Origin of the sequence: Nocardia sp. NPDC056952 (assembly GCF_042674185.1) — a bacterium.
Lineage (GTDB): Bacteria > Actinomycetota > Actinomycetes > Mycobacteriales > Mycobacteriaceae > Nocardia.
On sequence record NZ_JBHURA010000004.1, the window covers coordinates 1 to 45428 of the forward strand.

The following is a 45428-nucleotide window of genomic DNA, read 5'->3' on the forward strand; positions in this document are numbered from 1 at the left end:
GCCGTTGCTTGCTCCTTCGTCGCCTACGCAACGGCACCTGATCGACGGGACGGCCGCGAACCCGGCCGCTGCGCGTCCGGCCCCTCCCTAGGGGTCGGGGGTCGGGGCTGAGTGGGCGGCATGTTGGCGTGGTGGCAATAATCGGGGCATGAGTGAATGGAAGGCTTTTACCGTCGAGATCGCCGACAACGTTGCCCAGGTCACGTTGATCGGGCCGGGTAAGGGTAATGCGATGGGACCCGACTTCTGGCGCGAGCTGCCGGAGGTCTTCGCCGAGCTCGACGCGGATCCGCAGGTGCGGGCGGTGGTGGTGACCGGGTCGGGCAAGCACTTCTCGTTCGGTCTCGACCTGGCTGCGACCGCGGGCACGCTGGCTCCGGTGCTGGCCGACGACGCGAAGGCTGGACCGCGCACGGAGTTCCTCAAGGAGGTCCGCCGGATGCAGGCCTCGGTGACGGCGCTGGCCGAGTGCACCAAACCGGTGATCGCGGCGGTGTCGGGGTGGTGCATCGGCGGTGGTCTCGATCTGATCGCCGCTGCCGACATTCGTCTGGCCAGCGCGGACGCCAAGTTCAGCCTGCGTGAGGCGAAGGTGGCGATCGTCGCCGACATCGGTTCGCTGCAGCGCCTGCCCGGCATCATCGGCGAGGGCAATCTGCGGGAGCTGGCGTTCACCGCCAAGGACATCGACGCGGCCCGCGCCGAGCGGATGGGTCTGGTGAACGAGGTGTTCGCCGATCAGGAGGCCGTGCTGGCCGCCGCGCACGCGATGGCGCGCGAGATCGCGGGCAACCCGCCGCTGGTGGTGCAGGGCATCAAGGACGTGCTCGAGCAGCGGACCAGCCCGGCGGTGGCCGAGGGCCTGCGTTATGTGTCGACGTGGAACGCGGCGTTCCTGCCGTCGAAGGATCTCCCCGAGGCCATCGCGGCGGTGTTCCAGAAGCGCGCGCCGGAGTTCAAGGGCGAGTAAAGGCAGTTCAAACGGTTGCCCCGGTGACCGTTCTGCCTACATACTTGCATCACACAACTAATTGATTGATGCAAGTAAAGGTAAAAGTGTGAGTGAGAGTGAGCCCGCGATCGACGAGATCGCGATCCAGCTCGTACGACTGCACCGGCTGCGCGACCGGTCGATGGCCCAGATCAAGGACCGCTCGGGGATCGACCCGGCGGGGTTCATGGTGCTGTTCCGGTTGGTGTGTGACGGGCCGATGCGCTCGGGCGCCCTCGCCGAGGCGGTGCATTCGGACGCGTCGACGGTGAGCAGGCAGGTCGCGCAGCTGGTGGAGCGTGGCCTGGTGGTGCGCGCCGCCGACCCGGACGACGGGCGAGCCACCGTACTCGAGGTCACCGACTACGGGCGCGAGACCGCCGACCGGATCCGGGCACGGCGCCGCAATTCCATCGCCATCATCACCGAGAACTGGTCCGCCGACGATCGCGCGCTCTTCGCCGGGCTGCTGACGCGGTTCGTCGAGGACTACGACGAGGCCCGCCCGGTCCTGCTGACCCAGCCGCCCGCACTGAGCACTACGGAGAACGTTTCGTGACGACAACCGCGGCCCCGGTGGAATCACCGGCCGGCTTCACCCATCGCCAGATCCTGACCATCCTGTCCGGGCTGATGCTCGGCATGCTGCTGGCCTCACTCGATCAGACGATCGTGTCGACCTCCATCCGCACCATTGCCGATGACCTCGACGGCTACTCGCTGCAGGCATGGGCCACCACCGCCTACCTGATCACCGCGACGATCAGCACCCCGCTCTACGGCAAGCTCTCGGACATGTTCGGCCGCAAGCCGTTCTTCCTGGCCGCGATCGGTCTGTTCATCGTCGGTTCGCTGCTGTGCACGCTGGCCACGTCGATGTATCAGCTGGCCGCGTTCCGCGCGTTCCAGGGTCTGGGCGCGGGTGGACTCATGTCGTTGGCGCTGGCCATCATGGGCGACATCATCGGACCCCGTGAACGCGCCCGCTACCAGGGCTATTTCCTCGCGGTATTCGGTATTTCGAGTGTGCTCGGGCCCGTCCTCGGCGGGCTGCTGGCCGGGCAGGACACCATTCTCGGCATCACCGGCTGGCGCTGGGTGTTCCTGGTGAACGTGCCGCTGGGGCTGCTCGCCCTGGTGGTGGTGACCCGGGTACTGCACCTGCCGCGCAAGCCGCACGCCACCCACCGCATCGACTTCGCGGGTGCGATCGTGCTCGCGGTCGGATTGGTTCCGCTGCTGATCGTGGCCGAACAGGGTCGCGAATGGGGCTGGAGCAGTACCTCTTCGGTGATCTGTTACGCGATCGGCGCGATCGGGCTGGCCGGCTTCGTCGTGGTCGAGAAGTTCATGGGTGACGCGGCGCTGATTCCGCTGCGGATCTTCGACAATGTGACTTTCGCGCTCGGCGTGGTGATCTCGTTCGTCGTCGGTGCGGCGATGTTCGGCGGCATGCTGCTGCTGCCGCAGTACCTGCAGGTGGTGCGTGGCGCCGGGCCGACCGAGGCAGGTCTGCAGATGCTGCCGATGGTGCTCGGGCTGATGACCGGTTCGATCCTCTCGGGTCGGCTGATCTCGAAAACCGGCCGCTACCGGGCATTCCCGGTGATCGGCGCGATCATGCTGACGCTCGGGTTGTTCCTGCTGCACCTGCTCGACGCCGACAGCCCGCTGTGGCTGGCGATGCTGTTCATGGCGGCCACCGGCTTCGGCCTCGGCAACCTCATGCAGCCGCTGACCCTGGCCTTGCAGAACGCGCTGCCGCCCAAGGACATGGGCGTCTCGACCGCGTCGGCGACGTTCTTCCGCCAGATCGGCGGCACCCTCGGCGCCGCGGTGTTCCTGTCGATCCTGTTCTCGCTGCTCACCCCGAACATCACCACCGAATTGCAGCAGTCGGCGGCGGACCCCGCCTACCAGCAGGCCGTGATCGAGGGCGCGCAGAGCACCAACCCGGCGGATGCCGCGCTGGCCAAGGGCCTGCTGGCGCACGACACGTCGGCCGCGGGCAAGGTGCTCCAGGACAGCTCGATCATCCAGCAGCTCGACCCCGACCTCGCCAAGCCCTTCCAGGTCGGCTTCGCCGACTCGATGTCGACGGTGTTCCTCGTCGCCTCCGCGGTGGCGTTGATCGCCCTGCTGCTGGTGCTGTTCTGGAAGGAAGTTCCGCTGCGGATGTCGGGTGGAATCCAGGCAGACGGCGATGCCAAGGCCGCCGAAGGGGTGGGTGCGCTGGTCGACACCGCCGCGCAGTCCGCCGCGTCAGCCGGGGACCCGCGCGACGAAGACAAGGGTGGTCGAGACCGAGCCGGAGCGCCCCCGGCATGATCATCAGGTGAGTCGATTCGGCAGCGGCGGTGTGGTGCGGCGGTTACGTCGTCTGCCCGCCGCTGTCGGCTATCTGCTGGTGGGCGGGCTGACCGGGGTGGTGTCGCTGTTCGCGGTGGTCGCGCTGGCGATCGTGGCGGCCGCGAGCCTGATCGGGATCGGGATTCCCGCGCTGCCGGAGGCCGTCAAATTGATCCGGCCGCTGCTGGGGCTCGAGCGGCGCAGGGCGGGCAGGTTGCTCAGCACGCCGATCGTGTCCGCCTACCGGCCGTTGACCGGCGACCTGCGTCATCAGCTCGCGACGCTGGCCGCCGATCCGGCGAATCGGCGTGATCTCGCCTGGCTGGTGCTGCACGCGATCATCGGATTGCCGCTGGCCGCGCTGGCGGTGGCACTGCCACTGAGCTCGGTGCAGCATCTCGCTGTCGCGAGTTATTGGAGTGCGCGGGCCGATGGCACTGTGTCCAGCGGCGGCATCATCGTCGATTCGTGGACCGCCGCCGTGGTGAGCGTGGTGGTGGGCATCGTCTACGGCGCCCTCGCACTGCGCGCGCCCGAGGCGGCGAACGCGCAGGCCAGGGTGGCAGGGGCGTTGCTCGCGCCGGATGAGAACGCCGTGCTGGCCGATCGGGTCGCCGAGCTGACCGTGACCAGGGCCGCCGCGCTGGACGCGCACGGTGCCGAACTGCGCCGCATCGAACGCGATCTGCACGATGGCGCCCAGGCCAGAATCGCGGCGGTGATCATGCAACTCGGACTGGCCGAGCAATTGCGCGGCCGTGATCCCGACGCCGCCGATCGGATGGTGCGGACGGCGCAGGACACGGCTTCGGCGGCCTTGGCCGAACTGCGCGATGTGGTGCGCAGCGTCTACCCGCCGGTGCTCTCGGATCGGGGCCTGAACAGCGCCGTTTCCGCGCTGGCCGCGCGCAGTCTGATCCCGTGCGTGCTCGAATCGAACGGCATCACCCGGCGGCCGATGGCGGTGGAGGCCGCCGCCTATTTCGTCATCGCCGAGGCCGTCACCAACGCGACCAAACACTCCGGTGCCGACACACTGTCGATCGAACTGGGTGGGCCGCCCGATCTGCTCACCGTCGAGATCCGCGACGACGGTGTGGGCGGAGCGAGCGCGACCGACGGGGGTGGTCTGGCCGGCATCCGGCGCAGGGCCGAGGCGCTCGACGGGCAGATGACGCTGAGCAGCCCCGCCGGTGGGCCTACTGTGGTGCGGGTGGAGTTGCCGTGCGGGTCGTGATCGCCGAGGACGACGCCCTCCTGCGGGAAGGCCTCGTCCTGCTGTTGAAGACGGCCGGGATCGACGTGGTCGCCGCCGTCGACAATGCCGACGACTTCCTCGCCGTCGTCACCGCCGACCGCCCGGACGCAGTGGTGGTGGATGTGCGGCTCCCGCCTGCCTTCACCGACGACGGCCTGCGCGCCGCGGTACGTGCCAGGACGGTCCACCCGGGGCTGCCGGTGCTCGTGCTGTCGTCCTATGTGGAGGACAGTTACGCCTCCGAACTACTCGGTGACGGTGGCGGTGGTGTCGGGTACCTGCTCAAGGAACGGGTCGGCAAGGTCGACCGGTTCCTCGAGTCCCTGCACCGCGTCGCCGCCGGTGGCACCGCGATGGACCCGGAAGTGATCGCACAACTGCTGGTGCGCCGCAAGGTCGACGATCCGCTGTCCACACTGACCGCCCGCGAACGCGAAGTGCTCGCACTGATGGCCGAAGGGCAGGACAACTCCGCCATCGCGGCACGCCTGGTCGTCACCGAAGGCGCTGTGCTCAAACACATTCGCAGCATCTTCGCCAAACTCGGCCTCGCCGCCGACGAATCGGGCCACCGCCGGGTGCTCGCCGTACTGGCCTACCTGAACTCGCGCCCCGGATCGTCCTGACAGACCCGGTCGGTGTCGGGCAGCGTGCCGTCGCGGAGATAGGCATTGACGGTCGTGTCGACGCAGGTGTTCGGGTAGTTACCGTAAATCCAGTGCACCGCAACGTTTTCCAGGGTCACCAGGCGTGACCCGGTCAGCGCCCGGTGCATCACCTGCGCGCCCGCGTGGGTGGTGCGGGTGTCGCCGGTGGACTGGACGATCAGGCTCGGCAGCGCATGGCCGATCACAGTCGGTTGCTCGACCGGGGGCGACGCCCAGAACGCGCACGGCGGGATGTTGTTCGCGAACGCGCCGAACAGCGGTTGATCTGCGCGACTCGCCTCGATATTGCGCCAGTACCAGGCCGGATCGCGCGGAACTTCCACATCGCCGCACAGGACGGCCAACGCGGGTGAGTAGTCGCGTGGCCGCGCGGTGAGCATGAAGGCGAGCGAGGCGGCCAGCTCGGGTTCGGGCCGCACCTCGATGCCGTCGGCGGCGTCGGCGAGCTGGCGGATCTGGCGGGCCAGCAGCGGATAGTTGCGTGGGTCGTCGAGCCCGCGGTAGAGCACCATCGGCAGGCTGTGTTCGTCGACGGTGAACTCGCCGATCCGGATCGGCCGGTCGTTCGCGCGGCGGACCATGGTCTGCACGGTCGACCTGACCGCGGAACGGTCCGCGCCGAAACGGAACTCACCGTCGTGGGCGGCCACCCAATCGGCCCATCGGTCGAACGCCGCCTCGTTGACCGGGCCCATGGCGCGGATCATCCCGACCGATCCGTAGTGCTCGGGGTCGACGGCACTGTCGAGGACGAACCGGTCGCTGCGTTCGGGGAACAGCTGGGCGAAGACCGCGCCGAGGTAGGTGCCGTAGGAGGTGCCGAAGTAGCTGATTCGTTCCTCGCCGAGGGCGGCACGGATGACGTCCATATCGCGGGCGGTGTTGCGTGTGGTGATGTGGTGCAGCCGAGGTCCCTCGTTCGTCGCGCACAGCGCGGCGAGTTCGGCTTGCTGGGTGACGCTTTCGGCGAAACCGATGCCGTCGAGACCGGCGGACTCCAGCCCGAATCCGTGCTGCCAGCGGCAGTTCACCGGGGTGGAGCGGCCGATGCCGCGCGGATCCATGCCGATCAGGTCGTAGCGATCACGGACGTCGGAGCTCATCGCCTCGCGCACGTCGATCATGAAGTCGAGGCCGGGAGCGCCGGGCCCTCCCGGATTCGACAGCAGCACGCCGCGACGTTTCGCCGGGTCCGTAGCGGGCAGCCGTGAGATGGCCACGGTCATCGTTTCCGCCTGTGGCGCCGAGTAATCCACCGGCACGGTCACCTCCGCGCACTGGGCGCCCACCGGATCGAGACGCGGATCATCGCAGGACTGCCAGGTCAGCGACTGATGCCGGAAGCGATCGATCGGGTCGACATCGGCCGATGCCGGTGTAGCGGTGAATAATCCGGCGGCCATGGCGGAGACCGCGACGGCCAGGATCGCGCGTTTCATGAGGCGCAGACCACGGTGTCGAACGCCCGCTCGACAACCTCTGCCTGGTCTTTGCTGTTCGGCAGCTCGTTCACGGTGATGGTTATCGCGACGCCGTCGGCGGTGACCCCGGTGCGGGTATCGAAACCGGGGATGCTGCCGCCGTGGGCGACGGTCTTCTTGCCACACGAGGTGGTCTGCACGACCAGGCCCAATCCGTAACCGGCCGAGGGCATTCGGTCGAACTGCACGGTCTGCCGCATCTGTTCCAGCTGCGCGGCGGGCAGCAACTTGCCGTCCAGCAGCGCGAGGAAGAAGCGGTTCAGATCCGAGCCGGTGGCGATCATCGCACCCGCGGTATCGCCCCATGAGGGATCGAAGTCGGTGAAATCGACACGGGCACCGTCGATTTGCTGGTAGCCGCGCGGGTGCGGTGTACGCAAGCCGATGTCGCCGGGTGCGGGAAAGTAGGTGTCGCGCAAGCCGAGTGGCTCGATGATCCTGGTGGTGATCTCGGTGGCGGCGGGGCGGCCGGTGACCTGCTCGATCAGCATGCCGAGCAGGATGTAGTTGGTGTTGGTGTAGACCGAGCGGGCGCCGGGTTCGTGCCGCGGCGGCATCGTCATCGCGATGCTGACCAGCTCACTGGGCGAAAAGTGGCGCAGGCGGATGACTTCCGGGTCGGGTGCGATCTGCTGCGTGCCGGGGGCTGCGCGCAGGCTCGGATCGCCGCCGGCCAGGTAGTCCGGTAGGCCGCTGGTGTGCTGGAGCAGTTGGCGCACGGTGATGCGGTTGCCGTCGTTGCCACTGCCCTGCACGACGCCCGGTAGGTACCGCTCGACAGGACCGTCGAGTTCGACCTTGCCCTCGGCGACCAACTGCATGACCACGGTCGCGACGAAACTTTTGGTGTTGCTGCCGATTCGGACGTACGCCCCATCGGGAATCGGTGCGCCCGACTCGATATCACCGACCCCCGCCGTGACCGTCCGCTCGCCGGCCGCCGTGGTGATCACGGCCTGGGCGCCGGGGAATCCCGCCTGCACCACCGATTCGAGCGCCTGCCGGATCTCCGGCCGATCCGGTTGCGCCGCCGTGGCGCTGTTCTCGGGGCCGCACGCGGTGACGGTGAGTAGTGCGAGCAAGCCGGTCCCGGCCGCGAAGGCACGCAGTGACTTGCTCGAAAAAGTGGTGGTGAGCTGCATGATTCGAGCCTAGGAACGAGCGGGCGCCGTGCCCATGCCGCGCGCACCCGAATCGAAGGTGGTGCCTGCGCTACCAACCTGGGGTGGGGTAGGTGAAGTGACCAAGGGGAGAGCGAACATACCCCTAGGGTTGGCTGTTCAAACCGCTGCGCCGCAATAACTTCGAGAAGTCGAAGTTGTACGCGTCAGGAGAAACACTATGCGCATCAAATCCACCATCGCCGCCGCTCTGCTGGCCGTCGCGACCGTCGCCGGGGTGTCGGCGGTCGGTGCGGGCAGTGCCGCCGCCGCACCGTACGGAACGTATTACGGCACCTACTACGAGCTCTATCAGTGCCGCGCGGCCGGGGAAGATCCGTACACCGGCGGGTATTACTGGGAGTGCACGGAGAGCTGGGACGGCTGGGATCTCTACATCTGGTACTGACACGAAAAAACGGGAAGTCCGAAAACTCTTCGGACTTCCCGTTTCTCGTAGTTCTATCGGCTCAGTGGCCGGCTTCCTTCAGCCGAGTGAAGGACTCGTCGATGATCTTCTCGGCCTCGGCGCGGCCGAGCCACTCGGAACCCTCGACGTACTTGCCCGGCTCGAGATCCTTGTAGCGCTCGAAGAAGTGCTTGATCGCCGACAGTTCGAACTCCGAGACGTCGCCCAGGTCCTGGATGTGATCCCAGCGCGGGTCGCCCGCGGGGACACACAGCACCTTGTCGTCGCCACCGGCCTCGTCGGTCATGCGGTACACGCCCACCGGACGGGCCTCGACGATCACGCCGGGGAATACCGACTCGGGCAGCAGCACCAGCGCGTCGAGCGGGTCGCCGTCCTCGCCGAGGGTGTTCTCGATGAAGCCGTAGTCGGCCGGGTAGCCCATGGAGGTGTACAGGTACCGGTCGAGCTTGACCCGACCGCTCTCGTGATCGACCTCGTACTTGTTCCGAGAACCCTTGGGAATCTCGATGGTGACGTCGAACTCCACGCCATCTCCTTGCTCGTTCGAGTGCTGGTCTGTGCCGAATCGCCAGATCGTTCTGGGGAACCGTTGCGCAACGAGGATAGTGTGGTGTGCTGGTACACCGGTGCGGCAGGCGGCTGTAGTCGCGCAGTCGAGGCGTGTCGGTCGGCGTTGAGGGAGACACTGTCGTGGTCGATACAGGCGGCAATCCGGGATCACCGGTGCAGGGGCGCCGGAGGTCCCGCTGGATCTGGTTGTCGGCAGTGGTCGTCGCGCTATTGGTGATCGCGGGCGGTTTCGCGGCGATCGCGCAGCCGTGGACGCCGGAATTCCGGCACGGCGGACTCACCGTGGCGCCTCCGCCGGACACGGGTCAGGTGTTTCCCGAGGTGGCCCCGGCCCGATCGGACGCGCCCGCGCCGACGGTAGCGGGCATCGCCACGGCGCTCGCCGCGGTGGTCGGCAATCCTGATCTCGGTGCGTTCGCCGGTCAGGTGACCGATCCGGGCAGCGGGACGGTGCTGTGGAGTCAGGAGCCGGCCAAGGCGATGATCCCGTCGTCGACGGCCAAGATCATGCTGGTCGCGGCCGCCTTGCTGACCTTGCCCGATGATCAGCGGGTGACCACCGAGGTGCTCGCCGGCGCGCCCGGCGAGCTGGTGCTGGTGGCGGGCGGGGATCCGACGCTCACCACACGGGCAGCGGGCGGCTACTACACCGACGGTGCCCGGATCGCGGATCTGGCCGCGCAGGTGCGGGCCGCCGGCCGCCAGGCGAACGCGATCGTGGTCGACACGTCCGCCTACTCGGGGCCGACCATGGCCTCGGGCTGGGACCCGATCGACATCCCGGAAGGCTCGATCGCCCCGATCGAGCCGATCATGCTCGACGGTGGCCGGTTCGACCCCTCGGCCGACTATTCCCCGCGCACCGCGAACCCCGCGCTGGACGCCGGGCGAGCGCTGGCCGCCGAGCTGGGTATCGATCCCGCCGCGGTGCGAGTGGGACCGGCCGCGCAGACCGGCGCTCAGATCGCGAAGGTCGAATCGGCTCCGCTGCGGGTTCGCCTGCACGACATGATGATTCACTCCGACAACGTGCTGGCCGAGACCATCGGACGTGAGCTGGCGGTGGCGTCGGGTCAGCCCGCCTCCTTCGCCGGCGCGGTCGCGGCTACCACGGCCGCCCTGTCGACGGCCGGATTCGATATCACCGGACTGCATCTGGCCGACAACAGTGGGCTCTCCGTCGACGACCGGGTGACCCCGAAGCTGCTCGATTCGATCATCGCGACCGCGGCGAAACCGACCGGCAACGCGGCATTGGTGCCGACCGGAACACAGGCCAGGCCCGAAAACGACCCGCGCGCAGCGGCTCTCGCACCGATGCTGGACTACCTGCCCGTCGCGGGCGGCACCGGCACACTCGCGCCGCGCTTCGTCACGCAGAACCGGCAGGGTGCGGGGTGGGTGCGCGCCAAGACCGGAACTCTGAGCGTGGCCAGCGCGTTGGTCGGATATGTACTCGACCGCGACGGGCGGGTACTCACCTTCGCACTCATGTCGAACGACCGATTGCCGGAGCAGAGCAGGCCGGCGCTCGACGCGGTGGCGGGTGCCCTGCGCAACTGCGGATGCTCGTAGAGAACGGGTGACTATGACCGACAAGACCGAGCGCAAGAGTTCCGGGTTCAGCGGAGCGGTGGACTGGCGGCTGGCCGCGCGAACCGGGGCGGTACTCGCTCCCTCCGGGCCGCGCGCGTCCCGGCAGACGGCCGAACAGGTCGTCGCCGAGCTGGCATCTGCCTCGATACTGGCCGAACTGCCGGTGCGTGAGGTCAGTGGGCTGCTCGACGACCGGCCGGTTCCCGAGGCGCGGATCGTCGACCGGCCGGGGTGGATCTCCGCGGCCGCCGATTCGATGGCGGTACTCACCGGCACCGAATCCGCCGACGGGGGCAAGTTCGTCGGGAAACCCGCGGGTGTCCAGGCGGGGACCATGCTGGCGTTCCTGTCGACCGCGATTCTCGGGCAGTACGACCCGTTCACCGGCGAGGACGGCACCTTGCTGCTGGTCGCGCCCAATATCCTCGGCGTCGAGCGTGCGCTCGGCGTCGACCCGAGCGACTTCCGGCTCTGGGTGTGCCTGCACGAGGTGACACACCGGGTGCAGTTCTCGTCGGCGCCCTGGCTGGCCGGGTACATGCGCACCAACGTGGACATCTTGAGCGAGGTCGGTGAGGAACCGATGAGCGAGATGCTCACCCGATTACTCGGTGAGGTGCGGTCGCGGCGCAACGGCGACAACACCGACGATCCGAACAGTCGAGGGGTGGTGGGGCTGTTGCGTGCGGCTCAGGCGCCGCCGCAGCGCGAGGCACTGGATCGGCTGTTGATGCTCGGCACGCTGCTCGAAGGGCATGCCGATCACGTGATGGATGCCGCCGGGCCCGCTGTGGTGCCGACCGTCGCCGATATCAGGGCCGCATTCGATCGACGTCGCCAGAAGCCGTCCAATCCGATCCAGCGGCTGCTGCGGGCTCTGCTCGGCGTGGACGCGAAGGTCGCGCAGTACGTACGGGGCAAGAAGTTCGTGGACGCGGTGGTCGAGCGGGTGGGGGTCGCGGAATTCAACACGGTGTGGACGAACGCCGACACGCTGCCGTTGCTGGACGAGGTCGACGATCCGGAACGGTGGATTCGCCGGGTGCTGGGGTAGGTCTCGGTAACCTGCACACGTGACTTACGCGGACGGTCGACCGCCGAGCAGGGCCGCGCAGCCTGCTCGTGGATCGCGGCTGCCGTCCGATGATCGAGCGGCGATCGTTCGGTGTGGCCGATGACATCGTCTCGTCCGATGCGCCTGCCGGAGACAGCGGCGGTGCTCGCGGTGCGGCGGGGTGTGCGCGAGTGGGTGGCCGCGCATGGTGGGCGGGGACCGGTGGTTGTGGGGTTGTCCGGCGGGGCGGATTCGCTGGCCTTGGTGGCCGCCGCCGTTGTCGAGGCGGGTGAGGTGACCGCGGCGGTCGTCGACCATCGGTTGCAGGAGGGGTCGGGGGCGGTGGCCGATCGAGCGGTCGAGCAGGCGATGGGGCTCGGGTGTGCGGGGGCGATGGTCGTGCCCGTCGAGGTCGGGCGTGCGGGGGGTGTGGAAGCGGCGGCTCGGGTGGCGCGGTACGCGGCGTTGGAGTCGGTACGGGACGGGCGGCCGGTGTTGCTCGGACACACGCTCGATGACCAGGCCGAGACGGTGCTGCTCGGGCTGGCGCGTGGATCGGGCGGGCGGTCCATTCAGGGAATGGTGGCGTGGAATGCGCCGTGGGGGCGGCCGTTGCTCGGTGTGCGGCGGGCTCAGACGGTGCGGATGTGCACTGATCTGGGGATCGAACCGTGGGACGATCCGCACAACGCCGACCTCAGGTACACCCGGGTGCGGGTGCGCGACGAAGTACTGCCGCTGCTCGAGGACGTGCTGGGCGGTGGGGTCGCGCAGGCGCTCGTCCGCACGGCCGACCAGTTGCGTGAGGACGGCGCGGTGCTCGATGCCTACGCGGCCGAGTTGCTGCGGAATGCGCGTTCGCACCGCGCGGGCGCGCTTCCCGATGTCGCCATGGCGCGCCGTCCCGATCTCGATGATCGGTCCGGCTCCAGTGGCCGCGACGACACTGATCGACCCACGCTGTCGATCGAGATCCTGGCCACTGCCCCGCCCGCGTTGCGTCGCAGGGCGGTGCGCGCCTGGCTCGCGGATGCGGGCGTGACCGGGCTCATGAACGCCCATTTACAGGCGATCGACGAGCTGGTGGGTAATTGGCATGGACAGGGCGGGGTGGCGGTGGCGGGCGGCTCGAGGGACCACAGGTTGGTCGTGACGCGCGAACATGGCACGCTGGCGGTGCGAGCACAGCCGCGCATTTGATGCCACGAAGGGACACCCACTTCCGTGTACGGAGACGACATCGCATCGGTGCTGATCACCGAAGACGAGATCAAAGCCAAGATCGAGGAATTGGCCGAGCTCGTCGCCAAGCGGTACCCGCCCGATTCCCCCGAAGGTGACCTCCTGCTGATCTGCGTCCTCAAGGGCGCGATCTTCTTCATGACCGACTTCGCCAGGGCGCTGTCGATCCCCACTCAGCTCGAATTCATGGCCGTGTCGTCCTACGGTTCGTCCACCTCGTCCTCGGGCGTGGTGCGCATCATGAAGGACCTGGACAAGGACATCGCGGGCCGTAACGTCCTGATCGTCGAGGACATCATCGACTCGGGCCTGACGCTGTCCTGGCTCAAGCGCAACCTGTCCACCCGTAACCCGGCCTCGCTGGAAGTCGTCACCCTGCTCCGCAAGCCCGACGCGCTGCGCACCCCCGTCGACGTCGCGCACGTGGGTTTCGACATCCCCAACGAATTCGTCGTCGGCTACGGCCTCGACTACGCCGAGCGCTACCGCGACCTCCCTTACATCGGCACCCTCAACCCGGCGGTGTACTCCTAGCCTGTTGTCCGCGAGCCGACCACCCGCAGTAGAGCGCGGATGTCGGCTTCGATGATCCGGAACAGCACGTAGGACACGACGAACCCGATCACCCCGCCCACGCAGATAGCGCGGAGCGGGGTGGTGGTCGTCCGTAAGTCTTCGACCGGCAAGAATGTCGCTCCGATGCCTGCGACGAGCGGGATGGACGCTGCCGCGATCAAGTATCGGTGACATTGGACGATCAAGCCCGTCAGTGCCCGTCCGTCGCTGCGGAAGTCCTCACCATGGTGGAGAAACAGCGGGTACACGCAGCGCGTGAGATAGAGCGTGATCAGGAAGAACGGGTAGGTCATCGCGATGGCCGCGCAGATCGCCGCCGCGAGCGCGAAGTGAACTGCGGTCCGGATAGTCAGACCGTTGCCTGCAAGTCCGATTGTCGCCGCGAATACGGCGGCCGCGACCAGCCACAGGACGAACGCTATCGCGACGGCCTGGTTGCCCAGGCGCAAGGAATCCTGGCGGGCGCGGTCGAGCGAGCTGGAATGGCAGCGCCTGCGCGCACGCAGCCGCCGGGGGATAATCAGGAGCCGTCTGGCCAGGTACATCAAGATCGCGGCGCCGAAAGCGAAGAACGCCACGTTCGTGACACCCGCGACTCTCAGCAGCGTTTCACGGGTGCTCGGATCGAGCCGGTCGACGATCAGTGCGGTGTTCAACTGCGCGTTGAAGATCGCGGCCAGCAAGTTGGGGATGGCGATCGACAATGCCACTACGGGAAACAGGTACGGCCGCAATCTGATTCGCCAACTGTTCGGTGGTGGATCTACGAGGTCGCGAGCGTGCGCGTCCTGGCACAGGTCGAACTGTGTAGCGAGGACAGATCCGTCGGGCCAGCGGTCGGTTCGGTCCGGCTCGAGGCAACGGAGCAGTACCCGGTGGAGTGCGGGCGGACAGTCCGGCGGAAGTTGTTGTAGCGCAGAGTCGCTCACACCCTCGCCGCGCGAGGTGAGCATCGCTTCGAGTCTGGTCTGATCGCCCCAGGCGGGGTCGTCGGCGCCGGTGTCGTCGAACGGCTTCGTGCCGGTGAGCAATTCCCACAGCAGCACACCCAGTGAGAAGAGATCGGAGCGTGCGTCGAGGTCGGCGGCGCTGCGGTCGTAGCCGGGATGGCTGGCCTCGAGCTGCTCGGGTGACATGTACGCCAGTGACCCGCCGAAATACGAGAGCGGGCTGGTGCCCGCGGTCTCGCTGAAGCTGATGTTGAAATCCGCGAGCTTCGGCACCCCCTCGGCCGTGAGCAGGACATTCGCCGGCTTCACATCGCGGTGCAGCACACCCCGATCGGCCGCGTGATCCAGTGCTGACGCCAGCCGTCGGCCCAGCCAGGCCACGGTGTCGGGCCAGCTGAGTTCGGCGATCTCGGACCGCACGCTCGAATCGGTCGGACGGATTTCGCCCTTCTCCGCCATGGCCGCGTCGATCGCGTCGAGCAGGAGTTGGCCGCTGCGGTCAGCGGGCGGGGTCACGCGGACCCAGCGCAGCAGGCCGAGCAGGGTGCCGCCCGGCAGGAACTGCATGTAGAGCAGGCGCAGCCGGGGTGAGCTGTCGTCCGGTGGGTCGAGCACGAGCTGGTCGAAGACGCGCACGATGTAGCCGTGGTCGAGCTGAGCCAGGGTTTGGGGCTCGGTGCCGCTGTCGGCAGAGATCTTCACCGCGACCAGACGCTGCATCGAGCGTTGCCTGGCGAGAAAGACCCGGGCGAACGCGCCCGCACCGAGCTCGGTGAGCAGCTCGAAGTCGCCGATATGCGCACCCGCCTCGAATCGACCGAGCCCGCGACGATCGGTCGGATGCACGGTGGCGGTGCGGTCGAGCGAGGGGCGTGTGGCCTCGGTGATGACTGTCGAACTCACGACGGGGGATACGGACGCACCCACCCGGAAGTTCATCCATTCCTGCGAATGCGTTGATGCTTGCGACGTCAGGGAGCGCCTGCACTACGACGAAGGGCGAGACATGCGGAAGTGCGTGAGCCGAGGCCGCCTGGTCATCCACCGATATCGCGTCATGGTGCGTGGCCACAAGGATGACACAGTGCCGTGCTTGTCCTTGTAAGGACTGGCGACGCGAGTCCAGACCGATCCGGCGAACCGAGCCCGGAGCCAGCCGTCGTATGCCGTCTCGGCTTCCGGGCGCACCTCGATCAGTCCGACTCGGTCGCGCGACGCCGACGATAACAGCGAGGCGATATAGCGCGCCTGGCATTCCAGCATCGATACGACGGAGCCGAAGGTGAGATTCGTATTCGGACCGGCGACGAAGAACAGATTCGGAAAATCGGAGGTGGCCATGCCGAGATACGTCTTGGCGCTCGGGGCCCACTGTTCGGCGAGGGACTTGCCGTCGCGTCCCGACACGTCGATGGTGGACAGGAAGTCTGTCGCGGTGAAGCCGGTGCAGTAGACGATCACGTCCAGGTCCAACTGATCACCTGCTTCGGTCATGATCCCCGATTCGGTGATCGTGCTGATCCGGTCGGTCACGACAGTGCAGTTGGGAGCGGCGAGCGCTGGATAGAACTCGTCGGAGAACACGCATCGTTTCCCGCCCAGCGGGTAGTTGGGAGACAGCGAGTCACGGAGAGCGGTATCGGCGATGCTTCGACGGAGATGACCGTGTGCCATTCGCGTCACCCAACGGCTCCCTATCGGAGCCGAAGTCACGGCCAGGATGAGAAGTTCGCACAGCGCAAAGACAACGGTTCTCTCGGCGGCGCGCATCGGCGGCCAGGCGGCGAGCGCTGCCCGTCGCGCCGAGTAGCGAACATCGGACTTGGGCAGAACCCATGCCGCATTGCGCTGGAGCACCGTCAGTGTCGCGGCATTGCGCTGCAACCACGGAACCACTTGCGCAGCGCTGGCTCCTGTCCCGATCACCCCGACTCGGAGACCGCTCACATCCAATGAATCAGGCCATCGTGCGGAATGGAACTGCGTACCTCGAAACCGCTTGTAGCCCACGATGTTCGGTTGGTAGGGCTCGGCGAGCTGGCCGACTGCCGAGATCAGGTAGTCGGCGTGGAATCGTTCGCCCGTCGCCGTCTGAACTACCCAGTCGGCGGTTTCAGCGCGGAAATGTGCTGAGGTCACTGTCTGCCCGTAACGGATGTAGTGCTCGAGTCCCGCGTTGCTGACCACTTCGGCGAGGTAGCGCTGGATCTCGGCACGGTCGCCGTACCGGCCACCCCAGGAGAAGCGATGCCGCGCAAGTGAATAGAGCGCGGACGGGTTGTCGCAGCGAGCGCCCGGGTACTGATTCGCCTGCCACACTCCACCTGGGCCTGCTGCTCTCTCCAACAGGATAATGCGGATGAACCCGCGTCGCTGTAGTTCGAGCGCGGTCGATATCCCGCCGAATCCTGCGCCGATAATAAGTACGGTCGGTATCTCACGGTTGGTCACTACCGGATCAGCCGACCCAACGATGCCAAGTACTCGAGTCCTCGCATAACAGTCTCGTGAGGTAGTCCGAAGTCGATGAGACACGCCAACTCGTCGACACCGATGCCACGCAAGATGTCGATCATCCGCATGGCCTCGCGCGGAGAGCCGAAGACTCCGCTTGTGGTCATATATCGGTCGACCGCACGGTCCACCAGCAGTCCGACGTCGTTCGCAGACATCGCCGCGGACGCATCTACGGCCTGTAACCGGCTCACCAGGTCGAAGGATTCGGTGAGGTAGTCGGCGAATGGTTCGCGCGCGAGGGCACGTGCACGATCGCCGTCGCGATCGAGAAAGGTATGTGCCATCACCGCGACGTGCGAGGCGCGGTCATCGGTCCGAGCAGCCGAGAAGGTGGACCGGTACTCCGCGATTCGCTCGGCGAGCGCGGTGGTCGTCTGCCCCAGCAGATGGGTCAGCAGGCCCATCCCCATGTTTCCTGCCGCTCGAAACGTCTCCGAACTTCCGGCGGATGTCAGCCACATCGGCAGCTCGTGCTGGACGGGGCGCGGTGCCAGCGATACCGATGTCGGCATTCCGTCGCCACCGATTCTGGACACACTGTCGCCCCGCCACAGTGCTCGCACCGACTCGATGGTCGATATCGTCGTCTTTCTACGGTCTTCGTATCGCTCAGGCTGGAAAACGAAATCGTCTGTGTGCCAGCCGGATGCGAACGCAACACCGGAACGCCCGTTGGAAAGATTGTCTACGACGGACCACTCCTCAGCGATCCGCAGTGGATCGTGCAGCGGTGCGACAACACTTCCCGCGCGGATGCTGATGTTGCTCGTTACCGTGGCCAACGCGGCGCTGGTGACCGCAGGATTGGGGTACGCACCACCGAACGTATGAAAGTGGCGTTCCGGCGTCCAAACCGCAGCAAATCCGTTCGCATCGGCGAATTTGACTGCGTCCAGCAGAAGTGTGTAATTCGCTCGGGCATCTGCGGAGTTGCTGGCGAAGAAGAACAGCGACAGGTCCATCGACTCATTGCTCCTGGTAGGACGCGGCGGCCATGGCCGGAACTTTGTGGCGAGCACTGGAATCGGGGATGTAGCCTGTGCGCTCGAAGTAGGCAAGATACCGTTCGAGCACGGCTGAATCGACTGATGGGCGGTGGACACCGGTTCCGGCAAGCGCCGATCGGGTATTGCTGTCATCGAAGGTCATGGCCCGGCGCGCTCTCCACTCGCCGGACTCGCTCAGCAGTGCGGCGCCTGCCAAGGAAAAATCGCCGACTGACGCTCGCTCGCGCGCTTCGTTCCTCAACCGTGTGCGAAACTCGTCGGCGCTCACTTCGGTGATTCGATGACCGCGGGAGCGCAGTGAGTCCAGGATCGCACGCACTGGTACATGCTGATTGTTGACAATGTGGAAAGTTCGTCCATCGGGCTGAGCTCGGGTCGCGATCCGGGTAATCGCCTCTGCTGCATAGTCGACCGGGACCAACTCGATATCTGTGTCCATCGCGGAGGTGGGTGCGATACCGAGCACGGCGATGGCTCGGACCATATTCCAGAACCCCTGGGCGGCGCCTGCCCCTGTTCGTGTGTGGCCGGATATCAAGCTGACGCGGTAGATCGAGGTGGGTATTCCTTGCTTCGAGGCAGACTCGACCAAGGACTCTGCGACCCATTTCGATGTCACGTACCCGGAATACTCCACATCCGTGAATTCCGGTCTGTCCCGCTCCGGGATCTGTGATCCTGCCGGATTCTCGACTTTGGAGAACATCGATGTGGTCGAGATGTAGTGCAGTGTTGTTCGGTCGCCGCTACCTGCCATCCGGAGCAGTTCCCGCGTGCCGTCCACATTCGTCGCTCGCACCCGCTCGTACTCGTCTACGTGGCTCACGTGTGCACCGCAATGGACGATCGTGGTGATGCGCGAGCTCAACATATCGAACACGGTGGTTTCGAGGCCGAGTCCTGGCTCGGCGAGGTCAGCGGGCAATGCGACGATTCGATCGCGGATGCGCGGACTCCACAGTCCGAATCGCAGCAGTGACGCTGTGATCTGCGCCGCAGCAGCGTCGTCTGTTCGTGCACGAACCAGGCACCAGATCGTCGCGTCGGTCCGCTCGATCAGCTCGCTCAAGAGGTGTCCGCCGAGGAAACCCGTTGCTCCCGTCAGCAATATGTGGCTGCGCTGAGTTGTGGCTTCGCTCTGAATATGCGGGAGGCTGTCCAGCAGGCGGAGGTCAGCTTCGACAAGCTCGGCTGTTGCGGCTGTTGATCGTCCGTCGATCAGCGCGGCGAGACTCGATACGCTGGGAGTGCGGAAGAAGTCGCGAAGCGGGAGCTCCGACCCGGTCCGAGCCATCAGGTTGCTGCGAACCTGGAACGCGAGGAGCGAATTTCCACCCAGTGCGTAGAAATCTTGGTCGCGGCCGACCTCGTCGACACCGAGTGCCTCGGCGAACAGCCCCGCGACCAGCTGTTCGGTGGGAGTTTGCGGCCGCTCCACGGAGACCTTCAACGCTGGGATCCGGGATGCCAAGGCCCGTCGATCGACCTTGCCGCTCGGGGTGGTCGGCATTTTCGGCAATACGGCGACAACTGCCGGCACCATCGGTGATGGCAATGTCGCAAACAGCTCCGTTCGGAGCTGATCCGGAACAGGTGTCATACCGACCTTGGGCACCACGAACGCAGCAAGTTGCTGTAATCCACCAGTCGTGCCGACAAGGACGACGGCCTGCGCCACTGAATCGTGTGCCAGCAGGCGTGACTCGATCTCCCCAAGCTCGATCCGCTGGCCACGGAATTTGACTTGTGAGTCCGTTCGGCCGAGGTATTCGAGATGGCCTTCGACGGTCCATGCCGCGAGATCGCCGGTTCGATACATGCGCGATCCTGGTCGGAAAGGATCGGCGACGAACCTTTCCGCGGTGAGGTCGGTACGACCGAGATACCCACGTGCCAGCTGGATTCCGCACAGATACAGCTCGCCGCTCGCGCCGATCGGCACCGGGCGGAGCCGTGCGTCCAGTACGCGAAGCACTACATTCCGCTCCGGCACGCCGATCGGCACGGTACGTCCGTCGTCGGCAGCGGTGCGGTGATGTGTAACAGAGACGGCGGCCTCGGTCGGGCCGTAGAGGTTGTGCAGGCCGGCAGCCGAAATTGCGCGGAATCCCGCGGCGGTCTCAGGTGGAAGCGCCTCGCCGATGACGAAGACTGCTCGCAGGCTGACGCATTGCTCTCGGGTTGCCTGGGCTACGAACGGTGCGAGCATCGTCGGCGCGAAATCCGTGACGGTCACCCGGTGCTGGTGCACGAGATTCGCCAGGTACTCAGGATCCAGGTAGTTGTCGTGGTCGGCGAGCACGAGGCGAGAGCCTGCCATCAAGGGTAGGAGGTAGCCCCACAGTGAAACATCGAAGGTGCTCGCTGTCTTCTGTAGATAGACGTCGTCAGGGCCGATTCGATATTCGTCCCGCATCCACCGCAGCTGGTTGACGATGGCGCGCTGATCCACCGCGACTCCCTTGGGAGTTCCGGTTGACCCAGAGGTATAGAGCAGGTACGCCAGATTGTCCGGCCGGACCCGTCGGAGGCGGTCAGTGCTTGTCACCGGTGATGCGGAATACGACGAAAGATCCAACTGATCCAGATTGCTGACAGTCGCCGTGGTGTCTGGAAGTTGCCCGCGGTCGCGGAGCGTCGTGAGGACATGGTCGGCGCCCGAGCCGGCCAGAACCGCTGCATTGTGGGCTGTCGGATGGTCGGGGTCGATCGGCAGGAACGCACCACCTGCGCGAGTGACTGCGTGGATCGCGATCACGAGATCGTGCGAACGTCGCAGATGAAGGGCCACAACAGTTTCCGACCCGACCCGGTGTTCGATCAGGTAGCGGGCAAGCTGGTTCACCCTCGCAGTGAACTCGGCAGCGGTCAGGACTCCCTCTGCGGATTGAAGCGCTGTGCGGGCGGGCGTGCCGGCGGAGCCGGAGTCGAGCAGATCTGCGAGGACACACTCGGCGACAGAGCCCACAGGCCCAGCACCGTTGCTCATGGTGCGGACACGCTCGTCGGCGGTGGCTATTTCCAGTGTGCGCAAGCGAGTTGTCGGCTCAGCAGCTAGGAATCGTGTGAGGAAGTCGAGGAATCGACCGTGATGGGCCTGTGCGCTCGCGGGTGAGTACAGGTCCGGATTCGTTTCGAGGTCGAGCTGACAGTTGTCACCTGCTTGGACAAAGTTCAGGGCGAAATCTTCGATCGCGCCGGTAGTCAGCACCTTCACCCGGCCGCGCACCGGACCGAGTGTGATCTCGTCGTTGTAGGCCATGATGTTCACCCATGGACCGAAGAACTCGGTAGTGCCGTCATCACGGAGACCGTCGGTCTCGCTCGCCACGTCGCGGCGAATGGTGTTGTGCCAGTATCGCTGATGCCTCAATGCACCGGATACTTCGATCTGAACCGCCCGCAAGAACTCGGCGCAGGTCGTGTCCTGCCCGATCCGGAGTCGTAACGGAACGACATTTGAGGTGCTGCCGCACGAGTGGCGGGTCGCGGCAGTGAGCCGCGCGGCCACCGGCAGACTCAAAGTCACCTCGTCGGTCTCGATCCACCCTGCCAAGTAAGTCGCGAACGCTGCTATGAGCACCGTTGCGGGAGTGGTGTCGAGGCGAGTGGCCGCATCGGACAGGAGCTCGCGCTGCTCGGACGAGAAGTCCGCACGCGTCAGTCCATTTTCCGGTGCGGGCGCAGCCGACCGGCGAACGAGTGATGATCGTTGCCGCAAGCCTTTCATCCGCGCGGTCCAATACCGACGGTCGCGTTCGTAGCGAGGGCTGGCACGGTAGGCGATCTCGTAATCGCTGACGTTGCGGATGGACGGGACATCGAGAGGGGGAGTGGTCACGCCGCGTAGGGCGTCGGTGTAGAGCTGTGCAACCCGCTGAATACCCACCATGGCACCGAAGCCGTCCATCACGATGTGATGGGCTCGCAGATACCAGAACCACCGGTCATCCGAAAGACGAAGCACAGTCATCTGCAGCAGTTGAGAATTGAGAAGGTCGACCGGCGACGTGTAATCCGCGCGCATCCATGCCAAGGCCTCAGCCTCCGGATCGACTGCGCTGCGCAGATCGATCACGGCGGGGGTTACCTCGACCGCTGGATCGATGATCTGTCCAGGATCCCCGTTCACGGTCACTATCCGCACGCGTCCCGTGCCCAGTTCGTCTGCGGCGCGAATGATTGCGGCATTCAAAGTCCGCAGGTCGATATCGCCATGAATGTCGACGTACTCGGCGATATTGATCGGGACGAGCGGATCCATATGTTGCGTGTACCACAGGCCCAGCTGAGTAGGCGAAAGCTCGAACACTCCGGTCAGGTCATTCGGCGAGTTTGCCATGCGTGTCCCCCTTGCATAGATGCACCGCGAGGCTACCGGCTCATCATGAGGACCGCGAACCGGTCGATCCGGGAGGGGTCAGAACAGATCGCTCGTCGGGGTCGAATTCTCATCCTGATCTCGAGCGCCCAACGGCGCGACGACGCGCTCGAGTGCATGCAGATCCGCTTCCAATGCGCGGAACAGGAAGAAGAAGCCCACAAAGGCGACGATCGCGCCGATGCACAGAATGCGGACAGCGACGATGATCGAGGGAATATCACCGGGCTGTAGAAAAGTGACACCCGCCACTGCGAGCAACGGTACGGATGCGGCTACGGCGAGGTAACCGTTGCAGCGTCGATCCAGGCCCTGCAGCTGCGCGCGGTCTGTAGCGCTGATCTCACCGTGTCGAAGGAAGATCGGGTAGATGCACCGCACCATGTAGAAGGTCACGAGAAAGAACGGGTACGCGGCCGCGATCGCTCCACACACGGCGAGCGAGGTCAGGAAGTGCAGAACAGCGCGGGCGGTGATTCCGCCGGTCGAGAATTGCAGGGCGATCGGGAATGCGAGCCCGGCGACCATCCACAACGTGAAGGCGACCGCCACAGCGCGGTCACCGAATCGCAGCGTGTCCGATCTCGTTTTCCGCAAGATCTCCGGATCGAAGCTCTGGCCGCGGCGGAGACCGCGAGGCACCGAGAGCACATAGCGGGACATGTACACGATGGCGATGGTCCCGAACGGGAAGAAGATCCCGTTGATCACACTGGTGATGATCAAGAACGTCGGGCGCGCGTCCGCGCTGAGCCGGTCCACGATCAGATGTTGATTGTGTTGGATATTGAACAGGGCCGCGAGGATGTTCGGGACACCGATTGCCAGGAACACAACGGGAAAAATCCAAGGCCGCAGCCGGACCTGCCAACTACCGGGTTTCGGATCAACGAGTTCTCTTGCCCGCTTGTCGAGGCACAAGCCCAACTGCTTCGCCAACACCGCGCCGGTCTGCCATCGGCGTTCACGCACTGGGTCGAGACAAGTCAGCAGAACACGGCGAAGCGCTGCGGGGCAGTCATCGGGAAGCTGGTCCAACGCCGCATGGTCGATGCCTCCGGTGCGCCGTTCCAACATCGCCTCGAGGGTGGTTTCGTCGCCCCGGCCCTCGGCCGCGGCGGTGTCGTCGTCGAACGGCTTCGCGCCGGTCAGCAGTTCCCACAGGACCACGCCGAGGGAGTAGATATCGCTGCGGGTGTCGAGGTCGGCGGCGGTGCGGCTGAGGCCGGGGTGACAGGCCTCCAGCTGTTCGGGGGACATGTAGGCCAGCGAACCGCCGAAGTAGGCCACCGGGCTGGTGCCTTCGACGGTGCGGCTGAAGCTGATGTTGAAGTCGGCCAGCTTCGGGACGCCCTCGGCGGTGAGCAGCACGTTCGCCGGTTTCACATCACGGTGCAGCACACCGTGCGAGGACGCGTAGTGCAGCGCCTCGGCCAGCCGCCTGCCCAGCCAGGCCACCGTTTCCGGCCAGCTCAGGGCGGCGATCTCGGAGCGCACGCTCGAATCGGTCGGCCGGATCTCGCCCTTCTCCTCCATGGCGGCGTCCACGGCGTCGAGCAGCAGTTTGCCGCTGCGTTCGGCGGGTGGGGTCGCGCGGACCCAGCGCAGCAGACCGAGCAGGGTCCCGCCGGGCAGGAACTGCATGTAGAGCAGGCGCAGGCGCCGCGAACCCGAGGGCGCCGAGTCGGTGTCCATCAGTTGCTGGTCGAACACCCGCACGATGTAGTCGTGGTCGAGCTGGGCCAGCGTCTGCGGCTCGGTGCCGCGGTCGGCGGAGATCTTCACCGCGACCAGGCGCTGCATCGACGTCTGCCTGGCCAGGAAGACGCGCGCGAAAGCACCGGAACCGAGCCCGGTGAGCAACTCGAAATCGCCGATGCGCTGGCCGATCTCGATGCGGTCGAGCGGCTCGAACACGCCGGGATTCGAGAGTGCGTCCGTCGACGTCGCGGCCGAGGTGGCGGTCGCGGTGAGGTCGAGGTGCGGGCTGGTCATCTGGGTACTACGAGTCGAGTCCGCCGTTTGGTTCATCGTCGCGTCGGGATCGTCGGCCCGGTGGGTGCTCTGGTCGAGTTCCTCGGTATTGAGCAGGCCACGCAGACTGGCCGCCTGCTCCGGATACTCGCGCAGGCACTCGCGCGGATCGACCCGTTCGCCGCTGTGCCTGCGGATGACGAATTCCTCGAACACCAGCCCGGCGGGCAGCGACTCCCGGTCGAGCTCGGGGAACTCGGCGCAGTAGTGGATCAGCCGCTTGCGGTCGATGCCGGTGCCGGCGTGATGCAGCCAGCGATGGCGCAGGTCGACCCGGATCAGCTCGTGCAGCGCCTGCGCGCGCAGGGTGGCCGCGTCGGGGAGGAACTCGGCGATGTCGGGCGGGCGTTCGTCGACCGCGCCCCACGCGGCGGCGAACGCCTCGACCATGTCGACGCGCACATTCGTGGCCCGACCGGCCGTTGCGTCGGGTTGTTCCCCGCTTCCGGTGTTATCGCTCATCAACCGACCTAAAGGGTTCGCGCGGATCGGTGCGAAATTCATTCCGCCACACCCGCCGCCATCGCCGGAGAGCTGTACTTGAAATGATAACTTGCGCCTCTAGAGCTGATCACCCGAATTTCGACGACCATGCGACGGGGGCGAATCCGCAGATGAACGAAGACCTCACAGCGGTAGCATGGGAGTCCGTCGACGACGACGGCGTAACGGACGCTGAGGTGACGATGGACTCGTCCCGCCCGCCCGCCGACGAATACCCCATCGGCGGCCCCGCAGCGGCACTGGCCGCCCGCGTTCGCGCGGGCACCATCACCCCGGCCGACGTCACCGCCGACGCGCTCGCCCGCATCGCCTCGGAGAATCGCAAGATCAACGCGTTCACGGTGGTGCGCGCCGAGCGGGCGCGGGCCGAAGCGCGAGAACTCGCCGCCAGGCAAGACCTCGACGAGCTGCCGCTGGCCGGTGTGCCGGTGGCGGTGAAACAGAACATCGCGGTGGCAGGCGAGCCGACCCGGGCCGGTTCGGCGGCCACCTCCGCGGAACCGGCGAGCGTCGATCACCCGGTGGTGGCCAGGCTGCGCGCCGCGGGCGCGATCGTGGTGGGGTTGACGGCGATGCCCGAGCTCGGTCTGTGGGCCACTACCGACTCCGCGGGGTGCGTCACCCGCAATCCGCGCGATGTCGGCCGGTCGACGGGAGGATCCTCGGGTGGTGCGGCTGCCGCGGTGGCCGCCGGACTCGTGCCGATCGCGCACGGCAACGACGGTCTCGGCTCGATCCGGGTGCCCGCCGCGGCATGCGGGGTCTTCGGTATCAAGCCGGGTAGACACGTGGTGCCCGCACAGATCGGCGCCGATTCCTGGGCGGGACTGGCCGAGAACGGCGTCCTCGCGACCACGGTGTCGGACGCGGCGCTGGCGCTGTCGGTGCTGGCGGGCCGTTCCGACCTGGCCGAACTACGCAAGCCACAGCGACTACGCATCGGACTGGCCGTGGCTCCGCCGTCGCGTCTGGTCCGGATGGATCGGCATTGGACGGCGGCGGCGCGCACCGCGGGTGCGCGCGCGGCGGTGGCCGGGCACGAGGTGCAACCGGTGGAACTGCCCTACGGCGACGCGGCGCTGCTGATGCTGCTGCGCTGGCCGAGCGCGGGTCTGGCCGACGCCGAGGCACTCGAGAACCCCGATCTGCTCCAGCAACGCACCAAACGTCATCTGGCGATCGGCAGGGTGATCCGGCGACTCGGCCTGGTCCGCCCCAGCCAGATCGACCGGACCGAAGCCAGACTGCTCGAATTCTTCGAGGACTTCGACGTGGTGATCACCCCGACGCTCGCCGCGCCACCGCCCAAGGCCAGGCAGTGGAGCGGGCGCGGGTGGGCCGCGAATGTCGTGTCCTCGGTGCGCTACGCGCCGTTCACCGGACTGTGGAATCTGCTCGGCTGGCCCGCGGCGTCACTGCCGATGGGCACCCATCCCGAGGCGCACACCCCGTTGGCCGCGCAGCTGGTCGGTCCGCCGGGCAGCGAGTCCACCTTGCTCGGTCTCGCCGCCCAACTGGAACTGTCGAACTAGACCGCGATCGGCTGCGGCTGCGGTGTGGGCTCGGAGAAGCCGCCGTCGACGGCGCGACCGGCGAATTCCAGAATGGTCGGGCGCGTGTCGTCGGCCCGCCATGCCACCGCCAGCTCACATGGGGTGAGACCGGCGACCGGACGCGCGGTGAGCCCGGGCCAGCGGTACATCGGCACGTTGTTCTCGGCCAGCAGACACACGCCGAGACCGAGGCTCACAGCCTCGAGCTTGTCCTCGGGGGTGGCCGCCTCGGCGCCGATCTTGGCCGCTTTGCCGCCGCGGGCATCGTTGCCGAGCCAGAAGTCGCGGACCGCGCCCGCTTCGGTGGGCAGGGCGACGAAAGGCTCGTCGAGCAGATCGGCGAATTCGATGCTGTCCTGCTCGGCCAGCGGATGCGACTCCGGCAGCAGCACCCAGCGCGGCTCGGTGCGCAGCACCTGCCAGCGATAACGGTTGGGGTCGGGCAGCGGCAGCCAGACCAGCGACAGGTCGGCCTGTCGGCCGGCCAGGCCACTGGAGGGGTCGTTCCACGACGCGGCGTGCAGGGCGAGGCGGTGACCGCTCGCGCTCTCGAGGTCGTTGAGCAGACCCCGGCCGAGCGCGGACTGGATTCCGACGCGCAGCACCTCGCCTGCTTCCTGGAGGGACACGTTGGTCACCTCCCACAGCTCGAGGATCTTGCGTGCGCCTTCGAGCAGTTCCTTACCGGCGACGGTGAGGGCGACACTGCGCTGGTTGCGGTCGAACAGGACCACGTCGAGCTGGCGTTCGAGCTGGCGGATCTGGCGTGACAACGTCGGCTGAGCGATATGCAGCCGCTGGGCGGCGTTCGTGAAATGCAGTTCCTCAGCGACGGCGACGAAATACCGCAGATCGCGCAAATGCGGGTCCATAGCACCTTGCTATCAGAATCGGTCGGGAAAATCCAGCCAAAACGGGCAAGGAAGTTCGCGGAAGTGGATCAAAACAGTCACCAGGTTGGTATCGCACAGCATATGGCCTGACATGGTGAGCTGCACCATCGGATTGTCTATTGTTCGTGTCGATCTGCCGACGAGTGGATCGACGTCACATCTGGGCGGCTGACCAGGGAAAATGCGTCGCTGTTCACATCACCTGGCCCGATGTGGGCCGCACCGCGCCGCTGTCGTGCGCGTCGAAAGGTGCCGCTGACCACGGCGACCGCGACCAGCAAGATCGACGGAGTGATGTTAGTCACAAACAAGTTTCGAAGCGGTGAATCCGGCTGCGCACCAACAGGTGTCGCAGCCGGAATCGGCTACTCGCTCTTCTTGAGACGCAGCACCGCAGGCAGGTCGATTCGGCGCATCCCGCGGGCACCGGCCGCCCGCATCGCCGCGACCGCGACGACCAGCTTGTTCATGTCGTAGGGGTACCAGAACAATTCCTTGCCCATGGTCGGCAGCTTCGGCTTCGTCATCGCCTGCGCGCGACAGTATTTCCGCAGCCCCGACGCACCGCCCCAGCGTGCGCCGACGCCGGACAGACCCCACCCGCCCATCGGCATCGCGGGATTGAACAGGTTCGAGAACACGTCGTTGATGTTCACCGCGCCCGTGTTCAGCTGCCTGGCCACGCGTTCGCCGCGCGCCTTGTCGCCCGTCCATACCGACGCCGAGAGCCCGTAGATCGAGTCGTTGGCCATCCGGATCGCCTCGGCCTCGTCGGCCACCTTCATCACCGGCAGCGTCGGGCCGAAGGTCTCCTCGGCGACGCACGACATCGAATGGTCCACATCCACGAGCACGGTCGGCTCGAAGAAGGTGCCGACGCCGGTGCGTTTGCCGCCGGTGGTCACCCGGGCGCCCGCCGCCACCGCCTCGTCGACGTGGCGCTGCACGATCAGCACCTGGTTCTCGTTGGCGAGCGCGCCGACGTCGTTCTTCGACTCGCGGTCGTCGGCGCCCTGACGCAAGGCGGCGACCGCCGCGGTGAGCTTGGTGACGAACTCGTCGTAGGCGGGCGCTTCGACGTAGACCCGCTCGACCGAGATGCACACCTGCCCGGCGTTGAACATGCCGCCGAAGGCGATGCCGTGCGCGGCGCGGTCCAGGTCCGCGTCGGCGAGCACGATCGCCGGGTCCTTACCGCCGAGCTCGAGGCTGTAGGGCACCATCCGCTCCGCGCAGGTGGCCGCGATCTTGCGGCCGGTCGCGGTGGAACCGGTGAACTGGATGTAGTCGGCGTTCTCGACCACTGCCGCGCCGGTCGCGCCCGCGCCGGTGACCACCTTGAACACCGGCGGGGCACCGATCTCGGCCCAGCCGCGGGCCAGCTCCACCGCGGACAGCGGCGTCACCTCCGACGGCTTGAGGATCACCGCGGCGCCGGCCGCCAGCGCGGGGAACACGTCGATCGCGGGCATCGCGAGCGGGAAGTTCCACGGCGTGATCACTCCGACCACGGGATAGGGGCGGTAGGCCACGGTCAGCGACTTCACCCGCGCGAGCGGGCTGTGCGGCGACGGGTGCTCGTCGGCGAGGAACTTGCCCGCCCGGCGCGCGTAGTAGCCGAGGATGTCGACCGCGAACGCCGGATCGATGATCGCGTCGACGCGCGGCTTGGCGGTCTCGGATTGCAGCACCGCGGCCAGGTGCTCGGTGTTGTCGATCAGCCAGTCCTGCATCTTCAGCAGCCACTGCTTGCGCCCGGACGGCCCGATCGCTTCCCATTCGGGCTGGTAGAGGCGCAGTTCGCGGACCGCGGCCGCCACGTCGTCCGGCGTGGTGACCGGCACGGTGCCGACCAGATCGCCGGTGGCCGGATTGTGCACTTCGATCACCGCGACGTCTTTGTCGAGTTCGCTCACTGGTCGTTCTCCTCGTGCGTCTGCTGAATTCGGTTCACCGACTATCGCGGCGCGGCCAAGAGGAAGTGGCGTGCCTGCTCAAACAATTAGAACACGTTTCAGTTCTGGATCGAGCTGATTCCTACGGTGCCTCGCTGACCTCGTTCTCGCGCGCCGCGATCCGGCGCAGCGGCGGTTCGGTGGGCGGCGGGACACGGCGATCGGGGAGTTCGGCCAGCAGCGCCGTGGTGGCCGCGGCGATGGCCGCGACGGCCTTGTCGACCGCGGGTTTCGTGGCGCTACTCAGGCCGGAGATGCCGCCGACTTTGCGCACATATTGCAAGGCGGCAGCGTAGATCTCCTGCTCGGTGGCGGCAGGCTCCAGACCACGCAAGACGGTGATATTTCTACACATGTCAGAACCATAGACCTGTGAGGCATGACACGACAGGCGAAGAATAAGGCGATCTGAAAATCTCGTGACGCACGTGAGATTCGCACGCCACCCGTGATCGCGGTCACGGCACTAGACTCGGCCGCATGCCTGCCAGGGGAGTACCAGCGCTGACCACATTTCCGTACCCGGAACTAGATGAGCGCGAAGAAGATCACTGGTCGGGTGCGGGGGTGAGCGACGACGAACTGCGCGCGCTCGCCCTCGGCGCCTTCTACTCCACGCGCTGGGACGCCTTCCACGACGCGATGCTGCTCGGCCCCGAGCGTGAGCACCCGCTCGGCGACCGCCGCGAACTCGCGATCGACACGCTCACCGGCGCCTGGGGCATCACCGACGGCACCGAAGCCCGCGCCTCGATGGAACAGCTGCTCGAAGGCATGCACGCGCCGTTGTATTCGCTGGTGCATCCGCTGGTGATGGCCTCGGTCAACGCCAGTGAGCGCGACCGTTTCGGTGAGCGCGCCGACAAGCAGCGCGCGTTCCTGCGGCAGGTCGGTTCGTTTCGGGGGATGGACAATCCCGAAGCGCTGGTGCGCGACTACGACATCTGGGCGCAGGCCATCAAGATCGGCTTCACCGACCATCTCTCGCGCCCGCTACCCAACGACATCCACGCCTGGGATCTGGCCCGCGTCGTCGCGGTGGCCCGTATGGCGTTCACCGCGGGCTACATCGACGCCGACGTGGCGTGGGAATACTGCATGCGCGCGCTGGTCCCCGCGCAGCGCCGCTACCGCAACTGGCGCCAATTCGGCGACGCCTACCTCACCGGCTGGACCTACTGGCAAGCCACCGAGGACCTCGCCGAACTGAAGAACGGCGGCGTCGACCGCCGGATGGAACTGGTGCGACTATGGACCCGGCCCACCAGCCCGTGGCGGCGGATCGAACTCAACGAGCCGGAGCAGAAGGCGGAAACCGAAGCGGCCGAACCGAATTGAGCATCCGGTCCGGCCACCGGCACTACAGGCTGCGCAGGATCCCGCGGCCGTAGCGCTGGAATTGCGTGTCGTCGACCATGCCGAGCGAATGCCGCTCGACCAGTAATTCCCATTCCGCGTAGAGCTGGTTGACACCCGGGTCGGCGGGACCGGCGGCGCCGTCGGCGGCCTGCCTGCGGATGGCGAAATTCACCGCGCAGGTGACCCGTTCGGTGTCGGCGCGATCCACGCCCGCGAAATGCAGCGTGCGATTGCCGTCGTTGATATCGATGCCCGATCCGCCGTGGCGCGTATCCACCTCGCCGGGCGCCGAGCGCGCGCCTTCGACGGTGCGGGCGCCGAGAATCGCGGCCACCGCCAATTCGAAGGCATAGCGCTCGCCGCTGCCGATGGAGATGAACAGCACGCGAGAGGTGGTCGCGGCGAGCAGGCCGGTGCCCGATCCCGCGGGCGGGGCGGCCACGGCGACGGCCGTTTCCAGGACGTATTCGTCGGGCGTGACATACCGGTTCAGCGCGGTGACGGCCGAACGCGCGTCCTTGCGCGGCGCCATCCGGCGCACGGCGCGCTCGACATCGGCGCGGGTGGGACCCGACTTGCCCCACTCGGGAGCGGGCGGGGTGAGATCCGGCGCGGCCACGTCGATGCGCTGGGTCACCATGATCTGGTCGTTGATCCGGTCGACGATGCCGAGGGCGGCAGGCACGTCGTGCTCGGCGATGAGCACCGGAAGGGGAGTGCGGTCGGCGGGAACGCCGGTGAGGACCGCCGTGGGATAACGCAGATAGATCTCGATCACCACCGCTTCGTCGGCGCGCCGATTGAGGCGCACCTTGAGCAGGTCGGCAATGGGAACGTCGAGAACACGTTCGCCGTCGGTACCCGGCCGGAGGACGACGAGCCGTCCACCGCCGTGGCGCAGAATCGCTGTGGGTGTTCGTAGCTCGACGATGTCTATACCCCCTGCGCTGTAGTTGTGTCGTCGCCCACGATAAGGCGGGCATGACATGATTGTGGCCACTTGCCACAACCCGGTCGGAGCGTTCGGGAACCTCTTGCGTTCTCCGGCCGTTTACCAGTGCAACTGCACCAGCAGCCGAACTGCGCGATGTATCGAACTAGACCGTACGCGGTAACGTGGCATGTCCGCATCCGAAACCCGCCGATCTCGACGCTTCGCAAGCACACCCGGAGTAATAACCGGAAAGGACTGGGCCGTCCGGCCGACGCTCTATGAACCGCAAGACAGTGTTTCGCACCTTGGCGATCATCTCGGGCATCATGCTCATGATCTGGCTGTTCAGCTTTCTCAGCGATGACACGCGCGGTTGGGAGAGTGTCGACACTTCCGTTGCGCTGGCCCAGCTCGAGGACAAAGCGAACGTCAAGAACGTGCAGATCGATGACAAGGAGCAGCAGCTCCGCATCGAACTGAACAACGGCAACGAGGCCACGAGCAACAACGCCAAGATCGTCGCCAAGTACCCCAGTGGTGGGGAGAACTCCGCGCAGATCCTCGACGCCGTGCAGAAGTCCGGCGCCCCGTACGACACCGTGGTCAAGCAGGAGAGCTGGCTGTCGCAGCTGCTGCTGTTCATCGTGCCGATGGTGCTGCTGGTCGGCCTGTTCATCTTCGTGATGTCGCGCATGCAGGGCGGCGGCCGTGGCGGAATGATGGGCTTCGGTAAGTCCAAGGCCAAACTGCTGACCAAGGACATGCCCAAGACCACGTTCCAGGACGTGGCCGGTGCCGACGAGGCCGTCGAAGAGCTCTACGAGATCAAGGACTTCCTCCAGAATCCGGCCCGCTACCAGGCGCTCGGCGCGAAGATCCCCAAGGGCGTGCTGCTCTACGGGCCGCCGGGAACCGGCAAGACGCTGCTGGCCCGCGCGGTCGCGGGCGAGGCCGGGGTGCCGTTCTTCACCATCTCCGGTTCGGACTTCGTCGAGATGTTCGTCGGTGTCGGCGCCTCCCGCGTGCGCGACCTGTTCGAGCAGGCCAAGCAGAACAGCCCCTGCATCATCTTCGTCGACGAGATCGACGCGGTCGGCCGCCAGCGCGGTGCGGGCCTCGGCGGCGGTCACGACGAGCGCGAGCAGACGCTCAACCAGCTGCTGGTCGAGATGGACGGCTTCGGCGATCGCTCCAACATCATCCTGATCGCGGCCACCAACCGACCCGACATCCTCGACCCCGCGCTGCTGCGCCCCGGCCGGTTCGACCGGCAGATCCCCGTCGGCAACCCCGACCTGGCCGGTCGCCGCGCGATCCTGCGGGTGCACTCGGCGGGTAAGCCGATCTCGCAGGAAGCCGACCTCGAGGGTCTGGCCAAGCGCACCGTCGGCATGTCCGGCGCCGATCTGGCCAATGTGATCAACGAGGCCGCGCTGCTCACCGCCCGCGAGAACGGTTCGGTCATCACCGGCGAATCGCTCGAGGAGTCGGTCGACCGCGTGATCGGTGGCCCGCGCCGCAAGAGCCGCATCATCAGCGAGCACGAGAAGAAGATCACCGCCTACCACGAGGGTGGCCACACTCTGGCGGCGTGGGCGATGCCCGATATCGAGCCCGTCTACAAGGTCACCATCCTGGCCCGCGGCCGCACCGGCGGGCACGCCATGACGGTGCCCGAGGACGACAAGGGCCTGATGACCCGCTCGGAGATGATCTCCCGGCTGGTCTTCGCGATGGGTGGCCGCGCCGCCGAGGAACTGGTGTTCCATGAGCCGACCACCGGCGCGTCCTCCGATATCGACCAGGCCACCAAGATCGCTCGCGGGATGGTCACCGAATACGGCATGAGCGCCCGTCTCGGCGCCGTGCGCTACGGCCAGGAGCAGGGCGACCCGTTCCTCGGCCGCTCGATGGGCGTGCAGGCCGACTACTCGCACGAGGTCGCCCGCGAGATCGACGAGGAGGTGCGCAACCTCATCGAGGCCGCGCACACCGAGGCGTGGTCGATCCTCAGCGAATACCGCGAGCAGCTCGACGCCTTGGCCACCGCGCTGCTCGAGCGCGAGACGCTGCACCGCAAGGATCTCGAGACGATCCTGGCCGGTGTGGAGAAGCGTCCGCGGATCACCGCGTTCAACGATTTCGGTGACCGGCACCCGTCGGACAAGCCGCCGGTGAAGACGCCGGGTGAGCTGGCTGTCGAGCGCGGCGAGCCGTGGCCGCCGGTGCAGCCCGCTCCGGTGCCGGTGCCCAACGGGGCACCGCCGGTGGAGCCCAACGGCTACCCGGGTCAGCCTTACGGCCAGCCCGCACCGCCCGCGGCCGGTTACCCGTTGCCCGCCGCGCCGACCCAGGCGTTCCCCCGGCAGTCGGGCACGCACGGTTCGCGGCCCGATTACGGCGCACCGGCCGGCTGGTCGGCTCCGGGGTGGCCGCCGCGCGAGGAGCAGCAGCAGCCGCAACAGCAGCCGCCGCAACAGCCGCAGCAGCAGCCACAACCGCCGCAGGACCAGGGCAGTGCCTGGGGCAGGCCCGAGCAGCAGCAGCCGCGGCACGCCAGCGACGGTTTCCAGCCGTGGGGTGCCCAGCCGCAGCCGCCGGTGCGTGACGCCGATCCGGAGAACAAGGAGTGGGAAGGGCCGAACGGCCGCCACTGACCGGGGGCCAACTACGCTCGAAGGTCGAATGCCGAACAGGTACCGGCGTTCGGCACTGGTTCTCGGATCACGCTCGGCCGTCGAATGTCGGGTGGTCGCCGGCTTTCGGCTCTCGTTCTCGGCCCGCCCGCCTCTGGACTGAGCGCAGAACAGGGCCGAGAACCCGCGGCGCCAGCCGCAAATATCACGGAGGTGCGGAGAAGTTGTCGGCCAACAAGCAGGAACTCGATCCGGCAGGTGAGCTGGGTGCGACCAGTCCGTCGGTGCTGACGGCGCTGGCCACCGGTTTGCCGTTCGATCAGGAGCGTGCCGAGAACGCGGTGCGCGAGCTGTTGCTCGCGGTCGGTGAGGATCCCGACCGCCCCGGCCTGCTCGACACACCCGCGCGGGTGGCGCGTGCTTACCGGGAGATGTTTGCGGGGCTCTACACCGAGCCCGACGCGGTGCTGGCGACCACCTTCGACGAGGGTCACCAGGAACTCGTGCTGGTTCGCGACATCCCGATGTTCTCCACCTGTGAGCATCACCTGGTCTCGTTCCACGGCGTCGCGCACGTCGGCTACATTCCAGGCCCGCACGGCCGGGTGACGGGGCTGTCGAAGCTGGCGCGGGTGGTCGATCTCTACGCCAAGCGCCCCCAGGTGCAGGAGCGGCTGACCAGCCAGATCGCCGACGCGGTGATGCGCCGACTGGATCCGCGCGGCGCGATCGTGGTGATCGAGGCCGAGCACCTGTGCATGGCCATGAGGGGAATCCGTAAGCCCGGTGCCAGCACCACCACCTCGGCGGTGCGCGGCCAGCTGCAAACCGACTCCGCCTCGCGATCCGAGGCGCTGGACCTGATCCTGCGCAAATGAGCGAGCCACTGGTGACCCCCCGTGACCACCGCTCCTGCGTGGTCATGGGTGTGGTCAACGTGACCGCTGATTCTTTCTCCGACGGCGGTCGCTACCTCGATCCCGAACTCGCGATCGCGCACGGTGTCGAGCTGTACGAAGCGGGCGCCGACATCGTCGATGTGGGTGGTGAATCCACCAGGCCGGGGGCCGACCGGGTCGACCCGGCCGCCGAGGCCGCCAGGGTCGCTCCGGTGATCCGGGGTCTGGTCGCCGCCGGGGTGCCGACCAGTGTCGACACCATGCGCGCCGAGGTCGCCGAGGCCGCGCTGGAGGCCGGCGTCTCGGTGGTGAACGACGTCTCCGGCGGCCGTGCCGACCCGAACATGGTGAAAGTCGTCGCCGAAGCGGGCGTGCCGTGGATCCTCATGCACTGGCGGGCGGGCGCCGACTACCGCCACACCGGCCCCGCCGATCACTACGACGACGTGGTCGCCGAGGTGAACGCCGAGCTCACCGCCCAGGTGGACCTGGCTGTCGCCGCGGGGGTCACCCCGGACCGGCTGATCCTCGACCCCGGCCTCGGTTTCGCCAAGAACGCCGAGCACAACTGGGAACTCCTCGCCGCTCTCCCGGAACTGGTGGCAGGCGGTTTCCCGATCTTGATCGGCGCCTCTCGCAAGCGTTTCCTCGGCGCTCTTCTGGCCGACGAATCGGGCCCACGCCCGCCCGACGGCCGCGAAACCGCCACCGCCACCCTGTCGGCCCTCGCGGCCACCCACGGCGCTTGGGGCGTGCGCGTGCACGATGTCCGGGCGTCCCTCGACGCCATCGCCGTCGTCGATGCCTGGCGTCGAGCAGCCGACGCTCGATCGGCCGCTGCCCGAGGGCTCGCGCCGTGAACATCCTCGCTACCCGAACCGCCGCAGGTGTCCGAGTCACCCTCCGAGGAGCCCTCCGATGAACTTGCCTCTGCTGCCGCCGCCCGCGGGCAGGCCCGCGTCGTCGCGGATCGAGCTGCGTGGCCTGCGTGCTTTCGGCAGGCACGGAGTGTTCGATTTCGAGCGTCGTGACGGCCAGGAATTCGTCGTCGATCTGACGGTGTGGGTCGATTTCGCCGCGGCCGCCGCGTCCGACGACCTCGCCGACACCGTCGACTACGGCGCCCTCGCCGAGCGCGCCGTGCGCATCGTGACCGGTCCGCCGCGCGATCTGATCGAAACGGTGGTCTCCGAGATCGCCGACGACGTGATGGCCGACCCGCGGATCGAGGCGGTGGAGGCGGTCGTGCACAAGCCGTCGGCGCCGATCCCGCACACCTTCGAAGACGTGCGCGTGGTGGCCACCCGGTATCGCACGCAGGCCCCGGAGTCGCGCCGATGACTCGCGCGGTGCTGTCGATCGGCTCGAATCTGGGCGATCGGCTCGCGCATCTGCGCAGCGTGCTCGACGCGCTGGGGGAGCGTGTCGTGGCGGTGTCGCCGGTCTACACCACCGCGCCGTGGGGTGGCGTCGACCAAGACGATTACCTCAACGCTGTTGTCACAGTGGAAGATCCGGCCTTCGACGATTACGCCTGGCTGCGTTTCGGTCAGGAGCTCGAGCAGGCGGCGGGCCGCGTGCGCGAGGTCCGCTGGGGTGCGCGCACCCTCGACGTCGACGTGGTCCAGTGCGCCGACAGCACCGGCACGGCGATCGCCCGCGACACCGACCCGACGCTGATCCTGCCGCACCCGCAGGCCCACAACCGGGCCTTCGTCCTGATCCCGTGGCTGGCCGTCGAACCGTCGGCGCACCTTGTCGTCGACGGGGTCGCGCGCCCGATCGCGGAGCTGCTCGCCGGACTCGGCCGGTCCGAGAAAGACGGCGTGGTCCGTACCGATCTGGTGCTACGCGAGGAAAGCGCCGGCTCGTGCTGAAACCCACCCGGGTACTCGACCTCGCGCTGAACGTGGTGGTGGCCGCAGCGGTCGCCTGGGTCGCCACCCGGTTCGCCTATTCCAGCTTCCCGTCGATCTCGGTGGCCGCGGGCGCCTCGCTGCTGCCGGTCGCCGCGATCGAGGCGGCGCTGGGCTTCGCGATCAAGGCCAAGATCGCCGATGAGCAGATTGGTGACGGCCCCGGCCAGATGCACCCGATCAACGTTGCCAGGGGTGTGGCGCTGGCGAAGGCGTCGTTGCAGGTGGGCTCGCTGGCCGCGGGTGTGTGGCTGGGGTTTCTGCTGTGGGTTTTCCCACAGCGCGGGACCGTGACCGCCGCCGCTACCGATTCGCCGGGCGCGGTGGTCGGTCTGCTGGCCGGTTCGGCCCTGGTTGCTGCGGCTTTGTGGCTGGAGTATTGCTGCCGAGCGCCCGAGGATCCGACCGACGATCCCGCTACTACGTAGCAACTTGCGAATGGAACAACCACCACCTTTGGTGGGCCGACCAGCCGATTCCGGCTACCCTGGCCCTCATGGTTTCACCCTCCCGCAGCACGGCGCCCCGACGACGGCGGGACGACGCGGGAAAATTCTTCGTCGGTTTCCTCATCCTGCTCGGCCTGACCGCCAGTGTTTTCCTGATCTTCAGCGAAAACGTCCAATACGTGCGGATCGGCCTGGTAGCAGCGCTGTGGGCAGCGGTGATCGGCGCGCTCGCGGCTACTCGCTACCGCAAGGACGCGGCCGTCGACAAGGCGAAGGTTCGCGATCTGCAGACGGTGTACGAGTTGCAGCTCGAGCGCGAGATCAACGCGCGCCGTGAGTACGAGATGGGCGTCGAGGCGCGGGTGCGTGCCGAAGTCGGCGCCGACTCCTCCGAAATCGCCGCACTGCGCGCCGAGCTGACCCTGCTGCGCCAGAATCTGCAGGTCCTGTTCGACGGTGCACTGCCCGACGAGCAACCTGCGTTGCAGGCCGACGCCGTGCGGATCGACGCGTTGCCCGCCGGTGGCTTCAATGCCTTCGACGAGCCCGACCACGATTTCGACGATAGCCCCGAGGATGCCACCGCTGCTTGGTTCGGCCCGTGGCAGCAACCGCCCAGCGCACTGAAACCTGTCTTCATGCAACCGGTTTCGGCCAATTTCGCCGACCCGTACGACGACCCGGTCACCGCCGAGACCTCGGCCGTGCAGCTCGACGAGTACGCCGAAACCCAGCAGGCGACCGCCGCCGCGCAGCCCGCCGCACCGGCCAAGTCGTCGGGAAAGACGCCGCCGCCGCGCCTGTCCTCGCCGAACACCCGCCAGGTGACGGAGACGGTCCTCCCGGCCGAGCCCACCACCAACGGCAACTCGACCGCTGCGCCCGAGCCCGCCCCGGCTGCGGCCGAGTCGACCCCGGCACCGGTCGCCGCGGCTGAACCTGCCCCGGCTCCCGCAGCGACGGCCGAGGCCGCCCCGGAGCCCGCCCAGCCCCCGGCCACCCGCCCCGAGAAGGCCCCCTCGGTCGGCACCAGCTCCCGTCGACGCCGCCGCGCCGAAACCGAGGGCACCGCCCGGCTGTCGGTGGCGGACATCATGGCCAACCTCGAATCGGAGTCCACCGGCTCCGCGTCTCCGCGTACCTAGCTGGTCGCAACACCGTTCTCGCACGAGAACATGGGTAACTCACCGACAACAGCCAGCTCGCCCACCGGCGAACCCTCGGCCGCGTCCACCTGGCACCACGCACCTGGGTCTGGCCTGAATACGCGGAGTGGCGGACCAGGTGAGCGCTAGATCACGGTGGGGGCGTGTGGCGGTCCTCGAGTAACTCCCTCTATTCTCGAAGCGAACGTCTGGTACCCGCACCGCGGGACTGGAACGCAAATCGAGAGGACAACGTTGACCTCGAGAAGTGTCAACCCTGATGGCGCAAACACGAGTGGCGACTCCGTGCCCGCACGAATGGATCCAGCGCCCGCACGACTGACGGTGGGAATCGTCTCGGCGGGACGAGTGGGTTCCGCACTCGGCGTAGCGCTCGAGCGAGCCGGCCACGTGGTCTTCGGTGTCGCCGCGATCTCCGACGCCTCGGTGCATCGCGCCCGTACCCGGCTGCCCGAAGCCCAGGTACTGCCGATCGAACAGATCGCCCAGCGCAGTGAACTGCTCCTGCTCGCCGTGCCCGACGCGGAACTCGCCGGGCTGGTCCGCGGGCTCGCCGGTGCGAACGTGGTCCGCCCCGGCACCATCGTCGTGCACACCTCCGGCGCGAACGGCGTCGCGATTCTCGAACCGCTGACGAAGCAGGGTGCGCTCGGCCTCGCGATCCACCCCGCCATGACCTTCACCGGCCACGACGAGGACATCGCCCGACTCGCCAATGCCTGTTTCGGCGTCACCGCCGCCGACGAGGTCGGGTACGCCATCGCGCAGGCGCTGGTGATCGAGATGGGTGGCGAACCGGTTCGCGTCGAGGAAGACCAGCGTTCGCTCTATCACGCGGCCCTCGCCCACGGCAGCAATCACCTGGTCACGGTGATCGTCGACGCCGTCGCGGCCCTGCGCGAATCCCTCTCCGGCCCCGGTCTGCTCGGCCAGCCGCTGGTCGACGATCAGCCCGGCGGCCTCCCCGAACGGCTGCTCGCCCCGCTCGCCTCGGCCGCACTCGACAACGCCTTGCGTCGCGGCCAGGCCGCACTCACCGGTCCGGTCGCCCGCGGTGATGTCGACGCCGTCGCCGCCCATCTCGCCGCGTTCGGGCAGGTCGACGATCGCTTGGCCGAGGCCTACCGAGCCAACTCGTTGCGCACGGCCCAACTCGCCCACACCGATCCGGCACTGCTGGAGCTCCTCGCCAAGGAAGGCCACTGATGGAACCCCGAGAAGTGCATCATCACCAGGGTGGCGCCCGCGCCACCGGTGCTTTCAAGGCGGGCGTGCTCACCGTGCACCACAATCCCGAGGTGCTCGACACGGTCGCCAAGGCCTTGCGCGGCGCCGGTCGCACGGTCGGTTTCGTGCCGACGATGGGTGCGTTGCACGAGGGGCACCTCGCGCTGATTCGTCAGGCCAAGCTCAACAACCAGGTCGTGATCGTCTCGATCTTCGTCAACCCGCTGCAGTTCGGCGCGAACGAAGACCTCGACGCCTACCCGCGCACTCTCGACGCCGACCTCGAACTGCTCCGCACCGAGGGCGTCGACCTGGTTTTCGCGCCGACGGTTTCCGATATGTACCCGGACGGCATGCGTACCACGATCCAGCCGGGTCCACTCGGCGCCGAGCTCGAAGGCGGCAGCAGGCCGACGCATTTCGCGGGCATGCTCACCGTCGTCGCGAAGCTGCTCAACATCACCCACGCCTCCGAGGCGTATTTCGGTGAGAAGGACTACCAGCAGCTCACGCTGATCCGGCAGATGGTGCGCGACCTGAACATGGACGCGAAGATCGTTGCCTATCCGACGGTCCGCGAGCCCGACGGCCTCGCGCTGTCCTCGCGCAACCGCTTCCTCGACGCCACCCAGCGCGAGTCGGCGCTGGCGCTGTCGGCCGCGCTCGCCGCGGGCCGTCACGCCGCGGGCCTCGGCGCGGAGGCGGTCGTCCAGACCGCTCGCTCGGTTCTCGACGCGGTCGAGGGCCTCGATGTCGACTACCTCGAACTGCGCGATGCCAACCTGGGTCCGGCCCCCACCGCGGGCAACGCCCGCCTGCTGGTCGCCGCCAGAGTCGGCGACACCCGCCTGATCGACAACGCTCCCGTAGTACTCGGCGCCCAGATCGACGGGCATCCCGACGCGAACTCCCTCCCTGCCTCGCAGGCGCACTGAAAGGCGACGACGATGTTGCGCACCATGATGAAGTCGAAGATCCACCGTGCCACCGTGACCCATGCCGACCTGCACTATGTCGGCTCGGTGACCGTCGACCAGGATCTGCTCGACGCCGCCGATCTGCTCGAGGGTGAGCAGGTCTGCATCGTCGACATCGACAACGGCGCCCGCCTCGAGACCTACGTGATCGCCGGCGAGCGCGGTTCGGGTGTGATCGGCATCAACGGTGCCGCCGCCCACCTCGTGCACCCCGGTGACCTGGTCATTCTCATCGCCTACGGCCAGATGGACGAGGCCGAGGTCCGCGAGTACGACCCGAAGGTGGTCTTCGTCGACGACTGCAACCGTCCGGTGGAGCTGGGCAGCGACCCCGCGCACGCACCGGAGGGCTCCGGCCTCACCTCGCCGCGCTCGCTGTCGTTCGTCTGAGCCGGGCGGGGGACCCAGGACCATGCTGCTGACGATCGACGTCCGCAACACCGGAATCGAGCTCGGCCTGTTCTCCGGTAGTGGCGAACACGCGACACTGGTGCGGCACTGGCGGATTCACACCAATCCGCTGATCACCGCGGACGAGTTCGCCATGCAGGTGCGCGGTCTGGTCGGCGACGATCTCGATCAGATCGCCGGTGTCTCGGCGTTGTCGACCGTGCCGCCGGTGCTGCGCGAACTGCGCGCCATGCTGGCGCGCTATTGGTCCCATGTGCCGCATGTGCTGGTGGAACCCGGTGTGCGAACAGGCATTCCGCTACTGGTCGACAATCCGAAGGAAGTCGGCGCCGACCGCATCGTCAACTGCCTTGCCGCGTTTCGTAGTTTCGGCGGGCCCGCGATCGTCGTCGATTTCGGCACTGCGATCTGCGTCGACCTGGTCTCGGCCAAGGGGGAATTCCTCGGCGGCGTGATCGCGCCCGGGGTGGAGATCTCTGCCGAGGCGCTGGTGGAACGCAGTGCGATGCGCCGCGTCGAGCTGGCACGGCCGCGTTCGGTGGTGGGCAAGAACAGCATGGAGTGCATTCAGTCCGGCGCGATCTTCGGGTTCGCCGGGCTGGTCGACGGGCTGGTCGACCGCATCCGCGACGAATTCGACGCGTTCGCGGGCACCGATGTCACCGTCGTCGCGACGGGGGCGGGCGCACCGTTGATCGTGCCGGAGTCGGAAACCATCGACCAGCACGTCCCGCATCTCACGCTGACCGGCTTGCGCCATGTCTACGAGCGCAACAAGAAATAGTGTCTGCTAAACTAGCGCTCGTGATCTTCCGTGTGAGCACCCAGGAGTGTTGTCGAGGCTAATCTGCCTCGACCGTTCGAGGCTGACGTTTTCCCTCGACCGATTTCTCACCTCCTGGAGATGCGCTCATGCGTTCTTCTGTCCTTTCCCTTCCGTCCGCGCGCGACGAGTACTCCGCGACGCCCCCGCTCGACCGGGCGATCGCCTCGGCGTTGCCGACCCGGTTGAGGCCCGCTGACCTGCTACGACTCACCGACGAAGGCGCCGAAGACGTCCTCTCCGGTCGCTACGACCACCTTCTGCCCGCCGACGGCATCTGGCCGGCCGACGAGCGCTGGGCGACCCGCCTCTCGCACGACGACGAGGTCGATGTCTGGCTGATCAGCTGGACGCCGGGCAAATTCACCGATTTGCACGATCACGCCGGCTCGCTCGGCGCCCTGACCGTGCTGAGCGGCGCTCTCTCGGAATACCGCTGGAATGGCACGGAGTTACGCAGGCGCACGCTCGCCGCGGGTGATCAGGCGTCGTTCCCGATCGGCTGGGTGCACGACGTGGTGCGCGCGCCCGCCGTCGCCGAATCCGTCGGTCCGCTCGATCCCACCTTGAGCGTGCATGCCTATTCCCCGCCGCTGTCGGCGATGTCGTATTACGAAGTGACCGGCCACGGAACGTTGCGCCGAACCAAAACCGTCCTCACCGACCAGCCCGAAGGTGATCTGTGATGAGCCGTTTGACGATTGATCAGATGCTCGAGAACGCTCGCGCGCGATTGCACCGGGTGTATGTGTACGACGTGGCCGCCGCGCTGGAGCGTGGCGCGATTCTGGTCGACATCCGACCGGCCGCCCAGCGCGTGCGCGAAGGTTCGCTGCCCGGCGCGCTGGTGATCGAGCGAAATGTCCTGGAATGGCGGCTGGATCCGACCTCGTCGGCCCGGTTGTCCCTTGCCGTTGATCACGACGTGGAATGGGTCATCTTCTGCTCGGAGGGGTACACGTCGAGTTTGGCGGCGGCCGCGTTGCAGGAGCTGGGGTTGCACCGGGCCACCGATGTGATCGGTGGATACCAGGCGTTGAAATCGGCGGGGCTGTTGACGGTCGGCATCGGCGTCCCGCATTTCGCCCGCGAGGTGGACGCGCTGGCCTCGCTGTAACTGCCCCGCACGAATTGTGAAGTGCCTCACTGATTTCGCGAGCACATGGGTAACTCGCTAGCCGCCTCCGGGCCCTCGTACGCATAACGTGAGGCCGAGAGCTGACGGCTGTGCTTCCGGACGGTCCGCTGAATACACGGAGGGGCGGGGGAGCGGGGGAGCGGCAAATCCATTTCCGGGGACCGCTAATGTTGTCGAACGTGAGCACTCCTAACCCCGCCGCACCCGGCCGCGCCGCCACTTCCGCTGTGGACATCGATGTTCCCGAGCAGATGCGGATTCGCCGGGACAAGCGCGAACGGCTGCTCACCGAGGGTGGTGAGGCCTATCCGGTGGTGGTGCCACGCACCCACACCCTGGCCGAAATTCGTGCCGCCTACCCGGATCTGGAAGCCGACACCCAGACCGGTCTGCAGGCCGGTATCGCGGGTCGCGTCATTTTCGTTCGTAATACCGGCAAGCTGTGCTTCGCCACGCTGCAGGAAGGCGACGGCACCAAGTTGCAGGCGATGATCAGCCTCAACGGTGTCGGGGCCGACGCGCTGGCGGCGTGGAAGGCCGATGTCGACCTCGGTGACTTCGTGTTCGTGCACGGCGAGGTCATCTCCTCACGCACCGGCGAATTGAGCGTGATGGCCGATTCCTGGTCGATGGCGGCCAAGTCGCTGCGCCCGCTGCCGGTGGCGCACAAGGAGATGAACGAGGAGTCGCGCGTTCGTCAGCGCTATGTCGACCTGATCGTGCGCCCGGAGGCCAGGGAAATGGCCCGTACCCGCGTGAACGTGGTCCGTGCGCTGCGTAACGCGCTGGAGCGCCGCGGCTTCCTCGAGGTCGAGACCCCGATGCTGCAGACCATCCACGGTGGCGCCGCCGCGCGCCCGTTCGTCACCCGTTCCAATGCGCTCGACATGGACCTTTTCCTGCGCATCGCGCCGGAGCTGTTCCTCAAGCGTTGCGTGGTCGGTGGCTTGGAGAAGGTCTTCGAGATCAACCGGAACTTCCGCAACGAAGGCGCTGACTCGACCCATTCGCCCGAGTTCGCGATGCTGGAAACCTACGAGGCCTACGGCACCTATGACGACTCGGCGACGATGACCCGGGAATTGATCCAGGAAGTCGCGCACGAGGCATTCGGCACCCTTCTGGTGACGCTTGCCGACGGCACTGAATATGATCTCGGAGGCGAGTGGACCACCGTCGAGATGTATCCCTCGCTGTCGGAGTCGATCGGTGTCGAGGTCACTCCGGAAACCACTGTCGAGGAATTGCTCGCGCTCGCCGATCGGGTGGGTCTGGAAATTCCTTCGGACAAGGGCTACGGTCACGGGAAACTGGTCGAAGAACTTTGGGAACACGCGTATGGCGACAAGCTCTACGCGCCGACTTTCGTTCGTGACTTCCCGGTCGAGACTTCACCGCTGACCCGTCAGCATCGCAGCAAGCCCGGCGTCACCGAGAAGTGGGACCTCTATGTTCGCGGCTTCGAGTTGGCAACGGGCTATTCGGAACTGGTAGACCCGGTGATCCAGCGGGAACGCTTCGTCGACCAGGCCAGGCTGGCCGCGGCGGGCGATGACGAGGCCATGGTGCTCGATGAAGACTTCCTCGCCGCGATGGAACACGGTATGCCGCCGACCACCGGAACCGGTATGGGAATCGACCGCTTGTTGATGGCACTCACGGGTTCCGGAATCCGGGAAACGATCCTGTTCCCGATTGTGCGACCCACTAGTCGCTGACCAGTGAATTCACGGGGTGAAGACCCCGTGTTGGAAATTTCGCATTTCGGGGTATTCTTGCCTCGGGTATTCGGCCTGGAGGCAGGCTTGACGATTTCGAGAGGACGTTCATCTCATGGCAAAGAAGGTCACCGTTAGCCTGATCGACGATGTCGACGGTGAGTCCATCGCGGACGAGACCATCGAGTTCGCTATCGATGGGGTGTCGTACGAGATCGATCTGTCGGACGCAAATGCGGCGCGCCTGCGCGAGGGCCTGGACGAGTGGGTCGCCAACGCCCGCCGTGTGAGTGGCCGTCGTCGGGTGAAGGCTGCCGGTGCACCCGCGCCGCAGGGCAAGAGCCGCGTTTCCATGGACCGCGAACAGAGCGCCGCAATTCGCGAATGGGCACGCCGCAAGGGTCACAAGGTCTCCGCCCGCGGTCGTATCTCGGCGGAAATCACCGAGGCATACAACAAAGAGGTCGGCAAGAGCTGATTTTTTGGCGGCGCGGGCGCCGCGTGTTCGCGGCCCCGCCGGTCCCGGGGGGGGGGGGGGCGGCGCGAGTTGTGTGCGCTCCCAGAGAACCCCGCGCCAACAACACAGCCCGCCCCGGCACCCCG

The 45428-nt window shown here is 66.9% G+C and carries 39 protein-coding genes; 27 read left to right on the forward strand and 12 right to left on the reverse strand.

Annotated features, from left to right (window positions below):
• The first annotated feature begins 148 nt into the window (after nt 1-148).
• From ACFTS5_RS16055 to ACFTS5_RS16075, 5 genes are all read left to right on the forward strand, one after another.
• A complete protein-coding gene (locus ACFTS5_RS16055; RefSeq protein ID WP_378631480.1) occupies nt 149-970 on the forward strand; it encodes a crotonase/enoyl-CoA hydratase family protein in 822 nt (273 codons plus the stop codon).
• Nucleotides 971-1058: 88 nt separating this feature from the next.
• Complete coding sequence (locus ACFTS5_RS16060) at nt 1059-1550, forward strand: MarR family winged helix-turn-helix transcriptional regulator (RefSeq protein ID WP_378631482.1); 492 nt, start codon at nt 1059-1061, stop codon at nt 1548-1550.
• The gene (locus ACFTS5_RS16065) at nt 1547-3319 is read left to right on the forward strand and encodes an MDR family MFS transporter (RefSeq protein ID WP_378631483.1); all 1773 of its coding nucleotides are present in this window, start codon (nt 1547-1549) and stop codon (nt 3317-3319) included. The genes ACFTS5_RS16060 and ACFTS5_RS16065 overlap by 4 nt, the downstream gene beginning before the upstream one ends.
• Nucleotides 3320-3326: 7 nt before the next feature.
• Complete coding sequence (locus ACFTS5_RS16070) at nt 3327-4577, forward strand: sensor histidine kinase (protein WP_378631485.1); 1251 nt, start codon at nt 3327-3329, stop codon at nt 4575-4577.
• Nucleotides 4565-5224: a response regulator transcription factor gene (locus tag ACFTS5_RS16075; protein WP_378631487.1), complete on the forward strand. Its 660-nt coding sequence runs from the start codon at nt 4565-4567 to the stop codon at nt 5222-5224. The genes ACFTS5_RS16070 and ACFTS5_RS16075 overlap by 13 nt, the downstream gene beginning before the upstream one ends.
• Here ACFTS5_RS16075 and ACFTS5_RS16080 read toward each other — a convergent pair.
• Nucleotides 5194-6705 (reverse strand): alpha/beta hydrolase, encoded by a 1512-nt coding sequence (locus ACFTS5_RS16080; protein ID WP_378631488.1) that lies wholly within the window; start codon nt 6703-6705, stop codon nt 5194-5196. The two genes, ACFTS5_RS16075 and ACFTS5_RS16080, sit on opposite strands and share 31 nt — an antisense overlap.
• The gene (locus ACFTS5_RS16085; RefSeq protein ID WP_378631490.1) at nt 6702-7889 is read right to left on the reverse strand and encodes a serine hydrolase domain-containing protein; all 1188 of its coding nucleotides are present in this window, start codon (nt 7887-7889) and stop codon (nt 6702-6704) included. Before ACFTS5_RS16085 ends, ACFTS5_RS16080 begins: the two co-directional genes overlap by 4 nt.
• Nucleotides 7890-8088: 199 nt before the next feature.
• Here ACFTS5_RS16085 and ACFTS5_RS16090 point away from each other — a divergent pair, with 199 nt between their 5' ends.
• Entirely contained in the window at nt 8089-8316 is a 228-nt protein-coding gene (locus ACFTS5_RS16090) for a hypothetical protein (RefSeq protein ID WP_378631491.1), read from the forward strand.
• A gap of 61 nt (nt 8317-8377) precedes the next feature.
• Here ACFTS5_RS16090 and ACFTS5_RS16095 read toward each other — a convergent pair whose 3' ends face one another.
• Entirely contained in the window at nt 8378-8866 is a 489-nt protein-coding gene (locus tag ACFTS5_RS16095) for an inorganic diphosphatase (RefSeq protein ID WP_378631493.1), read from the reverse strand.
• A 164-nt stretch (nt 8867-9030) separates the two neighbouring features.
• Here ACFTS5_RS16095 and ACFTS5_RS16100 point away from each other — a divergent pair, with 164 nt between their 5' ends.
• The 4 genes from ACFTS5_RS16100 (at nt 9031) to hpt (ending at nt 13336) form a co-directional block, all read left to right on the forward strand.
• Nucleotides 9031-10485, forward strand: a complete 1455-nt coding sequence (locus ACFTS5_RS16100; protein WP_378631494.1) for a D-alanyl-D-alanine carboxypeptidase/D-alanyl-D-alanine-endopeptidase — start codon at nt 9031-9033, stop codon at nt 10483-10485.
• Between the two features lie 13 nt (nt 10486-10498).
• Nucleotides 10499-11560, forward strand: coding sequence for a zinc-dependent metalloprotease (locus tag ACFTS5_RS16105; RefSeq protein ID WP_378631496.1), 1062 nt, complete (start codon nt 10499-10501; stop codon nt 11558-11560).
• A gap of 138 nt (nt 11561-11698) precedes the next feature.
• Nucleotides 11699-12760, forward strand: coding sequence for a tRNA lysidine(34) synthetase TilS (gene tilS, locus ACFTS5_RS16110; protein WP_378632431.1), 1062 nt, complete (start codon nt 11699-11701; stop codon nt 12758-12760).
• A gap of 24 nt (nt 12761-12784) precedes the next feature.
• A complete protein-coding gene (gene hpt / locus ACFTS5_RS16115) occupies nt 12785-13336 on the forward strand; it encodes a hypoxanthine phosphoribosyltransferase (RefSeq protein WP_056819061.1) in 552 nt (183 codons plus the stop codon).
• On the opposite strand, the gene ACFTS5_RS16120 is transcribed toward hpt, so the two are convergent.
• The 5 genes from ACFTS5_RS16120 to ACFTS5_RS16140 all read right to left on the reverse strand — a co-directional run bounded on the left by ACFTS5_RS16120 (nt 13333) and on the right by ACFTS5_RS16140 (nt 24771).
• Nucleotides 13333-15231 (reverse strand): serine/threonine-protein kinase, encoded by a 1899-nt coding sequence (locus ACFTS5_RS16120; protein WP_378631497.1) that lies wholly within the window; start codon nt 15229-15231, stop codon nt 13333-13335. The genes hpt and ACFTS5_RS16120 overlap by 4 nt on opposite strands.
• A gap of 84 nt (nt 15232-15315) precedes the next feature.
• Nucleotides 15316-16779, reverse strand: coding sequence for a flavin-containing monooxygenase (locus ACFTS5_RS16125; protein WP_378631499.1), 1464 nt, complete (start codon nt 16777-16779; stop codon nt 15316-15318).
• Nucleotides 16779-17807, reverse strand: a complete 1029-nt coding sequence (locus tag ACFTS5_RS16130) for a MupA/Atu3671 family FMN-dependent luciferase-like monooxygenase (protein ID WP_378631501.1) — start codon at nt 17805-17807, stop codon at nt 16779-16781. Before ACFTS5_RS16130 ends, ACFTS5_RS16125 begins: the two co-directional genes overlap by 1 nt.
• Before the next feature lie 4 nt (nt 17808-17811).
• On the reverse strand, nt 17812-22194 hold the full coding sequence (locus ACFTS5_RS16135) for an amino acid adenylation domain-containing protein (RefSeq protein ID WP_378631502.1): 4383 nt from the start codon (nt 22192-22194) through the stop codon (nt 17812-17814).
• A 78-nt stretch (nt 22195-22272) separates the two neighbouring features.
• Complete coding sequence (locus ACFTS5_RS16140) at nt 22273-24771, reverse strand: serine/threonine-protein kinase (RefSeq protein WP_378631504.1); 2499 nt, start codon at nt 24769-24771, stop codon at nt 22273-22275.
• Between the two features lie 110 nt (nt 24772-24881).
• On the opposite strand from ACFTS5_RS16140, the gene ACFTS5_RS16145 reads away from it, so the two are divergent.
• Nucleotides 24882-26303 (forward strand): amidase, encoded by a 1422-nt coding sequence (locus tag ACFTS5_RS16145; protein ID WP_378631506.1) that lies wholly within the window; start codon nt 24882-24884, stop codon nt 26301-26303.
• On the opposite strand, the gene ACFTS5_RS16150 is transcribed toward ACFTS5_RS16145, so the two are convergent.
• The 3 genes from ACFTS5_RS16150 to ACFTS5_RS16160 form a co-directional block, all read right to left on the reverse strand.
• On the reverse strand, nt 26300-27196 hold the full coding sequence (locus ACFTS5_RS16150; protein ID WP_378631508.1) for a LysR family transcriptional regulator: 897 nt from the start codon (nt 27194-27196) through the stop codon (nt 26300-26302). The genes ACFTS5_RS16145 and ACFTS5_RS16150 overlap by 4 nt on opposite strands.
• Before the next feature lie 386 nt (nt 27197-27582).
• Entirely contained in the window at nt 27583-29133 is a 1551-nt protein-coding gene (locus tag ACFTS5_RS16155) for an aldehyde dehydrogenase family protein (protein WP_378631509.1), read from the reverse strand.
• A gap of 121 nt (nt 29134-29254) precedes the next feature.
• Entirely contained in the window at nt 29255-29527 is a 273-nt protein-coding gene (locus tag ACFTS5_RS16160) for a DUF2277 domain-containing protein (protein ID WP_378631511.1), read from the reverse strand.
• 125 nt (nt 29528-29652) lie between these two features.
• Here ACFTS5_RS16160 and ACFTS5_RS16165 point away from each other — a divergent pair, with 125 nt between their 5' ends.
• Nucleotides 29653-30510 carry a DUF1266 domain-containing protein gene (locus tag ACFTS5_RS16165; RefSeq protein ID WP_062991379.1) on the forward strand — a complete coding sequence of 286 codons (858 nt, stop codon included), beginning with the start codon at nt 29653-29655 and terminating at the stop codon, nt 30508-30510.
• Between the two features lie 22 nt (nt 30511-30532).
• Here ACFTS5_RS16165 and ACFTS5_RS16170 read toward each other — a convergent pair whose 3' ends face one another.
• On the reverse strand, nt 30533-31519 hold the full coding sequence (locus ACFTS5_RS16170; RefSeq protein WP_378631513.1) for a hypothetical protein: 987 nt from the start codon (nt 31517-31519) through the stop codon (nt 30533-30535).
• A gap of 224 nt (nt 31520-31743) precedes the next feature.
• Here ACFTS5_RS16170 and ftsH point away from each other — a divergent pair, with 224 nt between their 5' ends.
• The 15 genes from ftsH (at nt 31744) to ACFTS5_RS16245 (ending at nt 45303) form a co-directional block, all read left to right on the forward strand.
• Nucleotides 31744-34122, forward strand: a complete 2379-nt coding sequence (gene ftsH / locus ACFTS5_RS16175; protein WP_378631514.1) for an ATP-dependent zinc metalloprotease FtsH — start codon at nt 31744-31746, stop codon at nt 34120-34122.
• A 242-nt stretch (nt 34123-34364) separates the two neighbouring features.
• Nucleotides 34365-34979, forward strand: a complete 615-nt coding sequence (gene folE / locus ACFTS5_RS16180) for a GTP cyclohydrolase I FolE (protein WP_378632433.1) — start codon at nt 34365-34367, stop codon at nt 34977-34979.
• Entirely contained in the window at nt 34976-35860 is an 885-nt protein-coding gene (gene folP / locus ACFTS5_RS16185; RefSeq protein ID WP_378631516.1) for a dihydropteroate synthase, read from the forward strand. The genes folE and folP overlap by 4 nt, the downstream gene beginning before the upstream one ends.
• A gap of 58 nt (nt 35861-35918) precedes the next feature.
• Nucleotides 35919-36341 carry a dihydroneopterin aldolase gene (gene folB, locus ACFTS5_RS16190; protein ID WP_378631517.1) on the forward strand — a complete coding sequence of 141 codons (423 nt, stop codon included), beginning with the start codon at nt 35919-35921 and terminating at the stop codon, nt 36339-36341.
• Nucleotides 36338-36877 carry a 2-amino-4-hydroxy-6-hydroxymethyldihydropteridine diphosphokinase gene (gene folK / locus ACFTS5_RS16195; protein ID WP_378631519.1) on the forward strand — a complete coding sequence of 180 codons (540 nt, stop codon included), beginning with the start codon at nt 36338-36340 and terminating at the stop codon, nt 36875-36877. Before folB ends, folK begins: the two co-directional genes overlap by 4 nt.
• A complete protein-coding gene (locus ACFTS5_RS16200; protein ID WP_101464734.1) occupies nt 36871-37344 on the forward strand; it encodes a DUF3180 domain-containing protein in 474 nt (157 codons plus the stop codon). Before folK ends, ACFTS5_RS16200 begins: the two co-directional genes overlap by 7 nt.
• 68 nt (nt 37345-37412) lie before the next feature.
• On the forward strand, nt 37413-38510 hold the full coding sequence (locus ACFTS5_RS16205; protein WP_378631521.1) for a DUF6779 domain-containing protein: 1098 nt from the start codon (nt 37413-37415) through the stop codon (nt 38508-38510).
• A gap of 318 nt (nt 38511-38828) precedes the next feature.
• On the forward strand, nt 38829-39737 hold the full coding sequence (locus ACFTS5_RS16210) for a Rossmann-like and DUF2520 domain-containing protein (RefSeq protein WP_378632435.1): 909 nt from the start codon (nt 38829-38831) through the stop codon (nt 39735-39737).
• Entirely contained in the window at nt 39737-40693 is a 957-nt protein-coding gene (panC, locus tag ACFTS5_RS16215; RefSeq protein WP_378631522.1) for a pantoate--beta-alanine ligase, read from the forward strand. The genes ACFTS5_RS16210 and panC overlap by 1 nt, the downstream gene beginning before the upstream one ends.
• 12 nt (nt 40694-40705) lie before the next feature.
• Nucleotides 40706-41125 (forward strand): aspartate 1-decarboxylase, encoded by a 420-nt coding sequence (gene panD, locus ACFTS5_RS16220; RefSeq protein WP_378631524.1) that lies wholly within the window; start codon nt 40706-40708, stop codon nt 41123-41125.
• A 22-nt stretch (nt 41126-41147) separates the two neighbouring features.
• Entirely contained in the window at nt 41148-41930 is a 783-nt protein-coding gene (locus tag ACFTS5_RS16225) for a type III pantothenate kinase (RefSeq protein ID WP_378631525.1), read from the forward strand.
• Nucleotides 41931-42058: 128 nt separating this feature from the next.
• Nucleotides 42059-42655 (forward strand): cysteine dioxygenase, encoded by a 597-nt coding sequence (locus tag ACFTS5_RS16230; RefSeq protein ID WP_378631527.1) that lies wholly within the window; start codon nt 42059-42061, stop codon nt 42653-42655.
• An 8-nt stretch (nt 42656-42663) separates the two neighbouring features.
• Nucleotides 42664-43086: a rhodanese-like domain-containing protein gene (locus ACFTS5_RS16235; protein ID WP_378632437.1), complete on the forward strand. Its 423-nt coding sequence runs from the start codon at nt 42664-42666 to the stop codon at nt 43084-43086.
• A 272-nt stretch (nt 43087-43358) separates the two neighbouring features.
• Entirely contained in the window at nt 43359-44825 is a 1467-nt protein-coding gene (lysS, locus tag ACFTS5_RS16240; RefSeq protein WP_378632439.1) for a lysine--tRNA ligase, read from the forward strand.
• 115 nt (nt 44826-44940) lie between these two features.
• Complete coding sequence (locus ACFTS5_RS16245; RefSeq protein ID WP_067454241.1) at nt 44941-45303, forward strand: Lsr2 family protein; 363 nt, start codon at nt 44941-44943, stop codon at nt 45301-45303.
• Nucleotides 45304-45428 lie beyond the last annotated feature (125 nt).

Coding starts and splice junctions, on each gene's coding strand:
- ACFTS5_RS16130 (WP_378631501.1), bottom strand. CDS start 17,807: ATGGACCTGTCGCTGTTCTTCTTCGCCAGCAACTCCGCAGATGCCCGA.
- ACFTS5_RS16105 (WP_378631496.1), top strand. CDS start 10,499: ATGACCGACAAGACCGAGCGCAAGAGTTCCGGGTTCAGCGGAGCGGTG.
- panD (WP_378631524.1), top strand. CDS start 40,706: ATGTTGCGCACCATGATGAAGTCGAAGATCCACCGTGCCACCGTGACC.
- ACFTS5_RS16225 (WP_378631525.1), top strand. CDS start 41,148: ATGCTGCTGACGATCGACGTCCGCAACACCGGAATCGAGCTCGGCCTG.
- tilS (WP_378632431.1), top strand. CDS start 11,699: ATGCGCCTGCCGGAGACAGCGGCGGTGCTCGCGGTGCGGCGGGGTGTG.
- ACFTS5_RS16145 (WP_378631506.1), top strand. CDS start 24,882: ATGAACGAAGACCTCACAGCGGTAGCATGGGAGTCCGTCGACGACGAC.
- folP (WP_378631516.1), top strand. CDS start 34,976: ATGAGCGAGCCACTGGTGACCCCCCGTGACCACCGCTCCTGCGTGGTC.
- ACFTS5_RS16210 (WP_378632435.1), top strand. CDS start 38,829: ATGGATCCAGCGCCCGCACGACTGACGGTGGGAATCGTCTCGGCGGGA.
- panC (WP_378631522.1), top strand. CDS start 39,737: ATGGAACCCCGAGAAGTGCATCATCACCAGGGTGGCGCCCGCGCCACC.
- ACFTS5_RS16150 (WP_378631508.1), bottom strand. CDS start 27,196: ATGGACCCGCATTTGCGCGATCTGCGGTATTTCGTCGCCGTCGCTGAG.
- ftsH (WP_378631514.1), top strand. CDS start 31,744: ATGAACCGCAAGACAGTGTTTCGCACCTTGGCGATCATCTCGGGCATC.
- lysS (WP_378632439.1), top strand. CDS start 43,359: ATGCGGATTCGCCGGGACAAGCGCGAACGGCTGCTCACCGAGGGTGGT.
- ACFTS5_RS16205 (WP_378631521.1), top strand. CDS start 37,413: ATGGTTTCACCCTCCCGCAGCACGGCGCCCCGACGACGGCGGGACGAC.
- ACFTS5_RS16230 (WP_378631527.1), top strand. CDS start 42,059: ATGCGTTCTTCTGTCCTTTCCCTTCCGTCCGCGCGCGACGAGTACTCC.
- ACFTS5_RS16135 (WP_378631502.1), bottom strand. CDS start 22,194: ATGGCAAACTCGCCGAATGACCTGACCGGAGTGTTCGAGCTTTCGCCT.
- ACFTS5_RS16085 (WP_378631490.1), bottom strand. CDS start 7,889: ATGCAGCTCACCACCACTTTTTCGAGCAAGTCACTGCGTGCCTTCGCG.
- ACFTS5_RS16170 (WP_378631513.1), bottom strand. CDS start 31,519: ATGTCATGCCCGCCTTATCGTGGGCGACGACACAACTACAGCGCAGGG.
- ACFTS5_RS16090 (WP_378631491.1), top strand. CDS start 8,089: ATGCGCATCAAATCCACCATCGCCGCCGCTCTGCTGGCCGTCGCGACC.
- ACFTS5_RS16160 (WP_378631511.1), bottom strand. CDS start 29,527: ATGTGTAGAAATATCACCGTCTTGCGTGGTCTGGAGCCTGCCGCCACC.
- ACFTS5_RS16245 (WP_067454241.1), top strand. CDS start 44,941: ATGGCAAAGAAGGTCACCGTTAGCCTGATCGACGATGTCGACGGTGAG.
- ACFTS5_RS16140 (WP_378631504.1), bottom strand. CDS start 24,771: ATGAATTTCGCACCGATCCGCGCGAACCCTTTAGGTCGGTTGATGAGC.
- ACFTS5_RS16165 (WP_062991379.1), top strand. CDS start 29,653: ATGCCTGCCAGGGGAGTACCAGCGCTGACCACATTTCCGTACCCGGAA.
- folK (WP_378631519.1), top strand. CDS start 36,338: ATGACTCGCGCGGTGCTGTCGATCGGCTCGAATCTGGGCGATCGGCTC.
- ACFTS5_RS16080 (WP_378631488.1), bottom strand. CDS start 6,705: ATGAAACGCGCGATCCTGGCCGTCGCGGTCTCCGCCATGGCCGCCGGA.
- ACFTS5_RS16055 (WP_378631480.1), top strand. CDS start 149: ATGAGTGAATGGAAGGCTTTTACCGTCGAGATCGCCGACAACGTTGCC.
- folB (WP_378631517.1), top strand. CDS start 35,919: ATGAACTTGCCTCTGCTGCCGCCGCCCGCGGGCAGGCCCGCGTCGTCG.